Genomic DNA, 57671 nt, shown 5'->3' with positions numbered 1-57671 from the left:
CTGAAGTGGATAGCAGCGGTACGTTAACCCTTCTAAAACTTGATGGGGCAACGGATTACATTGAGGTATGGGCCACCGTAACGATTGACGGAGTGACCTTAACAACTCCTACGTTGACCATACCGATCAAGGACCTAACGGTTATCGTCGACAGTACAAATACAACAGGGTTGTACACGACAGAAGGGTCCTGGAACCAAAGCAATCTAGCTGGATACAAAATTGGGGTTAAGTCTCGTTATACTACAGTTCAAGGATCATCAGCAACGTGGAAAGGCCAGTTTCCGGAAGGGAAATATACGGTTTCCATCTTCAAGCTCGTCCATACGACGGCAAACGATAATCATGTCAAAGTGGAGGTGAAGCATAAGACGGGTACCGAGGTGACGTATATCGATGCAACGGTCGGCTCATCGGGTTGGGTTAATCTAGGAACGTTCGACTTTACAGGAGACGGCAGCGAGTATGTTCGTTTAACCAGAGAGACTCCAACAACGGTAGACCCGCCAACGCTTCCTGCCGATATGATCTATACGAGGGTTGATGCAGTTAAGTTCGAACGACATTCCGTGAGTCCAGAGCTTCTTGCAAATGAGGAGCCAGGTGAACCGACAATGTCTGAATAATAGCTGAGCAGGCGAGTCATTGAATTTTTGAATTGCAGAAGACAGCTATATGTAAAATACCAAAAGATCTCTTCACTACTGAAGAGATCTTTTGGTGTACAACAACTTATTTAAAGTCGCTATTTTGCGGCTTTTCGTCCTACTTCAGTTACGCATTAATGATTATGAAGGATGTACTTAGTGTCAGACGAGTCTGATCTTTCCGGTTCTTTCATATCGGCAACCTTCATCACGGGGTATGTTTTAACTGCTTGATCCAAGGTCTTCTTTTCTATAAGTTTTCCGTCCAAGACAACCGCAGAGATGCTTGTTGTGTTTCGAATGTCCTCCAGAGGGTTCTTTTCAAGCAGCACAAGATCGGCGAGCTTTCCTTTTTCTACGGTACCCAGTTCCTGCTCTCTTTCCAAGTATCGTGCAGGATTCAGCGTTGCCGTCTGCAATGCCTGTAGCGGGGACAGGCCGCTTTTCACCAGCAATTCGAGTTCATCATGTAAGGAAACGCCGTATATAAAGTTGGTCATTTCGAAACTGGAATCGGTACCTGCAAGCATAGGCACGCCAGCATCATTCAGCTTTTTGACCATATCTGGCGTTGTAGAATTGATGGCCGTCATTAATTCCGTTTGTTCGGGAGGCGTGGAGCGAATCACTTCGGCCCATTGCTCCTGCACGGCAGTCGGTACATATGTGGACCGCGGATCGATTTCGGTTTTGGCCATATTCAAATAAGTAACCATGGTGGGTACAGGCCAGACTTCCTTTTCTTTGAAAGTGTTAAACAGCTTGTTAGCCTTTACGGAATCATAGGATTGGGAGGCCTCGATCTCTGCCAGCGAATAACCAAGCAAATCGCTCATGTCTGCATGCTGGAAAATATCATCTTCAATGCTCGAAGTGGCAATAAACAAACCGTGCAGATGTTCTATGCTCTTAAACCCCAATTGAACGGCTTCGCTGGCCCGTACCTCTACCGGCAAATGACCAACCACTGGCAAGCCGTACTTCCGGGCTTCATCCATGACCGCCAAAAACAGAGGACGTGGCAACCAAGAGTATACCTTGATATGATCCGCTCCTTTGACCGCATTGAGACGTACGGCTTTGCGTGCTTGTTCCTCTGTTTCCAAGTAGAACATGTGAGGGGCATCGTCAGCTGGACCTCCATTCAGGGTCGAACCCGCATAAACAAGACGTGGGGCCGTCATACCGGATCGAATGCTATTTTTCCATATATCGACGTTTTTCAGAGCTGCCCCCATCTCCCTGACTCCGGTTACTCCGTTAGCCAGAAAAAGCGGGAAGGCGTCTTTATAGTTATCTTCCAAATGGACGTGCATATCCCACAAACCAGGAATGACGTATTGGCCCGTTGCATCACGTACTTGCGCGTAAATGGGAATCGCCGTTTGAGCGCTGTTTCCAATGTGACTAATCTTATTATCCGTAATGATAATCGTCTGATCGTTAGTTAACTTTCCCGACCTTACGTCCACGATTGTTGCATGCTGCAGTACCAATGTCTGCCTAGTCACAGGCTCGATGCTTGCATAACCAGTACCTGCTCCCGTTAATGCAATTAATAATGCGAAGATCCCTAACACCAACAGGGACTTCCTGAAGCTAAGTACGTTTCTCTTCCTTGTTAAACTCATTGTTGTCCTCCTCGTAAAATTAAATAATATCAATCGATATAATTTAATTGTAGAGATCAAATCCTGAATTTTTATTAATTCATTCTTACAAAAAGCTTACATTTGTACGAGTGAAGGAAGACGGACTGCGAGAAATGGCAAAAAACTCAACCGGGTAGGGGATAAGACGTAGCCCTTTCCGTTGAGTTTTTTTCTGATAGATGCGATTTTTTCCGTGAGTTGTGGCTCGTGGTCAAGGTAGCGGAGATTCAAAAAAGACGCTAAGACCTTGTGTTTGTCCTTTCCGCCAGATTCTTAATCAACTCAATATCTTGGTCGGTTAATTGTACAAAAAAATGTTTGCGTATTGCTTTGGAGAGGTAGGGACGGGCATCATCCAACTTCGATTTTCCAGCGGGAGTAATCATGACTTGAATTCCGCGATCGGTGTCTAGTGGTTTCCTCATCACTAGTCCTCGTTTTTCCATCCGCGTCAGATGATGAGATAATCGACTCTTATCCCAGTCCATAGAGTCGGCTAATTCCTGTTGGCGAAGGTTACCGTTGCCAAAAAGGATTAATCGATCCAATACTCCAAAATCACCTTCTGATAGTCCTGTCTGATCAGACATGTCTTTGACTACACGACCGAAGATGGTCTGAAAAGAACCTTTCCACATATGCGAATTTGGTCGTCTCGATGTACTTGTAAACAATGCGGGTATCTCACACGCAGGTAAACCGGATAATCCGTTTCCAAGTGGTGGTGCGACGAGCGGTCTATTGACCGTTGCTTCGCTCGAAGACATTCGTGCAGTTTATGAAACTAATGTTTTTGGTGTCATTGCTGTCACCCAGGCCATGTTGCCACTTTTGCGTGAGGCTCCGACAGCTCGCATCGTCAATCTGGGCAGCACCGGTGGCTCCCTTAGTTGGAATTCCATTCCCGAAAATACACATCGTGCGATGTTTGGGGCCTATTCGGCATCAAAATCAGCTGTTCATGCGGTGACACTTGCCTTTGCCTTTGCGCTTGAATCGACAAATATCAAGGTCAATGCGGCATGTCCGGGCTTTACATCGACTGCGCTCAATAATTTTGCTGGTACTCGTAGTGTTGAACAAGGGGCTCGTGAAGCAGTCCGGCTTGCGATGATTGGAGCGGATGGTCCAACTGGAACGTTCTCAGATGAGGATGGACCCGTTGCGTGGTAATTATAGTTCATTAATAGTCAACAGCTAAAGGAGGATTTCATCATGCGTGTTTTCGTAACAGGAGCAACAGGTTATATCGTAAGCCGTTTGTGATTACCACGCACGCCAATGGATTGGCAGCAGAAAACGTAGTATTATCGTTGGCGGAGCGAGAGGTGCGAACATCCATTGTAGAGCTATGTCCTTCGGTACACGGTGAGGGTGACACCGGATTTGTGCCGAGACTAATCGATATTGCTAGAACAAAAGGCTTTGCAGCCTATGTGGGAGAGGGAACCAACCGCTGGCCAGCTGTGCACAGCCTGGATGCCGCACATCTATACCGCCTTGCGTTAGAAAAAGCACCCGCTGGTTCACGACTAGATGGGGTGGCAGATGAAGGAGTGCCATTTCGCGACATCGCAAGTGTTATTGGTAAACACCTGAACGTGCCTATAGTCAGTATTTCCCGTGAAGAAGCTGATGCCCACTTCGGTTTCCTCAGTACACTTGCAGCGCTCGATATTCCAAGATCAAGCCTGGCTACTCAACAACTTCTGGGGTGGAGGCCTGTGCAACCTGCACTGATCCCCGACCTCGGACAGTCTCACTATTATGCTCCCGTACAACCTAGCTAAAATACGGGAACACTTCAACGAGGCAGCCGATCCAAACGGATCGGTTGCCTCGTTTTTTTTGTATTAGAAAGGGGCAGTGCGATGAAATTAACTCCTATTGAGTGTTTTCTTTTTTTTTTGATGTCTATAATTGGAATATTTTGATATGCGGTATAGGGGGAGAAGCCCGAATCAAGCTTTATGCAGAGGGATAACCTAATTTTACATCCGTGTTCAATGAAGGAGGTGCAAGTCAAACGTGAAAGATATTTCACTCGCCCCGCATGAATCCCTAGATCTCCATGAAGTGCTGAATTTCAAGACGCTCTGTGCGGCAAAGTCCAAGCTGATGCAGGGGGTCGTTTTCGACCAGGAATTGAAGATGCTCATGCAAAAAGACGTAGAACAATCCACGGTGGATATCAGTGAGCTGACAGCGCTCTATCAAAGAGCGCCATTCCAGTCTCCGGTTCCCGAAAGCAAACCTACTCCCATTCTAAATTAAAGGTGATGACCTGATGAACAGCGATTATTTAGATCCGATCAATTCGCTTAACATGCCTGAAATGGCCGACATGACATTCGCCATGGATTTTCTGCTTCGAGCCAAGGAAGGGGTACGGAACACCGCCGTTGCCCTGACCGAAACCGTATCGTCCGATGCAAGAGAACTGCTCAAAAAGCAGTTAAAACAGGGCATTGCCCTTCACCAGGAAATTACTGAGCTCATGATTCGAAAAAAATGGTTTCATCCATATGAGCTGAACGAACAATATCAGCTGGACCAGCTTTCCGCCAAAAATACGGCCATGATTGCCGGAATGAACCTGTTTCCGGGAGATACGTCGCGCAAAGGGATGTTTGACAGGACGCCGGATGAGCATAAGGGGGAAAGCCAGGCATGATGAAAGCAGTGACGTACCAAGGAGTCAAAAACGTTGTCGTCAAAGACGTCCCTGATCCGAAAATCCAAAAGCCGGACGACATGATCGTCAAGCTGACCAGCACCGCCATTTGCGGCTCCGATTTACACCTGATTCACGGCATGATTCCCAATCTGCAGGAGGATTACGTCATCGGGCATGAGCCGATGGGGATCGTAGAGGAAGTCGGACCCGGAGTCACTAAGCTGAAAAAAGGGGACCGTGTCATTATCCCGTTCAATATTGCTTGTGGTGAATGCTTTTACTGTAAAAATCAACTGGAGAGCCAGTGCGACAATTCTAATGATAACGGAGATATGGGAGCATATTTCGGTTACTCGGGAACGACCGGTGGGTTTCCTGGCGGGCAGGCCGAATACTTGCGGGTTCCGTTTGCCAATTTTACGCATTTTAAAATTCCTGAAAGCAATGAGCAGCCGGATGAAAGCCTTGCTTTGATCGCCGATGCGATGACAACCGCTTTTTGGAGCGTTGATAATGCGGGCGTGAAACAGGGCGATACGGTGATCGTGCTTGGCTGCGGTCCGGTTGGACTGCTTGCTCAGAAGTTTTGCTGGTTTAAAGGGGCGAAGCGGGTTATCGCTGTCGATTATGTAGATTACCGGCTGCAGCATGCCAAAAAGAATAATAACGTCGAAACCGTCAATTTTGAGCATCATGAAAATGTCGGTAGCTACCTGAAGGAAATTACAAAGGGTGGAGCGGATGTGGTCATCGATGCGGTGGGCATGGACGGAAAGATGAGCGATCTCGAATTCCTGGTGAGCGGTCTGAAGCTGCAAGGCGGAACCATGAGCGCGATAATTATTGCTTCCCAAGCGGTTCGCAAGGGCGGAACCATTCAAATTACCGGCGTATACGGCGGCCGTTACAACGGATTTCCGCTGGGCGATATCATGGAGCGCAATGTAGCCATTCGCTCCGGACAAGCACCGGTTATTCATTATATGCCCTACATGTATGAACTGGTGACAACAGGGAAGGTCAACGTGGCCGATATCATCACGCATGTGATTCCGCTGAGTGAGGCCAAACGCGGCTATGAAATGTTTGATACGAAGACAGATAACTGCATTAAAGTTATTTTAAAGCCGTAAAGAGCTTGATTAAACAAGGGAGTGAAGTTCTAGATGAACCCAACGTATGCGATGCATGAAGCCTTGGAGGTGCATGAGATTGCTGCCTTCAAGACGGTCTGCATGACGAAGTCCAAAACGATGCAGGCGCTGGTCACGGACCCCGAGCTGAAGCTTATTCTCCAGCAGGATGCCGCCATGTCGTCTGATCAGCTGGCCGAGCTGTCCGCAATAATGACCAAAGGAATGGAGACACTGCAATGAATCCTGTACTGGAATACATGACTGGCATGAACAAAATGACAGATGATGTGATCGCCATGGACTTTCTGGCCACGGCCAAGAGCGGCGTCCGGAATTTGGCGATGGCCGTAACGGAATGCGTCACACCGGAAATCAAGGGTGTTCTGGAACGCCAATTGGAACAGGCAATCGATACGCATGAAAAGATCAGCAAATATGCGATTGCCAAGGGACTGTATCATCCCTTCAACGTGCAGGAACAGTTCCGCGTCGATCTACAGCAGATCGAAACGGCGCAGAGCATACCCTCACCATCACCAACACAATAGTATCGAGCACACACTTACAAATAACCGCACCTAATTTAGCAGAGAGCCGGCTGTAGCCATACAGCCGGTTTTTTTATGGTGAAGTAGCTACCTTTATAAAAATGTGATTCAATAAACTGCTTAAGTTCTTTAACCCGCGAATTTTTCCTTTCAAGCAACGATCTTGATTGGAATGACAGATATGAGATTACAGGGGATGTAAAAAAACGCCGGTCATCGGCGTTTTCATATTAGTGTTTCGGCATTTTGCTCTCATCCATGTACAGCAGGTTCCAGCGATGCCCGTCCAGGTCGGTAAATCCTGCGCCGTACATCCATCCGTCCATTTCGCTTGGCTTGCCAAAGATGTTTCCTCCGGCAGACTCTACTTTTTGAATAAAAGTATCTACTTCTTCTCTGCTTTCAGCACCAATGGAAAATATTACTTCTGCGCTTTGGGAAGTATCTGCGATTTTTGAACCTGTAAACTTCTCAAACGCCGCATCCGGGAACAGCAGAATCGTTGTTTGGCCTACGACAAGCTTGGCTCTCTCGTTACCCACGCTCACCGCATGGAATCCAATCTCATTGAAAAAGACAGTGGATCTCTCAACATCTTTGACTGGCAGGTTAATCCAGATCTCCTGGGACATGGCTGTAGCCTCCTGAAATATATTTTCAACTTACTCTTACTATACTTTACTTCTGGCAGTAGAAGCGATCCTTATAAATGAAACCGCAAGGTATCACATTCCTGTTAGGTAATTACCTTTTGCATGAAAAGCCTTAATGATTAAGTCTTTTTTTGTACACTTTTATCTATCATTGCTTGACGGTTCATTTAAAAATGAAGTACTGTATAATTAATTGATAGTAAAATCTATCAAATAATAAACGATAATTATATTTTTTGATATAACAGGATTAAATATTTAGTGACAGGAGTAGTGATTATATGACTAATATTTCTATTGTAAATGGAACCCCTCATTCTCTTGTGGGATCTAAACTAAATCTAATGGCGCTTGGGGATATAGCAAATACGATCGCTGGTTCGACAAATCAAAGCATCGTAGGTGCTACCTTCCATAAACTCTGGCAGTCTAAGAACAATCGATTCAGTCATGAATATGCGTATGAAGCAAAAGTGGGAGATAAAACGCTTGGAATGATTACGTGTTTGCCTGTTACCGTTATGGAGAGATTGGTCTCAGCTACGGTGAAACAACTCTTGTCATACAGAAAACTAGGCTTAATTACTTACAACCTATTGCACCCAAGAGCATTATTTTCCAATATAACACTGAAAGAAGGATTTGAAGGGGAGTTTCATATTGCAACACTTGCAGCAATGCCCGAAAGCAGAGGAATGGGCGTCGGCTCCAAACTCATTCGTTATGCGGAAGAGCAGGCTATTAAACAAGGCTATAACGTAAGTTCACTGACAGTTAAAAAAGAAAATCATCAGGCGGGAAAATTGTATGCCAGACTCGGGTATGAAATTACATCGGAAGTGAATAAACCGACGATGTCGTTGTACAGAATGGTAAAAAAACTAAAGTATTAATTAGGTTCGTGGTTAAACTTTTCAAACATATTTTTATTGGACCTAATAATGTGAAGTGTCGAGAGACACGAAGATAGTTCCGTTAAAAGTCGCTAACTTAGCGGCTTTTTCGTATTATCAGGTTAGCCAGTAATTACTGGTTAACCTGATAATACGAAATCAGCTAATGCTTGTTTTCAAGCATCTTAGGTTGGATGGATGAGTTTCTTTACATAAGTAATGTCCTCCACGAAATACTTATCTGGATAGCATGTAATATTGTAAAGTTTCTGTAAATGTGGTTTTAGGCATCGTTTTATGTGTTACCATCTGTTTTAGATAATCAAAATTGAATGACGAAAAATCAAAGATTAAATAACAATCCTTTAGAATGGAAGGAGAAAAGTAATTGGATGAAGCAATAATGAAAGAAAAAAATTTAATGAAGTCATTACTCGAAATATTAAGGGTATCGACTAGATTAGGCTTTACCTCATTTGGTGGGCCAATTGCCCATCTGGGATATTTTCATGACGAGTATATTCGAAGAAGGAAGTGGATGGACGAAAAAAGTTATGCTGACTTGGTCGCTTTATGTCAATTCTTACCGGGTCCTGCGAGTAGTCAAGTAGGGATTGGTATAGGTGTCATGCGTGCTGGAGTATTAGGTGGTATTGTTTCGTTTCTTGGTTTTACATTACCTTCAGTACTTGCCCTCATTATTTTTGCATTGATTCTCCAAGGAGTAGATGTAAGTGATGCAGGTTGGATACATGGCTTGAAACTTGTTGCTGTCGCCGTTGTTGCACATGCTGTTATAGGGATGGCTCAAAAACTAACACCGGATTTAAAACGAAAAGCAATTGCCTTGTTAGCATTAGTGATTACATTATTGTGGCAAACAGCCTACAGTCAGGTAGGAGTTATTCTTTTATCAGCAATTATTGGTTTCCTAATATATAGACACCAGAAAGACGAATCTGATGGGAAAGTTAGTTTTCCAGTAACCCGTGGATTTGCAATAGGTTGTTTAGTGTTATTTTTTGGTTTATTAATTCTTCTTCCAATACTAAGAGAAGTGACTTCTGTTCACTGGATTGCAATGTTTGACAGTTTCTATCGTTCGGGATCCCTTGTGTTTGGAGGAGGGCACGTCGTTTTACCTTTGCTTGAAAAAGAATTTGTACCCACCGGCTGGTTGAGTGAAGAAGAGTTTCTTGCCGGATATGGGGCAGCCCAAGCGGTTCCGGGACCCTTATTTACCTTTGCAGCCTACCTAGGTACGGTGATGAATGGGTGGGTTGGAGGTTTATTAGCAACAGTTGCTATATTTTTACCTGCATTTTTATTGATTATAGGAACACTTCCTTTTTGGGATAGCCTGCGTCGCAATCCAAAGGTCAAAGGTGCGTTAATGGGAGTAAATGCAGCAGTAGTTGGTATTCTAATTTCTGCTTTTTATCAGCCGATTTGGACTAGTTCTATCTTGGCACCCATTGACTTTGCTTTTGCAGCTATACTGTTTAGTATGTTGGTTTATTGGAAGTTGCCACCTTGGGTTACTGTTGTAACAGGTGCCCTTGGAGGAACCCTAATGTCACTCATTTAAAATGATTTATAAACGATTGCACTGACAACGGCTTTCGGCCGTAATCCTAGCCCGTCTCTAACCGAAGCTAGCTGATCCTTTATTTTCTGATTGGGTATCCCATCGATAAAGTTGGTCTGCACAACACCTGGCGAAATGGTCGTAACGCGTATATGATCGCCGGCTTCCTGCCGGAGACCCTCAGAAATTGCGCGTACAGCAAACTTGGAAACGGAATAAACAGCCTAGAAATGAAGAAAGAACAGAACTAGAACGATTCGGTAAGAAAGCTTCAAGAATGGTGGAGTGTTATTGTTCATTTACTGGATGGAGGTTTTTTATGTATATCGGTCCTATGACTATAGCAGCCATCGATGCACTTCAGGAAACAGCATGCCCCACATGGATTCGTGATGTGTACCATCTGGAATAACGTCAACTCGAATCTGCTTCTCAGAAACCCCTGATGCGATTAAGGTCTGGTGGGTCAATGCGACGTGCTCACAGGCAACCCGATTAAAGTCGGGATTGTCCGTTTCCAGTTCTCCAATGCTTAGATAGACGCGAAGCGCAGGAGAGAGATTCGACTCTTGAATCAATTGGATGATCCCGCCATTGTCGTGCCACATGACAAAGGAAAACCCGCCCACACGGCCAAACTGATCCGGATAGCGAATAGCCGTATACAACGACACGTAAGCACCGAATGAACTTCCCGCAATGATGGTGTGCTCTGCTTCAGCAAGCGTACGGTAGTGGCTGTCGATATAGGGTTTGAGTGTCTGCGCCAGGAAATCCGCATATGCCTCACCTTTGCCCCCGAAATTGTACTCCGTATTCATCGTAAAGTTATATTCATGATTTCGGGCGTTACCCCCATGATCGATAGCGACCACAATCACCTCTAGTGCTGGATTCTCCAGTGCCATCTGTTCCAGTGTCTCGTCGACATCCCACTCGCGTCCCCAGACGTCGCTTCATCAAACATGTTCTGTCCATCTTGCATGTAGTATACCGGGTAGCTGCGATTGCTTTCGTTATAACTCTTAGGTAAATAAATCCAAACTCTACGCTCCGTCTGCAATTGTGGAATCGGGAATGACTCGTAAATCTTCACATTGCCCGTGATGGTGTGAGTGGCTTCGTCTGTAAAAACTTCTCGCCAAGGTACAGGACTGTTATTCATCATGAAGCCTCCTAAGTCTATGTATTAACTAAAATCTTAACGCGCTGCTCCTATGAATGCAATGAACATTCTATTCTCCATAACTGCAGAAGTTCTAGCAGAAAACAGACACCGCTGACGGCTGTCAGCGGTTATTTTTTACATCTGGAAAGAAAAACTCCGGTCCAAAAAAACGATAGAGTATTTCTTTTCGCTTGCAAGACTAGCTCCGGTTACGTTTTGGGCCATGCTCGGAATTAATAAAATTGATAGAGTCGTACACCATGGGGTGGCACAGTGGCACGGAGCGAATTTTCTATAAATTCAGCAGGCACTCTGCTCCAAAGTTCAGTACCTTCAGTAATGTCGGACAGGCCGATTTCCGCAAAGTTCATTTCCAGTTGAAGCGGGTTTTCACTAATATTAAACACAGCGACATAAGAGGAACCTTCAGCGTTTTGAGCTGTCCATACAATAAGATCCTCTTTCCGCAACGCTTCTCTGGCTCCATAACTCTCTCGGTGCATACGAAGAACCTCACGGTTGGTCAGCAGTGACAGTGTCCAGTCGTCATTGTCCCGCAGTTCACCACCGAAGATGAGCGGGGAACGGAAAATACTCCACAGTGACATCATAGTCAACTGTTCATCAGGCGTGAATCGGGTCCAACGATCTGCTCCACCGCCATCTACAGAACGAATCCCAATATGCCCCAGAGGAAGCATATCACAGTCCGGCCAGCATCCTGCCTGGGGGACGCCCTGCCATGTCCGGCAGCGGTCGAACATATCCAGCAACAGCGGCCAAAGATCCCAGAAGTCATCTGTAACTCGCCACATATTGGCATGTTCAGCAAAAAAATCCGAGTGTTCTACCGGGGCTGGTCCTGGAGAAAGACTCAGTACCATAGGGCGGCCGGAACGCTCAATCGCTTTGGAGATCATTTCAATCTCCGGTTGATGAGTTGCGTATAGTCTGGAAGCGGCAATGTCGTCCACCTTCACCAGATCAACGCCCCATTGAGCGTAAAGTTCAAAGAGAGAATTGTAATAAGCCTGTGCTCCTTCTTTTGAAGAATCCACACCGTACATATCCGTATTCCATGGACAGATAGAGTTCGTATGAGCAATTTCGCGTGCAGTTGCTGTAGAGCCCAGGATTGGGGTAGCAGCGTGGACAGCTTGACGCGGAATGCCGCGCATGATATGAATGCCAAATTGAAGTCCTAGGCTATGTACGTAATCAGCTAATGGCTTAAACCCTTTTCCACCTGCAGCAGAAGGAAACCGGTTCTCCGCAGGCAAAAGACGGGAATATTCATCCATTATCAGCGGAACGAATGGACGGTATTGCGAAGAATTTGCATGGGGTTCGCACCATTGAATATCGACAGTGATGTAGCTCCAGCCAAAGTCTTTGAGATGTTCTGCCATATATTCCGCGTTGCCACGGATTTCCTCTTCGGTTACAGCCGCGCCATAGCAATCCCAACTGTTCCAGCCAAGAGGCGGTGTTGATGCCGCAAGTATATGCTTCATGGTAATACTCCTTTACTGATTAATTATTGCTCTTACTAATTTCATCATAGTATAGGAGTTTATTAATAATCCACAGTAATCTTGAAGGACCAATAGCACAATATTGCGGTTAGTCGAAGAACAGTTTACGATAAGCAAGACTTTCTCCGCCACTTCGGAATTCACCCGGTGTAAGACCGGTTAAGTTACGGAATGCTTTGATAAAATAGCTTCCGCTGGAGTAACCAACGCGTTCGGCGATAGATTCAACACTAAGGGGCGTCCCGCGAAGCAGTTCCATAGCCTTTTCGATCCGTATGCGAGTTAGATAAGCTCCTGGTGTCAAGCCCATGCTGGATGAGAAGCGACGTATAAAGTGATATTTGGATAGGGAAACGTGCTCAGAAAGTTGATCCATGCTGATCATCCTGGAATAATTTTGCTCTATAAATTCGGCTGCACGTTGTATATTCTCCGACCAGTTCTCCCTGTTCCGTAGGTTGGTTTTCTGTAATCTGACCAGTTCTGTCATGAACTGATAGACGCAAGATGAAGCGATCAGAGGATCTGTGATCCTGCCTGCTGCCGCATCAGCCACAATCATCCGCAGCAATCGGACTGGTGCACCATCAATGGGAAGATAGGGGACTTCTCCTGCTTCACGAAGGTACTTTTGCCAATGGGGCAGAATCAGATTGGGGCGAAATAGCAGGAACAGGAATTCCCACGGCTCTTTCGATTTTGAGTGATAATAATAGCGGTGCGGGCCTGGAATTTCGGCCAAAAAAGCTTGTCCTGTGGTGACACGGTGAATTTCACCTTTCGACTCAAATACACCTTCGCCAGAGGTCGTGTACTGGAATAACAGAAGTGGGCCATCCGTACGCTCCAATCCATCCCAGCGATAAGAAGGATCGGTTATAGAATCACATCCGGCTGCAAACAAAACACACAGCTGGAGCTCTTTATCTTCGGCAAACCGAAACCCGTATGTACCTTTGGGAATGTTCATAGACGTCCTCCTGGCCGTAGTAAATATGAATAGTGGTCAAGTTATGTATAATCTAAACTTAAAATTAAAGGGTGTTCTTTGAAGCCGTTCTCTATTAATATTGTATAAAACTTAGGAATTAGTTTTTATTATATGAAATATTAGCAGCTTGCTCAATGAATTGAGAGACGGAAACAAGCCAGATTTGTTTAGGGTAACGTGGGAAGGATAAGAACAAGTATACGACTAACTAAATCGGGGGATTTCATGTACAAACTGATGATCGTAGATGATGAATTACTCATGCGTGTTGGAATTCGTTCCATGCTGAATTGGGAAGAGCACAATTTCTATGTTGTTGGTGAAGCGGGGAATGGAAAAGAGGCATTGGAGCTTGCGCTTGAAGTGACTCCCGATCTAATCATTACGGATATTAAGATGCCGATTATGGATGGGCTGCAGCTTATACAAGAGTCCTCCGGGGTACTGAAAACCTGTAAGTATGTCATCCTAAGTAATTTTGACGAATTTGATTATGTGAAAACAGCACTAAAACTAGGCGCCACTGACTACTTGATTAAAAGCGAGATTACAGAAACCTCCCTTATCGAACTCTTGACTACCATTGAACAGAAACTGCAAAGCGAACATGTTAACCCGACAAACATCCCCACTATGGCACAAGATTACTCGAAGAGCCTGAGGCATCTAAAGGATAGCTTCTTTCAAGATGTTGTAAGCGGATTCATAAATGAAAAGGACATCGTCACCAAAGCTGAGGAGCTGCATTTTCGTATAAGATCGGATCAGCTGGTTGTTATCAAGTTCATTGTGAACTATTACGAAGATGCGAAGAGGAAGTATGTGGAGAAGGGGGAGAAACTACTCCGATTTTCTATTCTTAATATTATGGAAGAAATCATTCCATCGAAATGGGAGAAAGAAATTTTCGTTGAGAATTCGTCTGAGTATTGGGTTATAGTCAATGTACTTCCTGAGAGTAAATCTGTGCATGCGGACTTAAATAAACTATGTAATAAGCTTCTGTCTTCAATCAGGGATTTTATGAACCTGTCGCTTACAGCGGGTGTAAGTACAATCGTTTCCGGTTTTCAATGTATTAGAAAGGCTTGCCAAGAAGCCGAGTCCGCCTTAAGACAGGGTTTCTTCACAGGCTGCAACCAGATCCTGTACTACGAGGATGTAATTCGGGCTCCAGCTCGGAAAGAAGTGAATGGGATGCTGAACTCGGAGCAGGAACGAGATTTTCTGAAATTATGGATAAGTAAAGACAACAAAAAGGCGGAGGATTTCCTTGAAGGAATTCGTTCTGAACTGGAGACGCTACGAGCGGATGAGAACAGTATTCGCAGGCAGTATATCATGGTGTTGGAAACAATACACTCCCATGTGTCACGGGCTACAGAAAGAGCCAAGCCTTCCTTTACCGAGAAATCTCCTTATGAAATCGTTCTGAAGGGTGAGTATTGGGAGGATATTCATCAAGATATCCTGGCTCATATTGCGTACTACTTTAAAACGGATTCTCAGTTTATGCAGGAGCTTACCTACACAGATCTGGCCACTGAGTTAATCGATAAATATTATGCCGAGGATATTTCGTTGCAAAGCATTGCTAGCCAAATTAATGTCAATCCCTCGTATCTCAGCCGATTGTTCAAGCAGGATAAGGGAGAGAATTTTATCTCTTACTTGACACGAGTTCGGATTGAACATGCGAAGGCCTACCTAATGAGCAGGGAATTGAGAGTATATGAAATTGCAGATAAAGTGGGTTATCATAACTACACCTATTTTAGCAAGATTTTCAAGAAAACGGTGGGCCACACTCCAGAGGAATATCGAGAACGACTGCAGCAGGGATCCATGTAATTCATGAATAGAGGTGCATCCTATGAGGCATACCCAACTCTTTCGAATCCAGTACAAAATCATGGTGATATGTATAACGGTCATTATACTTCCGGTATTTGTAATGACGATCAATTCGTATTACTCCTCTGAACGGTTATTGGCACAGAATTATACGAAGCTGCTCAGCGATCTGGCCAAGCAGACGAACATTCGCATTGACGAGTTTCTAAAAGAGATTGAAAAAATCTCGCTGCTGGCCAGCAATGGACTGAGCAACAACCTGTCTGCAACACATGAGGGAAGCTTTCCGATCCAGGATTTCCTCCGCGATGGTGATGAACAGCATGAGATTGCTGCATACAATATTCTGATGAATTATATCATGATGAAAGATCGCGTATTCTCCATCTACCTCTACAATTTGAACGGGGGACAAGATCTGTTTGTCAGTCCTAACCAACCTATTGACCCAAACTTTAAAGTAGCGAACGAATTATGGTTTAAAAAGTTCTTGCATGATGAAGATCGAACCATCACGTTGACAACCCGAATAGATGAGCAACTGGAGAATAAAATTCTGGCAGTCTCGCATGCTCGGAAAATTCATGATGTGTCTAGCGGGAAACTGCTTGGCGTGATCGTCGTCAGTATTGATATAAAATTTATTGAAATCGTCAATCGCAACTTACAGGAGGGGCTACGTTCCAGATTCATGATCATCGATGAGAATGACAAGATTGTATATAACGTGAATGACCGATTAATCGGCACGCTGTTCCGGGACAACGTTCGTCCACCTGAATCATTGAATGTCGTGGTGACCAATCCTCTTAGTCAGCAAAAATGGACAACTTATTTATACATGCCTTTGGATGAGCTGACTGCCGACGGCAAAATATTGGGTCGTAATCTGGTGACGCTGGCTATTGTTATAATTCTTTTTGCTGCCGTAATATCCATATTTCTATCTCATGTCATCACAACCCCCATTAAGAAGTTCCTGCGTAACATCGCTTTGGTCGAAAAGGGGCAGTTTGAACAAGTGCAGCATATTCGCTCACGAGACGAAATAGGCCACTTATCGATTCGATTTAACAAGATGTCGCATGAATTGAAGCGGATGGTCGAACGTATGCAGCAGGAAGAAATAGAAAAAGCCAAAGCTGAGATGCGAGCACTCCATGATCAGATCAAACCTCATTTTTTGTATAACACACTTGGATCGGTGAAATGGATTGCGTCCATGCAACAGGCTGACAAAATCGTGGAAATGACAGATGCACTCATCTCGATGCTTCGCTATGCGACAAGATCCGATGGAACCCTCGTTACGATTCGTGAGGAGATCGATAATATAGCGAATTACATAACGATACAGAATGTCAGGTACTATGATTGTATTCAGATGAGATATGAGATTGAGGATAGCCTGATGGATTATCGTATGCCCAAAATGATCCTTCAGCCCCTTGTAGAGAACGCGATTTTTCATGGTCTGGCCGAACTCGAGGAAGGCGGAGTCATTACCATTCGGATTCAACCGAAGGGCAGTGATATTACGATCGAAGTCCGCGATAATGGGGTTGGTATGGATCATCATATGATTCTGAACTTGAGGGAAGATAAGCTTGAAGCAGGCACCGGAACCACAGGAATCGGTCTGCATAATGTGCAGCGGCGCATTCAGCTTCATTTTGGCAAGCCCTATGGAATAGATGTAGATAGTCAGATTGGAGAAGGTACGGTCTTCACCATTCTGCTACCTGTTATATCTGATACAAAGTAGTATTGTGCTTGGGGTAACATGAGGTGAACACACCCAAAAAAAGGCTTGCAGTTTGGACTGCAAGCCTTTTGCGTTATCCTTTAACGCTACCGAGTACCAAGCCCTTGGTGAAATATTTTTGCAGGAACGGATACACGAGCAAAATCGGAATGGCACCCAAGAACATTTGAGCGGCGCGACCAGTTCTGGCATTCATCATGGATAGTAGTTGAGTATAGTCGGATCCAGATTTCAGCATGATTTGCTCAAAGCTCTGCAGGAGGGTCTGTAGGTAACTTTGTAATGGATAATTGGCTGGATTGTTCATATAGATAATACCATCGAACCATGAATTCCAATGGCCGACGATACTGAACAAACCGACAGTTGCAAGAGCGGGCTTGAGGAGCGGGAGTAAAATACGAAGCAATACCTGTACAGGCCCGGCACCATCGATAATCGCTGATTCTTCAATTTCCTCTGGCAAGCCCCTAATGAAATTCATTAGAATAATCATACTAAATACGGGGAGAGCTCCAGGCAGGATCAGAGACCAGATCGAATCAATCAGCCCCATTTTGACTACTACGAGATAGGTTGGAATCAATCCTCCACTAAATAACATCGTGACTATGAAAAATCCCATATAGATATTACGGCCCATCAATTTTTGTTTTGATTTGGAAAGTGGATAAGCCGTGAGCACGATTAAAACAAGATTGACCAATGTTCCGAGAACGGTTCTTTGAATGGCAACCCAGAGAGAAGAAAAAAATGACCCTCCAGTTAAGGCAAATTCATAGGCCTTGGTCGTGAACTCAATGGGCCAGAAGGTTACACTACCAGCAGATACAGCAGCACTGCTGCTGAACGAAACAGCCAACAGGTTGATAAACGGCAGGATACACAGGAGAGAGATTAGAAGCAATATCGTGTAGTTTAGGATATGGAACAAACGCCTGCTCATACTTTTATCATAGATCATAAAGATAGTTCCTCCTTAGAAGATGCGATAGCCGGCTACCCTGTAGGCCAGAACGTACGATACGGCAACCAGAACACTGGAAATGATGGATTTGAATAATCCGACAGCCGTACCAATCGAATACTGTGCCTGCTGAATTCCCAGACGGTATACATAGGTATCAATGATATCACCGGTTTGATAGACGACAGGGGAGTAGAGATTATAGATTTGGTCAAAGCCTGCATTGAGCACGTTACCAAGAGACAACACAGTCATTAAGACAATCGTTGGCATGAGCAGAGGTAGGGTAATGTAAATGGTCTGCTTCCAGCGTTTGGCTCCGTCAATCACCGCGGCCTCATAAAGTCCAGGGTCAATGCTGGTCAGGGCTGCCAGGTAAACAACCGTGCCAAATCCGAAGCCCTTCCAGATATCACTGACGATCATGGTCCATGGGAATATGGATGGTGTGCCAAGAAAGGAAATAGGTGCAATCCCGAATACGCCCAGAAATGTGTTGATGATGCCATCGGAGCTAAGGATGTCCAGCATGATCCCAGCCATAATGACCCAAGACAGGAAATTCGGAATATATACCAGAGTTTGGAATGTACGTTTAACTCCGCTATTCAGTACTTCGTTAAGGAGTAATGCGAATATAACGGGCACGATAATGCCTCCGATAATCTTGAAGACGGACATGTATAAGGTGTTCCAGATCGTCCTTACGAAGTTCGGCTGACTAAATACGTGTGAAAAATTGTCCCATCCTACCCATGGTGAGTTGAAGCCGAGACCCGGATTGTATTTCTGAAACGCAATAATAAGTCCATAAAAAGGGATGTAGCTGAAGATGAAGACCAATACGAGGCTTGGGACCAACATTAAATGGTAGGGACTCTGCTGCTTCCACTTTTTCAGCATTCCTGTTCCTCCTCCGTTCTTGGTTTAATAGGTGTGTAACCGTTGCCAAAAAAGGGGGGGAGAATAACTCATCCCCTCTTGACAACAGCATTCTTATTTTCCGTAGGCGTCATTGACTGCCTGGGTTGCTTCATCACCCCCTGCTGCTCGCCAGTTCTGGACGACAACATCGAAATAATCGATACTTTCGCTACCCATAATGATCTTGGTGAAGCCTTCCGTCAGGATGTCATCCAAGGTTGTGCCATAGCTCGACAGTACCTCCGGTGTAACACCCCATAGGGCTGTCTTCGTGTAGTTCTCACTGTCGAGCACTTTTTTAGCAAGACTATAGGCATTCTTTGGAGCTCCTTGCTGCAAATAATCACCGACTGCTCCTGGTGTTGCATTCTCCATGAATTCAACACTGTTGTTGTATTTTTGCCACATTCCCGAAGTCGTAAGTCCACTGGTATCCTTGGATTGAAGAGCGGCTGACACAGCCTCAAATTGCTCGTAGTCGGAATTCGGATTAAGTACACGGAACGCTCCGACCACATGGGCAATATCATTGTCCAGCAGAGCGGATAGCGTTTCTGGGGATTCCTTGCCATTGCCTTCATCAACGATATAAGCATAGTCGTTCAAAATTTTTATCACTTCTTGCGGGCTTTTGAATCCTTTTTTCATGACGATATAATTGTTGTTGGCAAAAAAGATGGACTGTTTAGCTTCCTTTCCATCGATGGTAGGGATGATATAAGGGTAGAAGATGGCATCCTTACCCAGATTGGATACCGTATCGACTCCCGGATTATAACCCCACCACTGGTAATAAGGCTGTATCCCAACCTTGCCGGCTACGATATCGGCATTCATTGCATTAAAGTCTTTGATTGCGAATTCCGGATCAATGATGCCTCGCTTGTACCATTCTGACCATTCAGCCAGCGCATTCTTCATCTCAGGCTGCACTGAGCCGTACACCAGTTTTCCACTGGTATCCTCCATCCACAGATCTGGATGCGCATTCCACGCAATAGCGAGCAGATTGAGATAATCCAACGACTGGTCAACCGCAATACCATAACCGCCATGCTTTTCCATGAATTTCAGTGCGATATTCTTGATGTCTTCCACAGATTTCGGATCCTGGAGCGCCAGTTCTTCTTTCCAATCGTTCCGAATCCAGATGAAGTCTGGTTGTTCAATCAATCCCCAGTGCATCTGTGGTATTCCGTACAGCTTACCGTCTTTTTTTCCTGACTCATAACTGTCCGCATCCGCTTCCATGTAACCCTTGAGACGATCTGAAGCGTTTTGCTCAAAGACATCGGTCAGATCCATCACCATATCCGCTTCGACCAACTGCCTTAATTGGGATGGATTCACCCTGAATACATCCGGAAGATCGTTCGATGCTATAGCCAAATTCAATTTGGTATCGTACTCATCGCTGACCCAGTCTGTTTTGACATCGATATTAAACTTCTCTTTATATCGCTTAATCCACACATTATTTGTGATATCGTCGCCCTTTGGATATTTCGCAGAAGTGTATTCAGATGTCACCGTGTGAATGGTAGTTGTTCCGCCCTCGTTGCCATTCGGGTCTGTATTGGTTGAACTTTGCTCGGTGCTGCTTCCATTTGTACAGGCTGCGAGTAATAAGGTCGACATGAATAATGACAACACTAAAGTTTTGGTTTTCTTGTTCATATTACTTCCCCCTTTTTCGCGATAGTTTAATATCAATAGCTTGAAAATAGTGTAAACGAGAAAGGGGACACGTGATATAAAAGTTATTGACCAGAACCAGTACGTTTTTTGACTTTTTGATTGAATGAGGTGAGTTGGAAAAAGAAGAACGTGCACTTTTTTTACTTTCAATAAATCTTTTTTGACTACGTTTGTGCCAAGCGGAAGCTAATTCCGAAGAATACGAAAAAAAAGAAGTCGACCATTTGGGTGGTCGGCTTCTAATTCATTTTTATTGTTATAAGAAACTATTCTTATTGCGCGGTCAGAATTTGTGGACCGTCAGCCGTGATGGCGATCGTATGCTCGTATTGGGCTGCGAGCTTGTTGTCCATCGTCCGTGCGGTCCAGCCGTCCGCATCGATTGTCATGAAGTAGGTGCCTTCGGTGATCATCGGCTCAATTGTGAACACCATACCTTCCTTGAGACGTACGCCCTTTCCGGGCTTGCCGACATGCATATACGTCGGCTCCTCGTGCAGGTCACGGCCGATGCCATGGGCGAGAAGGTCACGCACAACGCCAAAGCCGTGTGATTCTGCATGCCGCTGAATCGTGCTTGTCACGTCGCCGAGACGATTTCCAGACCGCGCCTGCTCGATACCCAGATCAAGACATTCCTTCGTGACGCGCATCAACTTCTCGGCCGTGGGCGAGATCTGTCCGACCGCATAGCTCCAGGCCGAATCGCCGAGCCAGCCGTCGAGCTCCGCGACCGTGTCGATCGTCACGATATCACCTTCCACAAGTGGCTTATTGTTAGGAAAGCCATGCGCGATCACGTCGTTAACGGATGCGCAGGTCGCATAAGGATAGCCTCTGTAGCCCTTCTCGTATGGCTTGGCGCCGTGCTTCAAAATAATCTCCTCAAATATGCGCTCAATTTCGTTCGTTGTGATGCCCGGTTTGATGAGTGGGGCAATGGTACGATGGCATTCAGCCACCACTTGGCATGCCTTGCGGATGGATTCAATTTCATGCTTGCTTTTTAAGATAATCATGTTCGTATCAGGTCTCCTTCGTAATAGCTTGCATAGCGAGTCGGGCGATTCGATCGACGTCCAGGTCAGAATTGCCCGCATAGTAGTACATCCCATAACAGCCGATTAGCACAGCAAGCATATGGTCGATGCTGTCGTCTTCGCACTGGGCAATCGATTGGAGTGGAACGTACAGCCGTTCCGTAAATCGTTTCTTGACGTGGTGTCGATCCTTCTCAGGCAAGCCTGTAAAATGTTCCGATGCCATTTTGTAGACGAGATATGCGCGGGCGTCTAACTGCCACAGCTGCAGCAGCGATTTACAATACGTTAATAACTGCCTGTCACCGATCTTTGCCCATTTCACAATAACTTGTTCGCATCGCTCGAAGCCGCTTCCCAACACATCTTCTATTAATAAATGCCGGTTGGGATAATAATGGTACACTGTGCCGTAACCAAGCCCTGCCTCGCGCGCAACATCCCGAATATCAAAGCTGCCGCCCGTACGAAAGTAGGAGCGAGCGGCGACATCCAGGATCTGTTCTCTGCGTTGTATACGTATGAGTTCATTTTGTTCTTTGGTACGCGGGCACATGGTGTGAGAACCTCCTTGTTTTTTTAGACCTGCAAATATGTCGATAAAAAGATAATAACGCATGGGGAGGAGAAATGCAAAAGATCTGTTGGTGTTTGATGAAAGGCTTTACTGTATTCCGGAAGGACTCTAGTACTAAGTTTGGTGCAGAGCCAGATATTGATATGTTTCTTCTCTATAAAATTTTTCAACTTTTTTACATAGATTTGATATATTCTATGATTTTAATGTATTTACTTATGTTAAAATATCTCAGGAACGAAAATTCGAGAGGGGTTTTATAACTCATGTCATGGAAGAAACAAGTAGGTAAAAGTACGATCCGTGTAGCCACTGCTGCACTATTACTTTCCCAACTGTTAGGCGCAGTAGGTCCTGTCTCTGCTGCAAGTACAGATGTAGAAGTACACTTAATCGGAATCAACGACCTGCATGGTCAGTTAGATACGACTTCGGTGATTAGTGATAAAAAGGCGGGATCTGCTCCAATTCTTGCAACTTATCTAAAAGAAGCTCAAGCAAAATATGAACATTCCCTACTCTTCCATAATGGAGACTCTGTCGGTGCATCTGCTCCAGTTTCATCTCTGGATCGTGACGAGCCTACGATGGAATGGATGAATATGATGGGCTTTGATGTAGCTTCACTGGGCAATCATGAATTCGACCAAGGTATCGCTGCATTAAAAGCACAAATCTTTGGTGGTCTTGATCCAAAAGAAGGCAAGGTTACTCATGCTGGTGCAAAATTTGATTATGTCAATGCAAACGTCATTGAAACCTCCACCGGCAAAACATTGATTAAGCCATACGTAATTAAAGAATTGGGCGGAGTCAAAATTGGATTTATCGGATTAGTGACGAAGGCTACACCTGCTAAAGTATCCCCATCTGGTACAGCAGGCGTACGTTTCCTAAGCGCAGAAGAAGAAGTTGAAGCAGTTAATAAATATGCAAAAGAATTGCAAGATCAAGGTGTAGAAACGATCGTTGTCTTGGCGCATGATCCAGCAACAACCAAAGAAGGCGTAACAACTGGCGAAGCGGCTGACCTGGCAAAAGCTTTACCAGCAAATTCCCCTGTTGACGTTATCGTTGCAGGTGACAATCACGCTTTAGCTAACGGTGAAGTGAACGGAAAATTGATCGTTCAGGCTTATTCATATGGTACAGCATTTGAAGATATCAAGCTGATGATTGACCCTGCTACCGGGGATGTAACTGAGAAATCAGCTACCATTACAACAACTTTCCAAGAGGGTGTAAAAGAAGACCCTGAATCTTTAGCTATTATTAAAAAATCATTAGACAAGCACCCTGAGCTGACTAAACCAGTAGGTACAACGGATGGTTCTGTAACACGTACAGATGCTTATAATAACGAAGCCGCTCTTGGCAACCTCATTGCAGATTCAATGCGTGAAGCAGACTTTGGTGATAAGGCAAGTGCTGCTGACTTTGCATTTATGAATCCAGGTGGTATTCGTGCGGATCTGCCAAAAGGCGATGTGACCTTTGCTGATCTTGCTAAAATCCAACCTTTTGGCAATACTCTGGTGAAACTGGAGTTGACTGGTGAACAAATTAAAACTTTGTTGCAGCAACAATGGGGAACCAATGCTGACGGTACACCAAACACCAAAACTCTACAGATCTCTGGTCTGAAATATACTGCAGACTTCAATAAGCCTGTTGCAGAACGTGTTACTGGCCTCACTCTCGAAGATGGCACATCTATTGATCCTGCAAAAACATATACGGCTGTCGTTAACAACTTTATGGCCGCAGGTGGAGATAACTATAAGGTGCTAGTGGATGCTAAATCATCTTTAGCAGGTCCTATCGATCTGGATGTATTCTACCAGTACATTGTAGATACGTATAAAGGCGGCGCTATTCAAGCTAAAACAGAAGGACGTATCACGAATCTGGCTGCACCTACAGAGCAAACAGAAACACCTGCAACAACAGAATTCATTTCCCGTGCTGAATTTGTAAGTGCTCTAGTAGACCTGTTGAAACTTAACGAAGTAGCTACAGCACCTGCATTCAAGGATGTTGCTGCTAACGCTGCATATGCAGATGCAATCGCTGAAGCTACTCATGCTGGTTTCATTCAAGGCTACGGTGGTAACTTCAATCCTGATCGTGAGATCACTCGTGAAGAAGCTGCTACCATTCTTGCTAAATTGTTAAAAGATCAAGCTTCTGATAAAAATGCGGCTGCGATCATTGCAGGTTATGAAGATGGGAAAACCGTTTCTACCTATGCGGTTAAATCTATGGCAAAACTGATTGACAAAGGTATTTTCAGTGCAGCAGAGAAAAACCTGCTTCAGCCAAAACAAGGACTTTCTAATAACGATGCAAAAGCTTTGATTCAAAAAGCTGTTGCAGCAAAGGCTTCATAATTTAGAAATTATTCAAACCTTATATTAAAACAGGAAAAACACATTCTTTTTGGTGAATAAGCTTTCTCCTATAGATAAACCTCAACTCATGAAAAGGTTTATCCAGGAGCATGCAATATACCAAATTAGAATGTGTTTTTTCATTGCTTACATGAATATAGCTAATCTATGGTTAGTGCTACTTTTATTTTGCACTGAGATTCAAAGGTATTAAACGATACATATCCGTAGTTATAAGACTTTTTTGGATACGAGGACCCGGAAGCCATTATCAACGACCAGTACAGCGAGATTAAGCGTAGATCATGGACGGGAACGACCGTATTGGCTTTATGGGGCCGCAAGATGTTGAGATTGGCACAAGTAATTCTCACTTGCTCCGCTACGGTCCTAGTATTTAATCAATAGTAAAAATAGTGGGAAACAGAGCAGAGAGCTTGGACGAGAAACCGTAAGCACGAACTACTGTTAACAGATTATATATTTGGTTATGCAAGATGTCATTACATGATCAGAAAGGGTCTATTACTCATGAATAATACGAAGGCAACGGACTCACATCAACCTGCTGCTGTTCGTTTGATCCAAATACTTATATATCTTGCCGCCGTTTTCAATGTAATCAATGGATTATATTCATTTGGCAGCCCCGATTCTCTAAAGAAATGGATAAGTATTACGATGATTGCTACGGGGGTAGCTGCGGCATATGTTGGTTTTCGAATGCAAAACCCTTCAGCGACAGGACGAACAACTGCTATTGTAATATCAGTCATCATGATTGTATTACGCTTGATTGAATTTGCAGTCTGGCTTAATGTCGGATTTATCATAGGGGTCATTCTTCCTGTGTTCGTAATCTGGAGGCTGAGCACTCAAGAGGCCAAAACGTGGTTTGAAAAAGAATAACAGGTGTCATGTAGAGAATCGACTGAGGATGGTTCTCTTTTTGTTTTATCGTTAAAAGTTCGTGTTGCGTACCGAGGAAAGCACTTGTAGGGATCGCAAAAAAGGCAAAAACGCCCGCTAATTCATTTTTACCCTAGCAGCCTATGGGACAAGAATAGCGTGGAGTATAGCCACATTTAGTATCGATAATGAATATTACGAAGGATAGGTTTCCTTTATAAATTGGATAAAGTGTGCAGTAGCCGAACTAAAAATCTTATTTCTTTTCCAAGCGATGACATGAGTCGTTATTCGTTCAGGTTCAAAAGGAACAAAACAAGTACTATTACTTTCCCGGATTGTATATGCTCCACTCACACAGATGGCATATCCAAGTTTCCTTTCCACCAACAGCATCGCATTCGTCAATAAATTATGGGATGCATAGATACAAAGGCTATCATTCTCAACACCAAGCCAGCTTGTAATTTCGTTTTGTACAATTGTACGTCGGGGTATAATCAAGGGCAAGGAAAGGATGTCTTGGATACGAACATATTTTTTCTGGGCAAGAGCATCATCACGTCTCATCAGAACTCCCCACTTTTCCTGATGAGGCAATCGAATATAGTCATATTTTGCTGTTTCAATCGGTTCCAGTAATATGCCGATATCTATATTTCCCCGGTCAAGTTTCTCCCGAATGTCATCTCCGTCTGCACTATATAATTCATATTGTACCCTAGGGTGTTGATTAAAAAATTCCTCTAACAGCTCTGGCAAAGCTCGGGATACAGTGGACTCTACACAACCAATAGAAACAATTCCACCAATCATATCTTTTTGTTCCACCAGATCTCTTTCTGTCTTGTCCAAGAGGGAAACAATTTCTTTTACTCTTTGCTGAAACAAAAGTCCGCTATTTGTTAGTGTGATCTGTCTCTTGCCACGTACAAATAAACGAGTACCCAATTCTTCTTCAAGATCCATAAGCTGCCTGCTTAGAGTTGGCTGTGTAATATGAAGGATTTCTGCTGCTTTTGTTATGTTACCAACGTTAGCCACCGTTAAAAAATACTTAAACACACGAATATCCAATTCATATCATCCTTCCGCATTTCATCTGATGAATTGTTTACTTAGTATTATACGATACATATTAGGCATGATAAAACATTCACCATAAGCATTAGAAATTATTGACTCTGGAAATTACCATGAGAGTATATAAAATACACAAATTTACGGTTTAAAAAAACGCTTAGGAAAGGAAACGATTATGAAGAAAAGAATACTGGGAAACAACGGTTTGGAGACTTCTGAAGTTGGATTTGGATGTATGGGACTAAACTACCATCGGGGACCGGCAAAAGACCGTCGCGAAATGATTTCTGTTGTACACTCAGCTATTGATGCGGGCATCACAATGTTCGATACAGCGGAAGTTTATGGGCCTTACACAAATGAGGAGCTTGTTGGTGAGGCGCTTATTGGGCAGCGGAGTAAGGTGCAGATTGCAACGAAAGGCGGCTTTAAGATCACTGGCTTAACGAATGAGCTTGACAGCCGACCAGAATCAATTCACCTTTCGGTTGAAGGGTCATTAAAAAGATTACAAACGGATTATATCGATTTATACTACATCCATCGCGTAGATCCCAAGGTTCCCATTGAGGAAGTGGCTTTGACCATGCAGCAGTTGAAAAAAGAAGGAAAGATCCTTCATTGGGGGTTGTCAGAGGCAAGCGCTGAAACGATTCGTCGCGCACATTGCGTTGAACCATTGACTGCAGTGGAGAGTGAGTACTCGATTTGGTGGCGAGAAATTGAAAGCGATATTTTCCCCGTACTCGAAGAATTAGGGATCGGCTTGGTAGCCTATAGTCCCCTTGGGCGTGGATTTCTTACCGGGAAATTAGACAAGAATGCTTCTTTCACCGAGAACGACAACAGGGGCGAGCTTCCGCGGTTTACTAAGGAAGCGATGGAAGCGAATCAGGTGATTGTTTATTATTTGAATAAACTGGCTGAGGTGAAAAACGTAACCATAGCGCAAGTTGCACTAGCATGGATTCTTGCTCAGAAACCGTATATTGTTCCTATTCCAGGGACAACAAATGTTAATAGAATCTCAGAAAATGTTGCAGCAAGAAATATCGTCTTCACCGAACAGGAGATGATGGTAATCAATAAAGAGATAGACAAGATTCAAATTGTAGGCCATCGCTATCCAGAAGCTGAGAACAAGAGAACAGGCAAATAACGGAGGTCGTTGTATAGCTAAAACAAATGGAGGCAGTTTATTATGAAGATGAGAGAAATTGGAGATCTTAAGGTTTCAGAAATGGGTATGGGATGTATGGGATTTAGCCACGGTTACGGTGCTGTGCCGGAAGAATCATACAGTATTTCGGCCATTCATCAAGCATATAATGTTGGCTGCACTTTCTTTGATACTGCGGAGGGTTATGGACGTCAGATGTTTGATCTGGGACACAATGAGAGATTGGTGGGAAAGGCTTTGGAGCCATTTCGTAAGGATGTTGTTCTAGCAACTAAGCTGCATATTGACACTAAAGAACCTGAAAAAGATGGGTCACTATATCATACCGTAAAACGTCATTTAGTAGCATCAATGGACAAACTCAGAACGGATTATATGGACCTGTATTATCTTCACAGAGTGAATCCGGATATTCCTGTTGAAGATGTAGCTGAATGCATGGGCAGGCTGATTAAAGAAGGATTGATTCGTGGATGGGGTGTTTCTCAGCTGTCTGCTACAACAATGATGCGAGCACATGCGGTTACACCGCTTACTGCTGTACAGAGTATTTATTCAATGATGGAGCGAAACTTTGAAAAAGATATCATTCCACTTTGTGAAGAGAATAAGATCGGATTTGTACCATTTTCCCCGATTGCTAGCGGATACCTATCTGGCAAGGTTAACGTAGATACAAAATTCGAGGGAGATGATGTCCGCAAGTGGGTACCACAGATGAAGAAGGAAAATATCATTGCAAATAAACCGCTGCTTGAAATAATCAGTGATGTAGCTTCTAGAAAGGGAGCAACGAATGCCCAAATTTCGCTGGCATGGATGCTCCACAAATATCCTCACGTCGTACCGATTCCCGGTTCGAAAAACAAGGAGCGCATTTTGGAAAATCTCGGAGCCTGCAATGTTTCTTTAACTGAGGTAGAGTTTAGGGACTTAGAGATGGCATTAAATCAGGTTACAGTTCATGGTCAAAGATCAGAAATAGAAGAACTGCTATGATTGATTCAAGGAAACACCCCGCTCATAATGAATATATGTCAAAGGAAAGAACTTGTTTTGATTACCGATTAGATTATCCCGGGCGTTGAGGTTGGGCTAAAATAAACATTGTTATTTACAAAGCTTATTACTTATATTATAGTTATTGTAGATATATATTATCTGTAAAAGAGGAGCATAAAAAATGAATTCAAAACTAGAAAGTAAAATTAAGAACTTGGAGAATATTGATAGGTTCCCAGCAGAGGAGTTATTAGAGTTTATACAGCTTAATAAAGAGGACGAACTATTAGATATTGGAGCTGGTACGGGTTATATAAGCTTTTCTTTTGCTAAATATGTGAAAAAGGTAGTTGCATTTGATTACGATCATGATATTTTACAGTATCTAGAGGCAAAAGCTAAGGAAAAAGGGTTAACCAATATTGAAACCACTGCCGCAAACATTAAAGAGATGCCATTAGAGAACGAGATATTCGATAAAGCTGTTGCTTCAATATCGTTACACGAGGTACAACCACTTTCGATGGCCTTGAGTGAAATCTACAGAGTTTTAAAAGACAAAGGGCTCTTTTTATGTATTGAATTAGAGAAGTCAGAGCTGTCTAAGGGTCCAAGGGTTTCATCGAAGGAAATGGAGGAGAAAATCGTTCAGGCCGGTTTTTCTGTTATGGATACGTTTCATTCACCAACGCAAGTTGCTAACCAACCTGTCTATATCATTATTGCACAGAAGAATAAATAAAAAAATTCAAAACACTTTCAAAGGGTTGATCCTTTTGGAGGTGTTTTTGCATTGAAGCAACAAGAGGATGTCTGTGACTTTTTAGATGAATAGTTCGCAATGGAAGACTTAACATGTGTAAATATATTTATTAGATGGTGTACAATAATATATACAATAATATATACAATAATACAATAACTTACGAGGCATATGGATATGGCTTATCATAGCTTTTGAATTAAACGAGGTGCGTAATGAATCGAATTTTACTGGTTGAAGATGATGAGAATCTGGTGTTTGGGATGGAGTATACATTAACGAATGAAGGATACACCGTGATAGTTGCAGGTAGTTTGGAAGAGGCTAGAAAGGCATTCAAGGAGGAAGTTGTAGATCTTATTTTATTGGATGTAAATTTGCCAGATGGATCGGGTTACTCCTTATGCAAGGAAATTCGGCAATTATCTCAAATTCCCATCATTTTCTTGACAGCTTTAGATGAAGAAGCAAATGTTGTTGCCGGTCTTGATTTGGGAGCAGATGATTATATGACCAAACCAATCCGCACCAAAGAACTCATCTCGAGAATGAGAGCCGTATTAAGGCGCAATTATAAGTCCAAAGATGAAGCTGAAGTGGATAAATGGATATCCCAAGATATTGAAGTTCGAATTCTTGAAGGAATCGTACTGAAGTGTAATCAAGAACTTATGTTAACTGGAATGGAGTATCGTTTGTTGTTGATGTTAATGACGCATCCCAAGCAAATTTGCAGTAGAAGCACTATTCTTAACGGTTTATGGGATATGTCCGGAGAATTCATTGATGACAACACCCTTTCAGTCCATATTAGAAGGCTGAGAGAGAAAATTGAAGATATTCCTGCTGCACCGAAACATATTATTACTGTTCGAGGAGTCGGATACAAATGGAATACAGATGTCGTAGGGCGATAAATCATGTTTGAGGTCGTCCGTAATCCGGAGTGGAAGTCAATCGTCGTTAAAGTCATTGCATTACAATTGATGTTAGCGATACTCATGTTCTTGTTTATGAGTCATCAAATGAACCAGATTAATAAGTCAATGGTTAATCAGAATGCTGCGCTGATTGGTCACGTTTTAAAGCAGGACCCTCAGTTAGAAAACGAAATGATTCATTTTATCACTCAGGGGGCGCAAGCTAATGAAATTACAGCTGGGAAACGAATTCTGGCGCAATATGCCTACAAGGAAGATATGTCCGTAGGAGATCAGCCTGTACTCTCGAATACTGCCTTGCCCCTGAAAACGGCAGCTCAAGTTTTGCTGTTTATTATTCCATTTTTACTTTTGTTGTTATGGGAATACCGCAAAATATTTAACAACATTCGCACCATTTCCTTCGTTGCCGAGCAGGTTGTGGAACATAATCTTGATCAACCGCTTCCGGAAAATAAAGAAGGAGACTTCGGAGCATTAGGACGAAACTTCAACGCGATGGCCGATAGATTACACAACAGTCTTCGACAACTCAAGCAAGAAAAAACATTTCTACGCAACCTGCTCTCTGATATTTCGCATCAGCTCAAAACGCCGCTGGCATCCCTCATCGTTTTTAATGAGAACTTACTAAACAAGTCGGATATGAAACAAGAAATGCGGACAAAATTTCTGGATCGGAGCCGACAACAACTTGAACGAATGGAATGGCTGATTATTAGCTTACTGAAGCTGGCAAGGGTTGAAGCCGGAGCGATTAACTTCCGAAAAGAGAGCATCCGGGTAAGGGATTTGATTGCATATGCTGTACAATCGCTGCGAATGTTATCTGAGCAAAGGGAGCAGAACATATACATTCATGGGGGAGAACAAATGTCCATTCGGGCGGATGAAGAGTGGCTTACAGAAGCTTTTATTAATTTAATTAAAAATGCTCTGGAACACTCACCATCCGATGGCGACATTGATATTACTTTAGAAGAGAATTCATTATTTAATACGGTAATCATTCGAGATTATGGAAAAGGCATTTCCCCTGAGGATTTACCCCACATATTTGAACGGTTTTACCGGGGCGGAGGAACGACAAAGTCAGAAAGTATTGGCATTGGCTTATCCTTAACCAAGTCCATTATTGAAGAGCAGGGCGGTATAATTACTGTTGCTAGTGAGCCGGGGCAAGGAACGGAATTCAGAATCTCGTTTAATAAAGGGGATTTGTAAGGGGGAAGCTTACGATAACGTAAGCTTCCCCTTCACGTTATTGTAAGCTTCGATGTTTATAATAACAATCATGCAACGTGAACTTAACTCCAGGAGGTAAACAAGTGGAAATACTGAAAACCGTGAATTTGTGCAAAACGTATGGAAGTGCAGAGGCAAAGGTGGACGCCTTGAAAAATGTTAACTTTTCCGTTCAACAAGGAGAATTTGTCGCCATTGTTGGATCCAGCGGCTCGGGAAAAAGCTCTTTACTGCATCTTTTAGGGGGAGTAGACCACCCATCTAGTGGGGAGGTCATCATCGATGGAACAGATCTTTATACCAAAAGTGAAACGGAACTCGCCTTATTTCGAAGACGGAAAATAGGATTTATTTTTCAGTCTTACAATCTGATCCCGGTCCTATCCACTGAGGAAAACATCAAGTTACCGATGTTATTAGAGAACAAAAGAGTAGATGAAAGTTATGTGCAGGAACTGATGGGAATCTTAGGCCTAACCGAACGGAAACACCATCTTCCATCCGAGTTATCTGGTGGACAACAGCAACGAACAGCTATTGGGCGCGCATTAATTAATAAACCTTCGATTATTTTAGCGGATGAACCTACCGGCAATCTGGATAGCAAAAGCAGTAAAGAAATTATGGATCTTCTTACGTTCTCCGTTAAAAAATATCATCAGACGTTGATCATGATCACGCATGATTTAAATATTGCAAAAAGCGCAGATCGTGTAGTAAGAATTGAAGACGGGGCCTTTTTACAGTCAAATGAGGTGAGTGACCGTTGAACAGCTACACAGGCCTTACCGGTAAATATTTAAAGGGTCAGAAAAAAAGATCACTGCTTACGATCTTCGGTATTATTTTGTCAGTTACGCTGTTTACGTCGATTGCAACGGTCGGGATGAGCTATTGGGATAAATCGATGAGACAAACCGTACAGGACTTCGGAGATTACCATGTCTCCATCAATGGCATTTCAAAAGAAGCTGTCCCGAAAATAAGTAACAATACAAGCGTCAAAAGCGCTGGCGTCATTAGCAGGGAAGGGTATGCTGTCATTAAGGAAACAGAAGAGAAGGAAAAGCAGGAAGATCCATTCGCCGCACCTTACCGATTCTTGAATGTCAAAGAATATGATGCAAATGCGATCGATATGCTTCAGGTTCAACTCGACTCAGGCAGGATGCCTAAAAATCCGAATGAGATTGTCCTATCATCATCGAGTTTGAGTTACTTTTCGGAGAAACCTAAGCTGGGCGAAACGATAAAGCTCAACCTCGGCATTCGGAAAGTGGCATCCACCGGCGAAGAAAAGCAAATTAATGGTACTGGTGATTTTGGCTGGGATCTGGATGAAAACTTCCAGGCTCAATCCGAAAAAGAATATACCATCGTTGGCTTCATGAAGCCGCCAACGGGGAACTGGTCTTCCAGCTACATTTTTCCTGCCATTACGTTCAACGATAATATCACCATCAACAGCAAGAAAAAATACTTCGTTTATGTCCAAATGAAATCTTTGAATGACATCCAAAAGAAGACAGAAGCCATTATATCCTCTTTACAGCTGGGTAATGCCGAACAAGGCTCTGCTATGAAACTGGGTAGAGAAAATTTTATGAAGAATGTGAAAGTTGAGTATAATAATGAGCTGCTTAAATTGTACGGCAAAAGCACTTATAAAGGGGTGAACAACAGTCTGATTCTAGCGTTTGCCGCAGTTATTGTGATTATTATGATTTGTACAATTGCTGTAATCTATAATACTTTTCATATTTCTGTACTAGAGCGGATTTCTCAATTTGGCATGCTGAGATGCATTGGGGCTACACCAGGCCAAATTCGCAAAATTGTGATGCAAGAAGCAGGATTGCTGAGCTTGATCGGCATACCTGTCGGGCTTATTACGGGAACCCTTTTTATGAAATTATTGTTTTACAATATTAGCTTGTTGACGTTAGGTTTCTTAAACGATATGAGAATGGTTATTTCAGTACCGATTCTGATCTCGGCAGGACTAATGGGCTTGCTGAGCGTATTTCTTTCAGCCATTGGACCCGCAAAACAAGCAGCACGCGTAACTCCCTTAGAAGCGCTAAAGAATACGGGAGGCACAAAGGTTGAAAATTTAGGAAAAGTCCAAAACTCCGTAATCGTTAAAAAGTTGTTCGGAGTTATAGGGCAATTCGCCAGCAGAAACTTGCAACGGAACAAGAAACGATTCCGGATTACAGCCTTTTCCATGATCATTAGCATCATTTTATTTATTGTATTTAGTGGGTTAATTGATTTCATGCGGCAAACCACACAGGTCTCGGGTACCGAGTATTCTTATTCATTATCCTATGATGGACCTTCCAAACGAATAGATGATAAGGTGTATGAGCATATTGCCCAGTTTGATGCTGTTCAGAAAGCTTACAAGTTTTACATTGATCAAGTGATGGCCAATATCCCTAAAGATAAGATCAATCCCAAATATTACGAATTAAGAAAGGAAGGGTATACCGTTGCTGACGGGGAGGGGTTTCGAACAAGTAATAACTACCTTTTATCCTATGGTGACAATGGATTGGCTGATCTGAAGTCCAAGCTTACGGCCGGGGAGATCAACAAGGAGAAAATGGATCAGGAAGATGGCGTTATCCTTCTACAAAAAATAGGTATGGTAACAGAGAATGGCAAACACCTGATTATCGATCAGACCCATTTTAAAGTTGGGGATCGAATCCAAATCCGAACATTTGACAGAAGCCAAAAAGGATATCATACCGTGACCGTTGTCGGAATTGTCGATCATGATTTGTTGTCGGACGACTATAATGGTAGTGAAGTTCTTACATTCATTACAACTCCGAAAGTATACTCCAAAATTATGGGTACCGACGCTTACTCCAGAATATTTGTTCTAGCTAATCCTAAACTATCGAACCAAGGGATCACTGACTACTTTAAGTCACTAAAAGAAAGAGATGCTGGTTTTAACTATCTTGATCGAGTGGAGGAGGTTGCTAAAGCTAAAAATGATGCAAAGACCTTTAGTATCTTGCTTTATGGTTTTATCAGCGTCATCGTTTTGATTGCTTTTTTGAACATCGTAAATACAGTAAGTACGAATCTGATCCTTCGAACGAAAGAGTTTGCCGTTCTTAAAGCCATTGGCATGATTCAGCGTGAAGTGAGGAAAATGATTATTTTAGAAGGAATTTTTTATGGTTTGTATGCCGGCACTATTGGGATCATCATTGGAACGGGTCTGGATTACGGAATTCATGTCCTTTTCTCTGGTGCTATGGATACAGTTTGGGCGATTCCATGGTCCAGTATCGGTATTGCATTTGTAGGTGCAATTTTAACGACGGTCCTTGCAACCATTGCTCCGATGCATAGGTTAAATAAAGTAAGTATCACAGATGCACTACGAAAAGAGGATTAGAATCAGTTCCCGGGTTAGTGCAACTTTTCATCTGTTAAAAATGTTAATAAAGATGTATGAAATAACATGATGAGAAGTAGGTGGAAAAATTGAAAATTCGTTTATTCACGTTAATACTTTTTTTCACTACCGTATTTTTTATATCAAATGGACAAGATGCTAAAGCTTTGTCCTGTGCCGAGCCGGGAAGCCCCCAAGAATCGTTAGAGAGATACAGTGGAGCTGTTTACGGTGAAGTAAAGCAAATAAAGGTCGACTTGAAGCAAGAGGGATTTACAGGGACAAAAGAGAAAATTAGATATATTTTAGTGGAAGTAGAAAGAAGTTGGAATACTGAAGTTGACTCTCAAATCATTGTCGCAACTAACTACACTTGGGGTTTTAATTTCAAGAAAGGCAACAAATACTTGATATACATTAGCAAAGGGGATGGCGAATTAAGCAGTAGTCCGTGCAGTTCGACAATCGAAATGAATAACCTTAACCAAGCAACTGAACTATTCGGCGAAGGATTTCAACCCAAACAACAAGTAAACTTAGAACACAAGATGTGGTTTATGTTTGAGCATGATATTGATTTGTATATCGTAGTTGCAATAATAGTTGTGGCAATTTCCATCTTTGTCATGAGAGCAAGAAAGAAAAAGGGCTAAGTTTGGTTAAATAAAGGGCATCGAATTTGGAGAGAAGTTAATTATACAGTTGTCGAGAGACAAGAACATTATCCCATTAAAAGTCGCTATTATAGCGACTTTTTTTGTTTTAAGAAACCAAGTTTTTGTTCAAAGCTGGGGACAAGAACTGTGTCATCACCGTTTAGAGTGTGATCTAAATATGCATAGGCTGGTATGCATCAATTCCACATTTTTACGTGTCCTCCATACCGCAAGGTAGAATTACAAAATTGCAAGGTTGATGTAAGTTGAATCGATAGCTTAGGGTAGTCTGGCAGGATAATATTGGAACAAACGAAAATAGAAATTCTTTAAAAGGAGAATTGACATGAGGCTGTTTGAACTGTTGCTTTTTTTGTCAAGCATCGGCTTGTTTGCTTTGATAATCCTATTAAGAAAAGGACGGCGTAGAATTCCAGTATTCGCTGCAAGCGGGATTGCCACAGTTGTACTTGTCATTCATTGGACGATGGAAGGATACAGAGTTCAGCTATTTTTCCCATATTGCTTAACGATCATTTTTGCAGCCATTTCAAGCTATAGCTATTTTAAAAAAAACGCCAACACAAGAATCCCGCGATTCATGTTGGGTTCAGCTTATACGGCTATAGCGATAATGCTGGTCGTAACAGCGGGTCTCATGTATGCTCTTCCTGTATTTAAACTACCTGAACCGACAGGCGAATTTAAGGTAGGAACGCAAACTTTTCATCTGGTGGATACAAATAGGGAAGAGATTTTCGGCGAAACCAGAGGTGGTAAGAGAGAATTGATGGTTCAGGTATGGTATCCGGGTCAAGCTGGCACCGGCAAGTATGCACCCTTTATTCTCGATACCCAGATTCTACGTTATATGGCCGCGAACTATGGCCTTCCCGGGTTTACTTTACAACACCTGAAGTACGTATCCAGTCATGCTTATTCGGGGGCCGAAGTCTCTCCGGCACAAACTTCATACCCGCTGATTCTTGCGAATCCCGGCTTCGGCTCTTCCAGGTTCCTCCACACGTCGCAAGCCGAAAATCTTGCAAGTCACGGATATATCGTGGCAGTAATCGACCACACCTACAATACATTTGCAACCGAGTTTCCGGACGGTCGAATCACGACCAGCAGTACCAACGACTTATTCTCGCCTGACCACGATTACCGGACGGAAAGCAGAAATCGTGACAAATTGGGAAAAGTTTTAACCGACGATGTAACGTTTACGCTCGACCAATTCGAGCTCATCCAATCGGGGCAGATTCCAAGTCATCTAAAGGGGAGGATAGATCTCGGCCGTGTCGGGGTGTTCGGTCATTCCATTGGCGGAGCAACGGCCTATGACGCTGCTTACGATCCGCGAGTCGCGGTTGGAATAGACTTGGATGGATCAAGTAACGGAAGACAAAAAGGTAGAGCTTGAACGGATGCGTGAATCGGTCGACTCAGGGGGACAATTCCTCTATATCGCAAATTCGGAGCATTTAAATTTTACCGATATACAGTTCATTTCTCCGATATTTAAAATGCTTGGCATTACAGGAAAGATTGCGCCAGAAAGAGCGAACGCCGTTATCAATGCTTATATGCTGGACTTCTTTGATATGTATTTGAAGAATCAAGGCGGAGTCTTGATGAAAGGGCCGGATAGCCGCTTTCCGGAGGTGAAGTTCGCAAGCCCCCTATTATAATTACGGAACAGGCTACCGATTTTGATGTGCTATCACGTAAAATAGCTTCATCTCCATATACGACCAGAAGTTTTTCGATACCTATCTCATAACGCTACGCGGCTGGCTTTTACAGAAACAAGAAATCGGCTTACAAGTCTGCAAGCAGAACAACATGCCTAAAGAAGCGGGTATAGAGGGACTTGAACCCCCACGTCTAATAGTTGGTTATTTTTTCTTTAAGCTAACGGGAAACGTTGGTCGAGCAAAGCGAGATTAAAGAAAAGACCATCCGGCAAAAGGATGGTCCAAAAAATTTCCGTTACTGATAACACGCCTTGTATATATCGATACCGGTCTGTACGAGTGTCTTCATTATTATGAATCTGATTTAGGGACTTCGATCTGAAATTGATCGGAATATGATTTGAGGTTCCCTGCAAGGCTGGCGAGCTGCCCGGAGATGTTCGACAGTTCGTTGGCCGACCGTTGCTGCTCCACAGCACTGGCCGTGACTTCTTCGGCCATGGCTGAAGTTTCCTCGGTTGCGGAAGCAATATAGCTCAAATGCTGCTCCACTTCCTGACGAATAGAGTGCATATCCACCGTCCGGCTTTCCAAACGTTGAGCCAGCTCCTGCACCTCGGTCGATAAGCGGCTAACCTGTCTGAACGTCTGGAGGCAATCAGCGATCTGTTCTTCTTGTTCCTTGACCGCAACCATATTCGCATCAAAATGACTTCCCATACGATGTATCTCTTGAACAAATGAACTCAGGATCTCATCAATCTCCTGGATCGAACGTTCGGATTGCTGAGCGAGCTGTCCCATTTCACCAGCAACGACCGCAAAGCCTCTACCCGCTTCGCCAGCGCGAGCTGCCTCGATTGAAGCATTCAGCGATAGAATTTGAGTTTGTTTTAAAATGTTGTGAATTTGTCCGCTGATGGAGGAAGCGAGTTCCGATTGAGTCGTCAGTGAACTGGAAATTTCCTGCTGATGCTCAACACGCTTCGCATTCTCTCGGCTCTTTTCAAGCAGAATCTCATGTTCACGTGTAACTTGTACTTGCACGGCAGATAACTGCTCTGAAGTATGGGTAAACTGTTGCACATATGAACCTACTTCATCCATTATTTTTCCGAGATTCTCTGAGTGCTGGACGGAGTGTTCTGTCTCTTCGGACTGTTTCACGGAGCCTATAGCAATTTCTTCGATTGCTTTGGAAAGTTCTTCGGTCTGACGCTGGTTCGTTTGAGCCGTTTCCGCAATATTTTTCGAGGACTGCTGCAACGTATTGGATCCTTGCTGTATTCCCATCAAAATGTTCGTCAATTGGGAAACCATGACATTAATCAAATCACTGATATCACCGAGCTGATCATTTGTCATATGTGTAGATACGACTTTGAGATTCCCATCAGCAACCTGTTCGAGGCTTGACTTAATATCGCGTACTTGTCTGAGAATGCCTCTTACTACGAATAGCATCATGACCAAAGATAGAATCAGTACAATCACAAAAAACGGGATAATGGTCCGATAAGCATTATTCAGGGATGTCGCGGAGACTTGATTCACTGCACTAGCAGAAATATCAATGCCCAGATAGCCAATAACAGTACCTTGCGAATCCTTGATTGGTGTAAAGGAGGACAATAGTTGTCCCCAGGTTGGATCGTCCACAATGCCTGTTGTGACGACTTCACCGTTTAACAAGCGTTCCTGAGTCTGGGGGTTGAATTCCATTGCTGTCCCATAAGGGCTATATTCCGTATCGTCCCAGTCCGCCCCATCCACGGTGTAAATCCACCCGTCCGAAGTTTTGTTATACATATAAACATATAAGGCTCCCGATTGAAGCCTAACTTTAACGAGTTCGTCTCTAAGACTTTTGTATTCGTTGCTCTCCTCCGAAGCAGTAGAGGATAATGTCTTGATTAATTCCGATTCTTGTCCTAGTTGAGAGGCGGTATTCACTGTCAGCTGCTGATTGTTATACTGTATGGTCATTAATGATGCATTTTCACTGGAGTTGATGGTGGTCCAAATGATTAGACCACCCATGGCCAGTAGCGGAACCAGAATGATCAAATACAGTTTGAACCTTAAATCTATCTTATTTTTGCGAGTCTGTGTCACGTTCTGTTCCCCCTAGGAAGTAGTTAAAAAATATGGTTATTCGTATAGCCCCATACTATTTATCGTAAAATTGAAGAGGGAAATGAAGACTAATCCTAGATTTATATATACATATATGCTGATGGACAGCATTTTTTTATCGTGAAACATCCAATTCAATTGAAATTGAAAGAATCGTTGAACTTTTGCATAAGGAAATATTTCATAGTCAATCTTCTAAAAGATAAGGCTTAAAAATCTCATTTAAGAAGGGTTATCTTAATATCTTAATCATGGATGAAGCACATCACCTAACAGAGTCACATTACCATTGGTTAATGGACATCAACTGGATCGCAAAGACAAGCATGTCTGTAAAGCCAAAATAGAGTCTTCTAGAGATGATGCTCTAGTGTGGAGTGAAGAATTTACAAGATAAAATAATTTTACCCGGGTGATATTGATATTTTATTTTTACCCGGGTATAATAATTAAAAAAGTGCTGTAAATAAGGAGGAGTAGTATGCGGACTGAACCAAATCAAATAAGTTGTACTGCCTTTGTAGGGAGAAAGAACATTGCCAAAGGGACATTGCCGCACGTTGTTGCTATCGTAAAGGAGACTCTGAACGATAAGGAATTCGCCCAATTGCTTATCTTTGACGATTTTAGTGGAAAACCAATTGATATTGATTTTCGTGGACAAACAGCTGAGGTACTTCAACGGTTGAGCAATCAGACTGGCCATGCACCGGATGCGGAAGAAAGTGAACCACCAACAAGACGGGTCGGTCGTCCCAAGTTGGGGGTGGTATCCGGTGAGGTTACTCTGCTTCCACGACATTGGGACTGGCTTAAATCTCAACCCGGAGGAGCCTCTGTAACTTTGCGAAAACTGGTCGATGAAGCTCGTCGTTCTGGAGAAAATGAGAGTAAGATTCGCGCGGCACAAGAAGCAAGTTATCGCTTTATGACGGCAATGGCTGGCGATTTCCCTCAGCACGAAGAGGCCTTGAGAGCACTGTATGCTGGGAATCAGGATCGTTTTTACCAATTGATTGACGATTGGACACCAGATATCAGAGACCATATCAAAACATTAGCCGAGAATGCATTCTAAAGTCATTTAAATGAAGGAGAAAACAAAAATGAATATTTTGAAAGTAAACGGTATTGATCTCGCCTATGACAGCTATGGTAACGAAACGGACGAAGCCATTCTTCTAATTGCCGGGCTTGGAACCCAGATGATTCGTTGGACAGTTCCATTTTGTGAGATGTTGGCGACGCGAGGATTTAGAGTCATTCGCTTTGACAATCGTGATACCGGTCTATCCACACACTTTAGCCATTACGCTACGTTGGATTTCGAAGCACTTGCCAAAACACTTATGTCGGGACAACGCCCGGATATTCCATATACACTCGATGATATGTCTAACGATGCGGTCGGACTGCTCGACGCCCTTGGGATCAAAAAGGCACATTTCGTTGGCCGCTCAATGGGCGGCATGATTGCCCAGCTTGCAGCCAGCAAATACCCTGAACGGGTTCTATCCCTTACTTCCATCATGTCGACAACAGGAAATCCCGAGCTTCCCCCGACATCTCCGGAAGTCATGGCGTTGATGACTCGACCTGCACCGAATCCGATGGAGGATGAGGCAGGATATTTGGCACACAGCCTGGCTTTTGCCAAACGTATTGCCGGCACCGGCTATCCGTTTGAAGAGAACGAGTATCGTTCACTTATTCGTGAGGAAGTCCAGCGAGCTTATGACCCGGGCAGCGTTGGGCGACAAATCGCAGCAATTGCCGTTTCTGGCGACCGTCGTCCGCATCTCGCAAAAGTAGACGTTCCAGCCTTAATCATTCATGGAGCGGACGACCCGATGTTTGTCCCCGAATGTGGCAAAGATACGGTGCAAGCCATCTCGGGTGCAGAGTTCATGTTGCTTGAAGGCATGGGACATGATCTGCCACCGCTACTGTTCCAAACGATTGTTGATGGCATCGAACGGACAGCCCGGCGGAATAGATAATTAAAAGTGACATCTCTTTAAGGAGGAGCTGTAGGACAGATATAAAAAATAGCCCAGCCCATAAAGCATGTTGAACTTAATAAAAAGTAGTGATGGTCGGTGGACGTGCACAAAAAGATACGCCGACTCGTGTCGAGGGACAAGAGCATATTCCCATTGGAGGTCGTTAATATAGCGGCTTCTTTGTTTTATCGGAACATATTCTTGTCCCAAGCCCAGGACAAGAATATGTTCCGGTTATCGATTAGTCATCTATCTAATCGATCTTTGTCCGTAAATTCATTAAGCTAACGGGCAAAATAACGCAACGATCAGAAGTTGCCTGCGTCTAATAGCTGGTTGGAAAAATATGAAAGGAGTTGAATGAGTAAGATGACTGCATCGTTTTCACATAAGCCAGAAGGATACGAATGTCCATTTTGTCGTATTTGGGGTATCGAGCGACCTAACCAGGGAACAAAACAAAAGGATATCATCTATCAGAATGAAAAGGTAACGGCATTTATAGCAAGCAAATGGTGGCGAAACAATAAAGGACATGTTCTTGTTGTTTCCAATCAACATTTCGAGAACATCTTTGAACTTCCTGCGGATTACGCTGTTGAAATTCACCGCGCGGCTCAGCTTACAGCATTTGCAATGAAAAATACATATGGATGTGATGGGATTTCTACGCGGCAACATAATGAACCTGCTGGCAATCAAGACGTGTGGCATTATCATCTCCATGTTTACCCCAGATATGTGGATGATCAACTTTATATGTCAAAGGGTTATCAGTCCGATCCAGATGAACGCTCTTTCTATGCTGATAAGTTGCGTTCTTGGATAAAGGAAAACATTTAAGGTCTGTAGCATCAAATTGGAACGATGAAGGGACGCCGGACAGCATGCAGCGGTTGCTTGTTCAGTCTTACCAAGAAGGAAGCCGAGGTGAAAGTATAGCATATAGGAGCGAATAACATATTAACCTATCCAGCTGCAATAAAAAGACGTCTTTATCATCCTTCAAGATGATCAAAGACGTCTTTTTGCGTTTATAGAAGTGCAGAAAGCCGGATGAGAAGCGTGGCGGCTTCAGCACGAGTGAGCTGTGCTTTTGGAGCAAAGCGGTTGTTGTCCGTTCCTGTCATGACACGGTTCTCCTGAGCTATGGCTGCATACGGTTTAGCCCAATTCGGGATGCTGGCATTGTCAGTGTATGACAAGTCGAAATCCAAATCAGTCTGCCATTTCATGGCCCGCCCGAGCATTACGACACTCTCAGCGCGGCTAATGGGATTCGTTAGCCGAAGTGTTCCATCTTTGTATCCCGAAATGATGCCACTAGCCACAGCCTGAGCAACTGACTCCTTGGCCCAATACGCGTTGCTATCACTGTCAACGAAGGTAGAACTATCATATTCAGGGGGAGAAACTTGAATGTCATTACCAATAGAAAGAGTCCGAATCAGCATCACGGTCCATTCAGCACGCGTAATCGTACGATCAGGATGAAAGTTTCCGTGCTGGTCCCCCTTTACGATGCCGAGAGCCATAGCTTGCTCAATATTTTTGTTCGCCCAATGTCCCTTTATGTCCTTAAAGCTGAGGTCAGAAGTCTTAGCTTCGTAAGTAATGAATAGACTGTACGTAGAAACTGATCCATTTTCAGCTTGCACGACAAGCTCGATTTTGTTTTTGCCTTCATTTAATCTCAGAGAAAAACTACCGTCTGCCTCTGCATCCTTACCTTTGATAAAGATGCTAGCATTTGGTGAAGAGCTTGCAGCATTTATCTTCAGTTGTGGCTCAGTTGTCTTGACTTGGTACTCAAAAACATTCGGATCGAAGACTGGCGACAGACTGAGCGCTTTCGTTCCTGTGACTAACTCTAGCTTGTTCAGTCGGGTTTCCATTAACGAGACGATAGGCATTGTCGGTTTCGACGTGGCGACTGGTGAAGATGGCGTTGGTGGTGTCGATGGTATCGATTCGCCTAAGGTTTTCACGGTTACTGACAAGGCTGGACTTCTGTTTCCGGTAGTGTCTACAGCGAAAATAGCGTAGGTATAGGTCATGTCAGCGGTTAACCCATTGTCCTCATAGTTCACTTCTGTAACACCAACTTTTGCTATTGGAGCACCATTTCGCGTCAATTCATAATGGTCAATACCACGATCATCTGAAACAGGCGGCCAGTGGAGTCTTACACTGTTTTTAGTAACACTGGAAGCAGTGAGCTTGGCATACACCGGCCATTCAGGTATTGTTACATCCGGTGCCAATCCATTAGTTAGCGTCACCGTCACGGCAGCTGAAGCAGAACGAGGCGACTCATTGTTAGTATCATCTGTTGCTGTTACGATGAACTTGTAATCACCGGGAGAGAGATCGCCAATATCAGTAGCAGTCACAGAACCGTCAGCTTTGCTCATCCCAAGTATGATTGGGGGGGACAGCTCCTTCTCATCGACAACATCGTCGTTGTCCAAATTTTTCCAAGGATATGCCCGAACGGTTGCACCAACTTCGTCGATTGCGCCTGCATAGCCAACGAGTTGATCCGGTGTGCCACTGTAGTTATCTATAGCGGAAAATTTCGTTGGATCAACGTGGGGAGCCGTCACATCAGGTGGGGATTCATCTTCATTAATCGTTACCGTTGCGATCGTTTGATTGCCAAGCGTTGCTTCATTTGTCGGATTGGAGAGAGTTACTGAAAAAGAACGATCTCCGGAATATGAGTTATTATCTAAAATCTGGATCGTATAAGACTTGGAGATCTCCCCAGCATTAAACTCGATCATATCATCCACTGAAGTAAAATCAATGCCAGCAATCGCTGTGCCTTCAACGGTCCTGAGCCGTACTTTCGTCTGACCGTAACTACTCCCGCTACGACTCACCGTGACTGTAACTTCACCTTTATGCTCGTTCACGGAGTATGACGGATTATCAAAGCCAAGTTCGCCTTCTGCGCGACTGTTTAAGAAATGGATGGTATTTGTGCTGGCATATGCGATGTCATCTAAGCCGTCCCCGTTCCAATCCCCTGAATTTAAAAAACCATAAAACGGGAAGTCTTCCTTTGTGAAAAACGTACCATCACCGGCACCGTTCAAAATAGAGGTTGACATGGAGGGCATCTGGTTATAAACGGCCAGGTCAAGCGATCCATCTCCATCATAATCACCAACAGTGATGTCCAACGGTACGTTACCGGACGGATATATAGAGGGAGGGGAGAAGTCGCCTCCTGCAACGCCGATTAAAACGAATACCCCATCCAGACCGTTGTCTGCAGCAGCGAGATCGATGACACCATCTCCATTAAAGTCTCCGGATATCAGCTTGGTCGGCATACTTCCTGGCAGACCATAGTCCTTCCTTATAAACGTACCATCTCCGCTATTAAGAAAAATACTAACATTCTCTGAGCCATTGTTAGCTACTGCCAGATCAGGTCGGCCATCAAGATTAAAGTCAGCAGAAAGGATATGTTGAGGATGGGTTCCGGATGAAATGAGTGTCGAAGCTGCTTGGAAGGTTCCCTCTCCGTTGCCGAAAAAGAGTCTGATCTGATTTGAGTCGTTGTCAGCGATCGCTAGATCCATTTGACCATCACCGTTCAAATCCGCCACAGTTAGACCCACTGGTCCGTTGCCCGTTGGGTACGATATGGGAGATTCGAAACTTCCGTCTCCACGACCTTTAAAGATAGTGACGGTATCGGAAGCATAATTGACTACCGCCAGATCAGGATGACCATCTAAATTAAAGTCCTCCACTACGATCCCTCTCGGGTTGTTGAGTCCATTTGTTAATTCATGAGTATCTCCGAACGTTCCGTCTCCATTGCCTAATAAGATGATAAGGCGATTTTGAGAAATATCCCCATAGACGGCATCTGTTTTACCGTCGCCATTCAAATCAGCAAAGGAGGAGTTAAACAGAACACTTCCCGGAAAAGTATACGAGGGGGAAACAGATTGAAACTTCGAACCTGCAGCCAGGGCTTGAAATGGAGCAATGGATATGGCCAAAGCAAAACTGGCGGCCGTTAATGCGAGTATCTTCTTTCTCATAAAAGGTTCCTCTCTAGAATATAAATTCTATATCTATCATTCACTAAGTCAGTATGGTATAGAAGCAACAACAAGAGAGTAATCTGCTAGGTTTTCAAACATCAACACCTCGCTACAATTGAATGGGGAAGCCCATACGCAAGTTAACATTATATCAAGGTTTCGTTAAGCCTAGAATCTGTATTACAAAGAATGAGACAAACTTGATACACTTACGGGGTAATGGACAGAGTGATAATGGATACTTCATGATTTAGATGCTGAAAGGAATGAAAGATGAGAATGAGCAAGTGGTATGTTGCGTTTTATTCCGTTGTATTTGTATTTGTGCTTGTGATGTTGTGGAATGAACAATCTGTTTTTCTTATAGTGGGCACTGTGCTTGTCGCCACACTTATTGCGTTTACGATTCTCGTTATCTACCCCATGGCTTGGGAAACCCGGATGGACCGTGTGGAAGCTTTTTTGCGTAAAAATCATCATACACCCTATATTTATATTTATTATGTGACTGCCAACAGACTGGATGATGAAGTCGAGATAACGATGGAGAAACTTAGAAATCAGACAACAAAAAAATCGAGGCAAGCGATATATCAGGCAGCTTACGGCGTTTATTGCAAGGACATAACTGCCGTTCGGCAAGCGGTGCTCAAGATGCGCAGATCCGATTACCGTACATATTACGAGACGTTTTTACTGTTGGAGGAAGAGAAGAGTGAACAAGCAAGGGAGCACCTGAAATCAATTAGAAGACAATGGATGCGATCCGCACTTCTTGCTGAAATAGAACGCCAATTGAATTGTCGCGATCAGGCTATCCAGCACGCTAAGGAAGCGTTGAATGCCTCCAAAGGTGTCGAGCGTTACATGCTGACTAAAGAATATGAAAGGTATTATACAAACGAGCAACAAGCACAATAAATGGATACAGTCGCGGATTGTATTCTCGTTATAATGGAGTAACAGTATCTTCAATCATGATCAATCAATATTTTATTAATGAATGATGGAGAAATTTGTGGATAGATTAGCTATGGAAAAGTGGTTTGGCTTGTCTATAGATCTGAGGGAATTCCGAAAAAGAGGTAGATATGATGAACACATTAAAATGGCTTCAGAACTGGTATCTTGAAAACTGTAATGGTGATTGGGAGCATTCATACGGTGTGAAAATTGATACTGTGGATAATCCCGGTTGGTCTGTCGAAATCGACTTGACAGATACTTATTTAGAAGATGTACTGTTTGAGTCAATTGAAGAAGAGAGAAATGAAGAAGATTGGTTCTATTGTATTGTGAGAGATGGAGTGTTTCACGGTGCAGGGGGAGCAACAAATTTAGAAGAGATACTAGATTCCTTTAAAACTTGGGCTTCAAGTTTGGAGAATTATGCAGGAACCGAGGAAGATGAGACCTTGAATGGCTAAATGCCTTTCAAGGTCTTTTTATTGGTCGGGAACAAGCTAACGGGCAGTTTTGTAGAGTATAAAGTAAGGATTTTTTCTGGGTTCGTAGAATACTCCATTTGTGATTAGCTATTCATAAGAAACCACAAGCTGAAATGTTCTATAATGTAGTTAATGTATATATCCCTATGAGCAAAGGAGAACTGAAAATGAGAAAACTCGTTCTATTTTTGCACGCATCGCTTGACGGTTTTGTAGAAGGGCCAAACGGTGAAATGGACATTGGTTGGGTATCCTACGATGCTGATTTGGAGAAACACGCGAAAGAAATTCTGAGTACTGCCGACACAGTCATTTGGGGACGTGGAACTTATCAGATGATGTACAGCTACTGGCCATCTGTGCCTTCGAACCCATCAGCTTCGCAGCATGAACTGAATCACGCCGAGTGGATTGAAAAGACAACCAAAATTGTTTTTTCCACGACGCTGGAGAATGTCGAATGGAACAATTCCAGATTGGTGAAAGAAGATGTCGAGTTAGAGATCAAGAAGCTCAAAAAGCAACCAGGCAAGGATATGGTCATCCTCGGCAGTCCTAGGTTCGCACACTACCTTATGCAGCTTGATTTAATAGATGAGTATAAAATTACGATTTCTCCCGTCCTGATCGGCAGCGGGTTGCCGTTATTCCAAGGTCTCAAAGAGAAGATCAATCTTAAACTTATCGAAAACAAGACATTTGATTCTGGAGCCATAGGCCTCGTTTACCAGACGGTTGGATGACCTATTACGCTAACGGGACACGATAGCTCATTGAAGACCTTTGAAGGCAGCCGCCCCCAAAGCCGGCTTGTTATTTAGATGTAGATGTCTCCGGACAAAAACATTCTATGGTCCCATGTCACATTAAAAGCCGCTATTTCGTTCTATATGCAAACTATAGAAGGAGTAGATGCTATGAAAACATGGACTTGCGTCGTCATTGGTGCCGGATATGCGGGAATTCATGCTGTTAAGGAAATCCGGAAATTGTTCAAGGATCAGGTAAATAAGTATCCGCTACGACTAGTCATAATTGACAAAAACTCTTTCCATCTGCGTAAAGTACTAATGTTTAGACCAGCCGTTACAAATGAAGAAATACGAATCCCATTGACTAAACTGTTTCCGGACGGAGTTGAATTGGTGCAGGCAATCGTCTCAAACATCAATGCGGAAGAGAAGAAGCTGCTGTATGTGAATCCTTTCGGAATGGAACATGAGATAAACTACGATATGCTCGTGGTGACCGCGGGCAGCGTAATCCGGCATCCGGAACGTGAACATGGTGGAATTGCACTTACCTCAATAGAAAATGCGCTAAAGATTCGAAGTGTGTGGCTTGCTAATCTAAAGCAAGCAGTTTCTGAAAATAACCCAAGAGAACGAGAGCGATTGATGCAAATTGCGATTGCAGGAGCTGGTATCAGCGGTATAGAGACTGCAGCTGAGCTTGCTTACAACGCTCGCAAGGATGCTAAACAGCTGGGACTTGACCCCCAAGCCGTAAAAATTACTCTGTACAATGCACACCAACGTCTATTTCTAGACGGTCCCGCTAAAGTAGGAATGAAGCTGGAACATCTCCTCCAAGACATCGGAATAAACACCATGCATAATAAACGTGTAATCAAGGAAAAAGAAGGGGTTCTATGGTTATCGAGTGGCGAAAGGCAGCCAGTAGGCCTGTGTATATGGACACTTGGGCTGCAGCCCAATCCCATGTTGCCCACGATCGGCTTGCCTGTTACGCCCGAAGGATACGTGCATGTTGACGTCAGTTACAGGGTAGCGAATATGCCCGGTATATACAGTATCGGTGACTGCGCCAGAATCGTGGACCCGATTAACGGGCATGTCGATGGCAAGACGTGCAAGGAAGCAATTCCCCAAGCGGCTCGGCTTGCCAGAATTATGCTAGCAGACCTCAAAGGACACCCAGCACCGGTTCATGAAAGCTATATTAAATCGTTTAGCATCGGGCTAGGTCCTGACAAAGGTTTAACCTGGGTGAACAAATGGGGGCTCGATTTCGTCATCACAGGTAGATTGAGTTGGAAAATTAAAAATTATACTTGGGATACAGCTAGTATGTTAAAGAATTGAATAGGAATGGAGACGGAATAGGAGGTGGTGAAGATGGAGGAGCTATACAGACAATATAAAAAGTTATTGCTCACACTGGCTTATCAGATGACAGGAACATGGTCCGATGCGGAAGACGCCGTACAGGACGTTTTTATGAAAGTTTGCGATGTAAACCCGGCTGGTCTGACCGAAGAGCCAAAGGCGTATTTGTGTAAAATGGTCGTCAATCGCTGCCGGGACCTGTATAAATCGGCTCGTCGGCGGAGGGAACACTATGTCGGAGAGTGGCTCCCTGAACCCATCCTGACTTCGGAGGACGATCCGCTCAATTTCATAGTCCGCGATGAGCTGCTATCCTATGCAGTCTTGGTACTGCTAGAGAAGCTTTCTCCAGCAGAAAGGGCAGTGTTCGTATTGCGGGAAGCTCTCGGTATCGAGTATGCGGGTATAGCCGAGATCATCGGTAAAAGCGAGGTGAACTGCAGGAAGATTTTTAGTCGGGCTAGGGAAAAGATGGGTATCAGTGGGATGGAGCGTGATGTTGCCGATACTCATAGAGAGACGTGGATTCGCAGGTTTGTTTCCGCGCTAGAGCAAAACAACACAGAGCAGGTTATTTCTATGCTAGCAGACGATGTCGTGCTCATCTCCGATGGGGGTGGAAAAGTTCTTGCCGCTGTTCGCCCGATCACATACCGTGTTGCTGTTACCAAATTCCTTTTTGGTATTTTCCATAAATCATTCCAACATGAGGGCGGTATTCATTTAGAGATGAGCGAGATCAACGGTCAAATCGGAGTCGTTATCCGTTTAGGTGAGCAAGTCGATACTGTAGCGCTGATCCATAATGAAGGACATTCAATTCGCAACATTTATCTTATCCGAAATCCGGATAAACTTGGATTTTTCAACATTCCTGGGGGTTATGAAGAGGAAACAGGTACAACTCAAACGAGAGACAATGATTAAAATTAATGACCAGCATGAAGCTGTCGACGCTGATCGGCAGCTTCATATGAAGTTATATAGGAGACTAGTGTCGAGGAACAGGAACATTGTGTTATCCCTAAAATTAGAAATGAGAGGAGTGATGTCTTATGAGAAGATATTTAATCGATAATAGGGCAAATAAAAATCAGGGGATTACGTATAAATAGCCCTGGAAACTACGTGAATCCCCAAAGTTGAGGGGGACGATTATATGAATCAACAGCCGATTAAGTTCAAGATTGACAATGTATGGTACCGTTTTCCGGAAGCCCTAGAGATGCAATTTCTAGGTTAATGGTTGCCGTGCCGTTGTACAAGACCTTAGAACATCCATATCTCATTAGTCTTATCGATCATTTTGAAACGAAAGATGGGTATGCTGCTATATATGAATGATTTAATGGCGCATGCCTGCATTCACATTAGTTTTTTGCCGTTTAACCAAACATAGTCATCCTGAATCGCCTTTCTACAGATTCAAACAGTTATCCATAGAGAAAAGGTTGCAGTCACTTGATGCCATATATGAGTTCCACAAATAAGTGGAGGCCAAAGGCTACGTTGCGGTTGATTTTTATGATAGTAGTATTCTCTATGATTTTTCAAAGGATTTAACCATGATCTGTGACATCGACTTCTACAGGTTGGCACCTTCCGTAAATGACACGAGGGAGAACTTTTGGGGAGCAAGACGTTCGAAATCTCCGAAAGAGTTTATATTAGGTGCACCTATTGATGCAAGAACGAATGTTTTCACGATGGGAGCTATCGCTTTTGGATTAATTGGTGGTGAAATCGATCATTCGTTTTCAAAATGGGAAGCAAACAGATCACTTTACGAGGTCGCTTTACGAGCAGTTAGTAAGGATCGAGAACAACGATATAAAACTACTAATGATTTTATAACTTGCTTGGAATTCAGTTAAAAATTAAACCGCGTATGAGTATACAAAACCGAACACTACAGTCATACAATACGTGGAACAAATGTTGGAAAATAAATACAGCAGTTAACATGTTACACAAATAAAAAGTGTAGCCTCCGTATTGCGGCAGGATACACTTTTTTTGTTCATTTCCCTGCATTTCCAGGAATGATTTGAACAGCATCATGATTTTGTTTGATGTATTTTCATGGGAGTGGATAAACGTCCAGGCGGCTTTTTCTTCCATCGTTTTTGATGGATCTTCATTGTCGTAAGCAATGGTTGATTCTGAAAATCGTCCAACAAGCCACCATTCGAAAAAAGTATTAGAATCTCGAAGGGAGGGTAAGAGCTAGAAATGGATTGTACTTGGGGGTAAACAGTGTTACTCTAAAAGTCTGTGTTCGACAAGAAATTCAATAATAGTCACCATTTTAGTTATAAAGAAAGGTAACACTATGATAAAAGTTGATAACTTATCCTTCTCATTTCCGCAAAAGGAACTATATAAAGACATCTCATTTACGCTTGAAGAGGGACAACATTGCGCTTTTATAGGAACAAGCGGCAGTGGAAAAAGTACATTGATCGATATACTGATGGATCCGGAAAGATATTTGTTCGATGGCAAGTTAGAGATAGACCCAGATTGCAGAATAGGGTATGTGAGTCAGTTCTTGCAAGTTGACAAAACGAAAGAAATGACCGTCTTTGAATATATCGGAGAAGAATTTATTAAGATACAAGATGAAATTACATCGATTTATGCTGAAATGGAAACCACATCAGATATGGATTCGTTGCTGGAAAAGGTTCAATTCGCTTTAGACGCATTCGATTCGATGGATGGGGATAATTACGAAAACACCATTAATAAGCAACTAAACTTGGCCAACCTCATGAAGCTCAAAGATCTTAGTATATCCGACGTGAGTGGTGGGGAATTCAAACTTATTCAAGTGATGAAGGAAATGCTTAATCGTCCAGACTTAATGATTATGGACGAACCCGATGTATTTTTGGACTTTGAAAACCTAAATGCGCTTAAAAAACTTATTAATTCCCACAAGGGAATGCTGCTAGTTGTTACGCACAACCGATATCTATTGAATCATTGTTTCAACAAAATTATACACCTTGAAAACACGGAGATCCAAGAGTTTGATGGGCGATATATTGATTATAACTTCTCGCTGCTTCAGACTAAGATCGAGCTGCAAGAAATCGCGGTTGCTGAAGCTGAAGAAATTGAGAGATACGATCACATCATCGACAATCTTAGAGAGATCGCCACGTATAATTCGGAAGCCTCCAGAGGCAGAGCGTTAAAAGCCAGAGTTAGGTTTCAAGAAAGATTGGAAGCACGTAGAATCAAAGCGCCATTTGTTGATATTAAGCAGCCGGATATTACGTTTGGTATCGATCATGAAATGGAAGACACCGTTATAGTAAATGTCCATGATTATAGTGTTTCCTTTGATGAGCTGCTTTTAGAAAATGTTAACTTTGAGATCAAATCTACAGATAAAGTAGCTATTATCGGCCCAAACGGTACCGGTAAAACGACTTTGCTTCGGGAAATCTTTAAAAATAATCATGATTCCATTGAAATCAATGCTGATGTTAAAGTGGCTTATTTGTCTCAGCTTCAAGGCGAAACGCTAGAGGATTCCAATACGATACTAAATGAGTTCATCGATGCCGGGTTTAAAACGTATGATGAGATTAGATCGTATCTTTCAAACTATGGCTTTGAAGGAGAAATCCTTGATCAAAAGATAGAATCTTTATCTGGTGGAGAAAAAAACCTGCTTCAATTGGCTAAAATTTCTGCCAGCAAAGCAAACGTATTGCTTCTTGATGAACCGACAAGCCATTTAGACACCTATACACAAATAGCACTGGAGAAAGCCATTGAGGACTATAAAGGTGCGATTCTCATGATTTCTCATGATTTCTATTCTGTTGTAAATGGTATGGATTATGTTTTAATCATTGAGGATAAAACGATTAGAAAAATGAGTATGGAAGAATTTAGAGAGAGGATTTATGCGAGTCACTTTAATAGAGACTATTTAGAAACGGAACAAAAGAAAAAATCAGTTGAAATGAAAATAGAATTGGCTTTGAAAGATACTAATTTTGAATTTGCAAAAGTATTAGTGGATGAACTAGAAGAGATCATTAAGTTGCTTTAAATTAGTTAGAGTGAAAAGGGCTAAAGTGAATTAGTTTGAGTCAACGATGAAACATGATGTTTGTGGAAAAGTATCAATAAAAAGACACTGATGAATAAAATATCAGTGTCTTTTTACTGCATTGATTTCTTGATAGCTCTTGCCAAGAGGGAAATATCAGTACCAACTTCGTGAAGAAAATACAGGTACCAAGATCATCCATCCGTAAACGATTTTGATCGTCGTGTCTTATGTATTGGCCCTCGGAGCAACGATATGTATGTAAAGTATACGAAATACGCTTAACAATGAAATAACATTTTAAAGGTACAATATAATTTGAGTACATAAAGTGGAGTTATTATGCGTATAGAGGAGAGGTTTAATTGGAACTCACAGCAAGTCGCTCTGAATTATTGGAGAGTATTTTCAAAGCTGCGCCGTTTTTTGCCCAGCTTTGCCAGAAAGAAGATATTGCGCTAGCTATCTCTGACAAAGAGAAATTAATATTTTATTCGCCAGACCGCAGCAATCCATTGGATGTAAAACCTGGTTCACTAATCTCCAAAGGTCAAGGTATTGAAATTGCGATGACAACCAGACAAATGGCCATCAAGTCTATTCCGAAAGAAGTGTTTGGCATCCCATCGCGCACAATTGCCATTCCTGTAATCAATGAGAACGATGAGGTGGTCGGCGCGATTGCGTTCGGAGTTAGCTTGGCCAGGCAGTCCAAGCTGTCTGACTTGGCAGAACTGCTCGTTTCGGCCAATACACAAATTACGGCAAGTATAAGCAATTTGCTGCAAACGTCCAAAGAGCTTCGGGAAGCACAGGAATCGATGAGCAAGTCAGCGGATCAAACGAAGAAAGAAGTTCTGGAGACAACGAAGATTACCGATGTAGTAAAAAGGATCGCCACGCAGACGAACATCATTGGACTTAATGCTGGTATTGAAGCGACACGTGCAGGCAGCGCAGGTAGAACGTTCCAGGTTGTAGCCAACGAAGTGCGTAAGCTGGCCGGCGATAGTGTGAATGCGGTACAGCAAGCCGAAGAGCGTATCGGCCGTATGAGGGAGAAGGTAGAGACGATTCTCTCCAAGACCTCCGCGGTCGACGCGACGGTGCTGCGTCAGTCCGTGGAATTCAAGGAAATTGAAGAGACATTAGCCAGTCTAAATGATTTGTCGAATCGCTTACTGGAAGCTTCGAGAAATTTTTAAGTATAATAGGACAGTCCTGGTCAAATGTGTATATAGATGGAATTGTCCGTATCAGGATGAACGTATCAAAGAAGATGTTCAATCCATGGTTTCTTTTACATCTCAGAAGATCGCAATTTTTATTATGAGCGCCCCAGATAAAGAGAATATACAGCTTCAAAGATCAGTTGATAAATATGTAAACAAATTGAGTTTTTAAAACCCGTTGAGCTAAATCAACGGGTTATTTTTTATTGTGTGTAGTTGGTAACAAACGTAGGTGATATCAGCCGCGCTAATTTTGTGGCTTTTTTTAATATATAGATACACGTTTTTGTTGGAAGTTAGACAAGCATATACTTCGAGAGAAGCGATTCAAATTCTTTTTTTATTTTTCATGACTTGACCTTAGGTCTGACCTAAGGTGTATGCTTAACTCATATTCAAGGAGATGGGGGAGAAAACAGTTGAAACCGGAAATTACCATTAGCGAGTTCGCTAAACTCATGGGTGTATCCGTGCATCAAATTCGCTATTTCGAGGAAAAAGGCATATTGTATCCGTCCTACATGGACGAAAATCAATATCGGATGTATGGCATTCATGAGATTTATCGGCTTTCACATATTTTGTTGCTTCGAAAGGCGGGCTTGTCTGTACAAGCTATTCGGGATTGGAGTGACCAAGGGACGCCGGATGACATGAAAGAATTGCTCGAACAGTCGGTTTCCAAGATCGAGGAGGAGATGCACAAGCTTCGAAAATTAAGCGATTTGATCGGGAAGGTGCTGGACGAGAACGAGCGATATGGACAGAAGACACCTTCCTTTCAGGTGATTCAACGTGATTCGTTCGCTCTGTCTTCATGGTTCGAAACGGACATTGAGACCGAGCTAAATGCTCGCATGTTGACCGAGCAGCAGGATAAGTTGCCAACACTGTTCGAAACCGACATTCATTACATATACGAAGGCGGATCTCGTGTGATGTTGTGCACCCAAATGCAAGACACTCCAGGAGACATTGTGTTGCGAGCTGGCGAGTATTTATCATACCGTTTCTCGATCCAGGGGGAAGAAGGGCTTGAGCAACATACCGCTCAATTCCAAGCCTTTGCGGATTGCCATAAACTGAATTTGACGGTACCCCAAATTCTTGTGGAGAAGTCATACTTGTCGCTGTTTACACAAGAAAGCATACATTACGAACTGCTTGCTCGTATTGATTCAGTTGAAAGTGACGCTACGGAAAAGGGGGAGAATCAGTGAGCATCCAGCCAACGATTCATATGGAACGAATTTATATGATTCGCGAAATATAGAATGAAAACGGGAAAGGAATGTCGATAAAAATGAAGAAAAAATGGGGGATTCCACTCTTAATCATCCTGCTGTTCTTTGGAGGAACGGGTGCATATATTTTAAAACAGAACAGTTTTGACATGATCGAACAAGCCGTAGAAATTAGCACGCCACAAGGCAAGCTGACGGGAGTGCTAATATTACCTGAGCACTATAGCAGCAAGCTTGGTTTGGTGTTGTTTATTCATGGAGATGGTGCAATTGATGCAACGCACGATGATGGATATAAACCGCTTTGGGAACGACTTGCTTCGCTGGGCTATGCTTCATTGTCGATGGACAAACGCGGAATTAGCGGATCAGAAGGTAACTGGCTGGACCAGACTATGGAAGATCGAGTGGAGGAAGCACAACAGGTGTTGGCCTGGGCGAGGCAGCAGCCAGAAATCGACGCGAATCGCATCGGCGTATGGGGCGCGAGCCAGGCAGGATGGGTTATTCCCAAACTGGCGGGCAAAGAACAGTTAGCCTTTAGTATTCTCGTCTCTCCAGCAATCAATTGGCTGACACAGGGGGAATACAACACGCGTAGTCAAATGACAAAAGAAGGTCGATCCTCGCTTGAGATTGAGGAGCAGGTGAATGCAGATAACCGTATTAAGGATTTGCTAAAGGCAGGCGCTTCCTATGCTGAATATGTGAGTGCTGCGGGCCCTGACAATGTCATGTCCAAAGATCGGTGGAACTTCGTGAGCAAGAATTATCTTGCCGATGCTACCAACGATATTTACAATTTTAATTCGCCAGTCCTGCTCATGCTTGGAGATCATGATATTCATGTGGATATAAAGGAAACAGAAGAAGTATACAAGGAACACATATCTCCATCTGATCTGTTACATGTCAGAATGTTAAAGGCTACAGAGCATTCCATGCTCTCTACTGCGACAGCCGATTCGCCCACGCGTGCTTTGTTGATTAGCCTGTTTGCGCCGAGGGATATTACAGTCAAGGGATACATGGAGGAAATTACTCATTTCCTGCAATCCAATCATCTAACGAATGCGTTGCAGCCATAAAATCGGATAACATCCAGGTTGCCGGGGGGGGAAAGACATGCAAGTCAAGGTACCGTATGGAAGAATCATCGGCCTGGACCTGGCTAGAGCGATGGCCATTATAGGTATGATGATAGTCAATTATAAATTAGCTATGGAGGCTCAAAATGGAGAACCTCAATGGTTGAGGTTTGCAACAGAACTTTTCGAGGGTAGAGCTTCCGCGCTGTTCGTCATTCTTGCAGGCGTGGGTGTGTCCCTCATGGCGGCCCGTGCGAGAGCTTCTGGAGAAGTGAAACAGTTGAAGGCAATCCGAAGTACGCTATTTCGCAGGGCTGCATTTCTGTTCTTGGCCGGGATCGGGTTGCTAGTCATGGGCTGGAGCGCTGACATTCTTCACTATTATGCACTGTTCATTGCGCTATCGGCCTTGTTACTCCGATTATCAGACAAAACGATTTTCACATGGATGATACTAATTCTGATAACAACGGAAATTCAATTGATATATCTTGACTACAGTTACGGTTGGTCAGAAAATTATCATGAGTATGTTGGGCTCTGGACATGGTCCGGATTTGTACGAAATCTGCTGTTTAACGGGTTTCACCCCTTTTTTCCGTGGTTTGGCTTCTTTCTGCTTGGATTGTGGATCGGGCGCAAGGATTGG

52 protein-coding genes and 1 pseudogene (1 of these 53 running past the window's edge) are annotated in these 57671 nt (G+C 43.3%); 37 read left to right on the top strand and 16 right to left on the bottom strand.

Annotated features, from left to right (window positions below; genetic code table 11):
• Positions 1–626 carry the final stretch of a golvesin C-terminal-like domain-containing protein gene (locus Q0V21_RS00265; protein WP_301877031.1) on the top strand. 4438 nt of this gene lie to the left of the window's left edge, so only the last 626 of its 5064 coding nucleotides appear in the window; the start codon falls outside the window, past its left edge; the stop codon is at positions 624–626.
• Between the two features lie 155 nt (positions 627–781).
• Here the strand turns inward: Q0V21_RS00265 and Q0V21_RS00260 are convergent, their stop codons facing one another.
• Together Q0V21_RS00260 and Q0V21_RS00255 are read right to left on the bottom strand one after the other, a co-directional pair.
• On the bottom strand, positions 782–2278 hold the full coding sequence (locus Q0V21_RS00260; RefSeq protein ID WP_301877029.1) for an amidohydrolase family protein: 1497 nt from the start codon (positions 2276–2278) through the stop codon (positions 782–784).
• 260 nt (positions 2279–2538) lie between these two features.
• A complete protein-coding gene (locus Q0V21_RS00255) occupies positions 2539–2889 on the bottom strand; it encodes a MarR family winged helix-turn-helix transcriptional regulator (protein WP_301877028.1) in 351 nt (116 codons plus the stop codon).
• 46 nt (positions 2890–2935) lie between these two features.
• Here Q0V21_RS00255 and Q0V21_RS00250 point away from each other — a divergent pair, with 46 nt between their 5' ends.
• The 7 genes from Q0V21_RS00250 (at position 2936) to Q0V21_RS00220 (ending at position 6660) form a co-directional block, all read left to right on the top strand.
• Entirely contained in the window at positions 2936–3472 is a 537-nt protein-coding gene (locus Q0V21_RS00250; RefSeq protein WP_079345239.1) for an SDR family NAD(P)-dependent oxidoreductase, read from the top strand.
• Between the two features lie 155 nt (positions 3473–3627).
• Positions 3628–4089, top strand: coding sequence for a Rossmann-fold NAD(P)-binding domain-containing protein (locus Q0V21_RS00245; RefSeq protein WP_301877027.1), 462 nt, complete (start codon positions 3628–3630; stop codon positions 4087–4089).
• A 238-nt stretch (positions 4090–4327) separates the two neighbouring features.
• A complete protein-coding gene (locus Q0V21_RS00240; protein ID WP_301877026.1) occupies positions 4328–4573 on the top strand; it encodes a spore gernimation protein GerQ in 246 nt (81 codons plus the stop codon).
• Positions 4574–4586: 13 nt separating this feature from the next.
• Complete coding sequence (locus tag Q0V21_RS00235) at positions 4587–4973, top strand: spore coat protein (protein ID WP_006210206.1); 387 nt, start codon at positions 4587–4589, stop codon at positions 4971–4973.
• Entirely contained in the window at positions 4973–6109 is a 1137-nt protein-coding gene (locus Q0V21_RS00230) for a zinc-dependent alcohol dehydrogenase (protein ID WP_301878373.1), read from the top strand. Before Q0V21_RS00235 ends, Q0V21_RS00230 begins: the two co-directional genes overlap by 1 nt.
• A gap of 33 nt (positions 6110–6142) precedes the next feature.
• Entirely contained in the window at positions 6143–6352 is a 210-nt protein-coding gene (locus Q0V21_RS00225; protein WP_079345243.1) for a hypothetical protein, read from the top strand.
• Positions 6349–6660 carry a spore coat protein gene (locus tag Q0V21_RS00220; RefSeq protein WP_079345245.1) on the top strand — a complete coding sequence of 104 codons (312 nt, stop codon included), beginning with the start codon at positions 6349–6351 and terminating at the stop codon, positions 6658–6660. The genes Q0V21_RS00225 and Q0V21_RS00220 overlap by 4 nt, the downstream gene beginning before the upstream one ends.
• Positions 6661–6890: 230 nt before the next feature.
• Here Q0V21_RS00220 and Q0V21_RS00215 read toward each other — a convergent pair whose 3' ends face one another.
• Positions 6891–7292, bottom strand: a complete 402-nt coding sequence (locus Q0V21_RS00215) for a VOC family protein (protein WP_079345247.1) — start codon at positions 7290–7292, stop codon at positions 6891–6893.
• 302 nt (positions 7293–7594) lie between these two features.
• Here Q0V21_RS00215 and Q0V21_RS00210 point away from each other — a divergent pair, with 302 nt between their 5' ends.
• Positions 7595–8206 carry a GNAT family N-acetyltransferase gene (locus Q0V21_RS00210; RefSeq protein ID WP_079345249.1) on the top strand — a complete coding sequence of 204 codons (612 nt, stop codon included), beginning with the start codon at positions 7595–7597 and terminating at the stop codon, positions 8204–8206.
• Between the two features lie 421 nt (positions 8207–8627).
• Positions 8628–9794, top strand: a complete 1167-nt coding sequence (locus Q0V21_RS00205; RefSeq protein ID WP_443146392.1) for a chromate transporter — start codon at positions 8628–8630, stop codon at positions 9792–9794.
• Here Q0V21_RS00205 and Q0V21_RS00200 read toward each other — a convergent pair.
• From Q0V21_RS00200 to Q0V21_RS00180, 5 genes are all read right to left on the bottom strand, one after another.
• Positions 9791–9982, bottom strand: a complete 192-nt coding sequence (locus Q0V21_RS00200; RefSeq protein WP_443146393.1) for an SDR family oxidoreductase — start codon at positions 9980–9982, stop codon at positions 9791–9793. The genes Q0V21_RS00205 and Q0V21_RS00200 overlap by 4 nt on opposite strands.
• A 150-nt stretch (positions 9983–10132) precedes the next feature.
• Positions 10133–10702, bottom strand: a complete 570-nt coding sequence (locus Q0V21_RS00195) for an alpha/beta hydrolase (RefSeq protein ID WP_301877023.1) — start codon at positions 10700–10702, stop codon at positions 10133–10135.
• Entirely contained in the window at positions 10678–10962 is a 285-nt protein-coding gene (locus tag Q0V21_RS00190) for an alpha/beta hydrolase-fold protein (RefSeq protein ID WP_301877022.1), read from the bottom strand. The genes Q0V21_RS00195 and Q0V21_RS00190 overlap by 25 nt, the downstream gene beginning before the upstream one ends.
• 233 nt (positions 10963–11195) lie before the next feature.
• Positions 11196–12476 (bottom strand): glycoside hydrolase family 27 protein, encoded by a 1281-nt coding sequence (locus tag Q0V21_RS00185; RefSeq protein ID WP_301877021.1) that lies wholly within the window; start codon positions 12474–12476, stop codon positions 11196–11198.
• 109 nt (positions 12477–12585) lie between these two features.
• A complete protein-coding gene (locus Q0V21_RS00180) occupies positions 12586–13467 on the bottom strand; it encodes an AraC family transcriptional regulator (protein ID WP_079345256.1) in 882 nt (293 codons plus the stop codon).
• 246 nt (positions 13468–13713) lie between these two features.
• Between Q0V21_RS00180 and Q0V21_RS00175 the strand changes: the two genes are divergently transcribed.
• On the top strand, positions 13714–15339 hold the full coding sequence (locus Q0V21_RS00175) for a helix-turn-helix domain-containing protein (protein WP_301877020.1): 1626 nt from the start codon (positions 13714–13716) through the stop codon (positions 15337–15339).
• Positions 15340–15361: 22 nt separating this feature from the next.
• Positions 15362–17107, top strand: coding sequence for a cache domain-containing sensor histidine kinase (locus tag Q0V21_RS00170; RefSeq protein ID WP_301877018.1), 1746 nt, complete (start codon positions 15362–15364; stop codon positions 17105–17107).
• A gap of 73 nt (positions 17108–17180) precedes the next feature.
• Here Q0V21_RS00170 and Q0V21_RS00165 read toward each other — a convergent pair whose 3' ends face one another.
• The 5 genes from Q0V21_RS00165 to Q0V21_RS00145 all read right to left on the bottom strand — a co-directional run bounded on the left by Q0V21_RS00165 (position 17181) and on the right by Q0V21_RS00145 (position 22292).
• Positions 17181–18071, bottom strand: coding sequence for a carbohydrate ABC transporter permease (locus Q0V21_RS00165; protein WP_301877016.1), 891 nt, complete (start codon positions 18069–18071; stop codon positions 17181–17183).
• A gap of 15 nt (positions 18072–18086) precedes the next feature.
• Positions 18087–18977 carry an ABC transporter permease gene (locus Q0V21_RS00160; protein WP_079345264.1) on the bottom strand — a complete coding sequence of 297 codons (891 nt, stop codon included), beginning with the start codon at positions 18975–18977 and terminating at the stop codon, positions 18087–18089.
• Positions 18978–19070: 93 nt separating this feature from the next.
• The gene (locus Q0V21_RS00155) at positions 19071–20675 is read right to left on the bottom strand and encodes a type 2 periplasmic-binding domain-containing protein (protein WP_301877015.1); all 1605 of its coding nucleotides are present in this window, start codon (positions 20673–20675) and stop codon (positions 19071–19073) included.
• 293 nt (positions 20676–20968) lie between these two features.
• On the bottom strand, positions 20969–21715 hold the full coding sequence (map, locus tag Q0V21_RS00150; RefSeq protein ID WP_301877014.1) for a type I methionyl aminopeptidase: 747 nt from the start codon (positions 21713–21715) through the stop codon (positions 20969–20971).
• 7 nt (positions 21716–21722) lie between these two features.
• Positions 21723–22292, bottom strand: coding sequence for a TetR/AcrR family transcriptional regulator (locus tag Q0V21_RS00145; protein WP_301877013.1), 570 nt, complete (start codon positions 22290–22292; stop codon positions 21723–21725).
• A 287-nt stretch (positions 22293–22579) separates the two neighbouring features.
• Between Q0V21_RS00145 and Q0V21_RS00140 the strand changes: the two genes are divergently transcribed.
• Complete coding sequence (locus Q0V21_RS00140; RefSeq protein ID WP_301877011.1) at positions 22580–24703, top strand: 5'-nucleotidase C-terminal domain-containing protein; 2124 nt, start codon at positions 22580–22582, stop codon at positions 24701–24703.
• Positions 24704–25234: 531 nt separating this feature from the next.
• Positions 25235–25612, top strand: a complete 378-nt coding sequence (locus Q0V21_RS00135) for a hypothetical protein (protein WP_301877008.1) — start codon at positions 25235–25237, stop codon at positions 25610–25612.
• Between the two features lie 195 nt (positions 25613–25807).
• Here Q0V21_RS00135 and Q0V21_RS00130 read toward each other — a convergent pair whose 3' ends face one another.
• The gene (locus tag Q0V21_RS00130; RefSeq protein ID WP_301877007.1) at positions 25808–26689 is read right to left on the bottom strand and encodes a LysR family transcriptional regulator; all 882 of its coding nucleotides are present in this window, start codon (positions 26687–26689) and stop codon (positions 25808–25810) included.
• A gap of 181 nt (positions 26690–26870) precedes the next feature.
• Here Q0V21_RS00130 and Q0V21_RS00125 point away from each other — a divergent pair, with 181 nt between their 5' ends.
• The 9 genes and pseudogenes from Q0V21_RS00125 to Q0V21_RS00085 all read left to right on the top strand — a co-directional run bounded on the left by Q0V21_RS00125 (position 26871) and on the right by Q0V21_RS00085 (position 37597).
• Positions 26871–27854 carry an aldo/keto reductase gene (locus Q0V21_RS00125; RefSeq protein WP_301877006.1) on the top strand — a complete coding sequence of 328 codons (984 nt, stop codon included), beginning with the start codon at positions 26871–26873 and terminating at the stop codon, positions 27852–27854.
• 42 nt (positions 27855–27896) lie between these two features.
• Positions 27897–28874, top strand: a complete 978-nt coding sequence (locus Q0V21_RS00120) for an aldo/keto reductase (protein WP_079345278.1) — start codon at positions 27897–27899, stop codon at positions 28872–28874.
• A 184-nt stretch (positions 28875–29058) separates the two neighbouring features.
• The gene (locus Q0V21_RS00115) at positions 29059–29619 is read left to right on the top strand and encodes a class I SAM-dependent methyltransferase (protein WP_079345280.1); all 561 of its coding nucleotides are present in this window, start codon (positions 29059–29061) and stop codon (positions 29617–29619) included.
• Positions 29620–29855: 236 nt separating this feature from the next.
• On the top strand, positions 29856–30557 hold the full coding sequence (locus tag Q0V21_RS00110; protein ID WP_079345282.1) for a response regulator transcription factor: 702 nt from the start codon (positions 29856–29858) through the stop codon (positions 30555–30557).
• A 3-nt stretch (positions 30558–30560) separates the two neighbouring features.
• Complete coding sequence (locus tag Q0V21_RS00105) at positions 30561–31805, top strand: HAMP domain-containing sensor histidine kinase (RefSeq protein ID WP_301877003.1); 1245 nt, start codon at positions 30561–30563, stop codon at positions 31803–31805.
• A 104-nt stretch (positions 31806–31909) separates the two neighbouring features.
• Positions 31910–32596 carry an ABC transporter ATP-binding protein gene (locus tag Q0V21_RS00100; RefSeq protein WP_301877001.1) on the top strand — a complete coding sequence of 229 codons (687 nt, stop codon included), beginning with the start codon at positions 31910–31912 and terminating at the stop codon, positions 32594–32596.
• Positions 32593–35247, top strand: a complete 2655-nt coding sequence (locus Q0V21_RS00095; protein ID WP_301876999.1) for an ABC transporter permease — start codon at positions 32593–32595, stop codon at positions 35245–35247. The genes Q0V21_RS00100 and Q0V21_RS00095 overlap by 4 nt, the downstream gene beginning before the upstream one ends.
• Positions 35248–35327: 80 nt before the next feature.
• Complete coding sequence (locus Q0V21_RS00090) at positions 35328–35900, top strand: hypothetical protein (protein WP_301876997.1); 573 nt, start codon at positions 35328–35330, stop codon at positions 35898–35900.
• 349 nt (positions 35901–36249) lie between these two features.
• A pseudogene (locus tag Q0V21_RS00085) lies at positions 36250–37597 on the top strand (alpha/beta hydrolase family protein).
• Positions 37598–37954: 357 nt separating this feature from the next.
• On the opposite strand, the gene Q0V21_RS00080 reads toward Q0V21_RS00085, so the two are convergent.
• Positions 37955–39718: a methyl-accepting chemotaxis protein gene (locus Q0V21_RS00080; protein WP_301876995.1), complete on the bottom strand. Its 1764-nt coding sequence runs from the start codon at positions 39716–39718 to the stop codon at positions 37955–37957.
• Positions 39719–40220: 502 nt separating this feature from the next.
• Here Q0V21_RS00080 and Q0V21_RS00075 point away from each other — a divergent pair.
• The 3 genes from Q0V21_RS00075 (at position 40221) to Q0V21_RS00065 (ending at position 42585) form a co-directional block, all read left to right on the top strand.
• Positions 40221–40817 (top strand): DUF2239 family protein, encoded by a 597-nt coding sequence (locus Q0V21_RS00075; RefSeq protein ID WP_079345296.1) that lies wholly within the window; start codon positions 40221–40223, stop codon positions 40815–40817.
• A gap of 28 nt (positions 40818–40845) precedes the next feature.
• Complete coding sequence (locus tag Q0V21_RS00070) at positions 40846–41739, top strand: alpha/beta fold hydrolase (RefSeq protein WP_301876994.1); 894 nt, start codon at positions 40846–40848, stop codon at positions 41737–41739.
• Between the two features lie 372 nt (positions 41740–42111).
• Complete coding sequence (locus tag Q0V21_RS00065; RefSeq protein ID WP_301876993.1) at positions 42112–42585, top strand: HIT family protein; 474 nt, start codon at positions 42112–42114, stop codon at positions 42583–42585.
• A 191-nt stretch (positions 42586–42776) separates the two neighbouring features.
• On the opposite strand, the gene Q0V21_RS00060 is transcribed toward Q0V21_RS00065, so the two are convergent.
• The gene (locus Q0V21_RS00060) at positions 42777–45806 is read right to left on the bottom strand and encodes an FG-GAP-like repeat-containing protein (RefSeq protein ID WP_301876991.1); all 3030 of its coding nucleotides are present in this window, start codon (positions 45804–45806) and stop codon (positions 42777–42779) included.
• 282 nt (positions 45807–46088) lie between these two features.
• Here Q0V21_RS00060 and Q0V21_RS00055 point away from each other — a divergent pair, with 282 nt between their 5' ends.
• The 11 genes from Q0V21_RS00055 to Q0V21_RS00005 form a co-directional block, all read left to right on the top strand.
• A complete protein-coding gene (locus tag Q0V21_RS00055) occupies positions 46089–46730 on the top strand; it encodes a hypothetical protein (protein ID WP_301876990.1) in 642 nt (213 codons plus the stop codon).
• A 170-nt stretch (positions 46731–46900) separates the two neighbouring features.
• On the top strand, positions 46901–47236 hold the full coding sequence (locus tag Q0V21_RS00050) for an immunity 53 family protein (protein ID WP_301876989.1): 336 nt from the start codon (positions 46901–46903) through the stop codon (positions 47234–47236).
• Positions 47237–47424: 188 nt separating this feature from the next.
• On the top strand, positions 47425–48000 hold the full coding sequence (locus Q0V21_RS00045) for a dihydrofolate reductase family protein (RefSeq protein WP_079345306.1): 576 nt from the start codon (positions 47425–47427) through the stop codon (positions 47998–48000).
• Between the two features lie 174 nt (positions 48001–48174).
• Positions 48175–49362 carry an NAD(P)/FAD-dependent oxidoreductase gene (locus Q0V21_RS00040; protein WP_301876986.1) on the top strand — a complete coding sequence of 396 codons (1188 nt, stop codon included), beginning with the start codon at positions 48175–48177 and terminating at the stop codon, positions 49360–49362.
• Positions 49363–49395: 33 nt separating this feature from the next.
• Positions 49396–50313, top strand: coding sequence for an RNA polymerase sigma factor SigJ (sigJ, locus tag Q0V21_RS00035; protein ID WP_301876984.1), 918 nt, complete (start codon positions 49396–49398; stop codon positions 50311–50313).
• Between the two features lie 563 nt (positions 50314–50876).
• Positions 50877–51260: a hypothetical protein gene (locus Q0V21_RS00030; protein ID WP_079345312.1), complete on the top strand. Its 384-nt coding sequence runs from the start codon at positions 50877–50879 to the stop codon at positions 51258–51260.
• Positions 51261–51718: 458 nt separating this feature from the next.
• Positions 51719–53458, top strand: a complete 1740-nt coding sequence (locus tag Q0V21_RS00025) for an ABC-F family ATP-binding cassette domain-containing protein (protein ID WP_079345314.1) — start codon at positions 51719–51721, stop codon at positions 53456–53458.
• Positions 53459–53823: 365 nt separating this feature from the next.
• Entirely contained in the window at positions 53824–54663 is an 840-nt protein-coding gene (locus tag Q0V21_RS00020; RefSeq protein ID WP_079345316.1) for a methyl-accepting chemotaxis protein, read from the top strand.
• A 446-nt stretch (positions 54664–55109) separates the two neighbouring features.
• Positions 55110–55910, top strand: coding sequence for a helix-turn-helix domain-containing protein (locus Q0V21_RS00015; RefSeq protein WP_179132637.1), 801 nt, complete (start codon positions 55110–55112; stop codon positions 55908–55910).
• A gap of 83 nt (positions 55911–55993) precedes the next feature.
• A complete protein-coding gene (locus tag Q0V21_RS00010; protein ID WP_079345320.1) occupies positions 55994–57022 on the top strand; it encodes an alpha/beta hydrolase family protein in 1029 nt (342 codons plus the stop codon).
• 37 nt (positions 57023–57059) lie between these two features.
• Positions 57060–57671, top strand: a 612-nt coding sequence (locus Q0V21_RS00005) for a heparan-alpha-glucosaminide N-acetyltransferase domain-containing protein (protein ID WP_301876981.1), incomplete at its 3' end; no start/stop codon positions are given.

Source organism: Paenibacillus sp. 11B, from assembly GCF_030487755.1.
In the GTDB taxonomy this organism is placed as follows: Bacteria; Bacillota; Bacilli; order Paenibacillales; family Paenibacillaceae; genus Paenibacillus; species Paenibacillus vandeheii.
The sequence above is the reverse complement of the archived record's forward strand: the minus strand, read 5'-3'. Positions and strand labels throughout refer to the sequence as shown.

Bases quoted from the DNA above. Each gene is read 5' to 3' on its own strand.
- Q0V21_RS00125 (WP_301877006.1), top strand. From the start codon at position 26,871: ATGAAGAAAAGAATACTGGGAAACAACGGTTTGGAGACTTCTGAAGTT.
- Q0V21_RS00105 (WP_301877003.1), top strand. From the start codon at position 30,561: ATGTTTGAGGTCGTCCGTAATCCGGAGTGGAAGTCAATCGTCGTTAAA.
- sigJ (WP_301876984.1), top strand. From the start codon at position 49,396: ATGGAGGAGCTATACAGACAATATAAAAAGTTATTGCTCACACTGGCT.
- Q0V21_RS00155 (WP_301877015.1), bottom strand. From the start codon at position 20,675: ATGAACAAGAAAACCAAAACTTTAGTGTTGTCATTATTCATGTCGACC.
- Q0V21_RS00045 (WP_079345306.1), top strand. From the start codon at position 47,425: ATGAGAAAACTCGTTCTATTTTTGCACGCATCGCTTGACGGTTTTGTA.
- Q0V21_RS00205 (WP_443146392.1), top strand. From the start codon at position 8,628: ATGAAGTCATTACTCGAAATATTAAGGGTATCGACTAGATTAGGCTTT.
- Q0V21_RS00135 (WP_301877008.1), top strand. From the start codon at position 25,235: ATGAATAATACGAAGGCAACGGACTCACATCAACCTGCTGCTGTTCGT.
- Q0V21_RS00170 (WP_301877018.1), top strand. From the start codon at position 15,362: ATGAGGCATACCCAACTCTTTCGAATCCAGTACAAAATCATGGTGATA.
- Q0V21_RS00225 (WP_079345243.1), top strand. From the start codon at position 6,143: ATGAACCCAACGTATGCGATGCATGAAGCCTTGGAGGTGCATGAGATT.
- Q0V21_RS00160 (WP_079345264.1), bottom strand. From the start codon at position 18,977: ATGCTGAAAAAGTGGAAGCAGCAGAGTCCCTACCATTTAATGTTGGTC.
- Q0V21_RS00235 (WP_006210206.1), top strand. From the start codon at position 4,587: ATGAACAGCGATTATTTAGATCCGATCAATTCGCTTAACATGCCTGAA.
- Q0V21_RS00210 (WP_079345249.1), top strand. From the start codon at position 7,595: ATGACTAATATTTCTATTGTAAATGGAACCCCTCATTCTCTTGTGGGA.
- Q0V21_RS00060 (WP_301876991.1), bottom strand. From the start codon at position 45,806: ATGAGAAAGAAGATACTCGCATTAACGGCCGCCAGTTTTGCTTTGGCC.
- Q0V21_RS00050 (WP_301876989.1), top strand. From the start codon at position 46,901: ATGATGAACACATTAAAATGGCTTCAGAACTGGTATCTTGAAAACTGT.
- Q0V21_RS00215 (WP_079345247.1), bottom strand. From the start codon at position 7,292: ATGTCCCAGGAGATCTGGATTAACCTGCCAGTCAAAGATGTTGAGAGA.
- Q0V21_RS00140 (WP_301877011.1), top strand. From the start codon at position 22,580: ATGTCATGGAAGAAACAAGTAGGTAAAAGTACGATCCGTGTAGCCACT.
- Q0V21_RS00190 (WP_301877022.1), bottom strand. From the start codon at position 10,962: ATGATGAATAACAGTCCTGTACCTTGGCGAGAAGTTTTTACAGACGAA.
- Q0V21_RS00180 (WP_079345256.1), bottom strand. From the start codon at position 13,467: ATGAACATTCCCAAAGGTACATACGGGTTTCGGTTTGCCGAAGATAAA.
- Q0V21_RS00040 (WP_301876986.1), top strand. From the start codon at position 48,175: ATGAAAACATGGACTTGCGTCGTCATTGGTGCCGGATATGCGGGAATT.
- Q0V21_RS00185 (WP_301877021.1), bottom strand. From the start codon at position 12,476: ATGAAGCATATACTTGCGGCATCAACACCGCCTCTTGGCTGGAACAGT.
- Q0V21_RS00065 (WP_301876993.1), top strand. From the start codon at position 42,112: ATGACTGCATCGTTTTCACATAAGCCAGAAGGATACGAATGTCCATTT.
- Q0V21_RS00165 (WP_301877016.1), bottom strand. From the start codon at position 18,071: ATGATCTATGATAAAAGTATGAGCAGGCGTTTGTTCCATATCCTAAAC.
- Q0V21_RS00110 (WP_079345282.1), top strand. From the start codon at position 29,856: ATGAATCGAATTTTACTGGTTGAAGATGATGAGAATCTGGTGTTTGGG.
- Q0V21_RS00145 (WP_301877013.1), bottom strand. From the start codon at position 22,292: ATGTGCCCGCGTACCAAAGAACAAAATGAACTCATACGTATACAACGC.
- Q0V21_RS00195 (WP_301877023.1), bottom strand. From the start codon at position 10,702: ATGGCACTGGAGAATCCAGCACTAGAGGTGATTGTGGTCGCTATCGAT.
- Q0V21_RS00260 (WP_301877029.1), bottom strand. From the start codon at position 2,278: ATGAGTTTAACAAGGAAGAGAAACGTACTTAGCTTCAGGAAGTCCCTG.
- Q0V21_RS00115 (WP_079345280.1), top strand. From the start codon at position 29,059: ATGAATTCAAAACTAGAAAGTAAAATTAAGAACTTGGAGAATATTGAT.
- Q0V21_RS00070 (WP_301876994.1), top strand. From the start codon at position 40,846: ATGAATATTTTGAAAGTAAACGGTATTGATCTCGCCTATGACAGCTAT.
- Q0V21_RS00120 (WP_079345278.1), top strand. From the start codon at position 27,897: ATGAAGATGAGAGAAATTGGAGATCTTAAGGTTTCAGAAATGGGTATG.
- Q0V21_RS00010 (WP_079345320.1), top strand. From the start codon at position 55,994: ATGAAGAAAAAATGGGGGATTCCACTCTTAATCATCCTGCTGTTCTTT.
- Q0V21_RS00175 (WP_301877020.1), top strand. From the start codon at position 13,714: ATGTACAAACTGATGATCGTAGATGATGAATTACTCATGCGTGTTGGA.
- Q0V21_RS00055 (WP_301876990.1), top strand. From the start codon at position 46,089: ATGAGCAAGTGGTATGTTGCGTTTTATTCCGTTGTATTTGTATTTGTG.
- Q0V21_RS00025 (WP_079345314.1), top strand. From the start codon at position 51,719: ATGATAAAAGTTGATAACTTATCCTTCTCATTTCCGCAAAAGGAACTA.
- Q0V21_RS00230 (WP_301878373.1), top strand. From the start codon at position 4,973: ATGAAAGCAGTGACGTACCAAGGAGTCAAAAACGTTGTCGTCAAAGAC.
- map (WP_301877014.1), bottom strand. From the start codon at position 21,715: ATGATTATCTTAAAAAGCAAGCATGAAATTGAATCCATCCGCAAGGCA.
- Q0V21_RS00255 (WP_301877028.1), bottom strand. From the start codon at position 2,889: ATGTCTGATCAGACAGGACTATCAGAAGGTGATTTTGGAGTATTGGAT.
- Q0V21_RS00075 (WP_079345296.1), top strand. From the start codon at position 40,221: ATGCGGACTGAACCAAATCAAATAAGTTGTACTGCCTTTGTAGGGAGA.
- Q0V21_RS00220 (WP_079345245.1), top strand. From the start codon at position 6,349: ATGAATCCTGTACTGGAATACATGACTGGCATGAACAAAATGACAGAT.